The 56,288-nt window shown below is 42.6% G+C and carries 55 protein-coding genes and 1 tRNA gene (1 of these 56 running past the window's edge); 18 read left to right on the top strand and 38 right to left on the bottom strand.

Annotation, left to right across the window (positions count from 1 at the left end):
* Positions 1-566: the 3' end of a bifunctional 3,4-dihydroxy-2-butanone-4-phosphate synthase/GTP cyclohydrolase II gene (locus JWG45_RS02510; RefSeq protein WP_205278209.1), read on the top strand. 640 nt of this gene lie to the left of the window's left edge; the window shows 566 of its 1,206 coding nt (coding positions 641-1,206); the start codon falls outside the window, past its left edge; it ends in the stop codon at positions 564-566.
* Positions 567-865: 299 nt separating this feature from the next.
* On the opposite strand, the gene JWG45_RS02505 is transcribed toward JWG45_RS02510, so the two are convergent.
* Both JWG45_RS02505 and JWG45_RS02500 read right to left on the bottom strand, forming a co-directional pair.
* Positions 866-1,018, bottom strand: a complete 153-nt coding sequence (locus JWG45_RS02505) for a hypothetical protein (RefSeq protein WP_205278208.1) — start codon at positions 1,016-1,018, stop codon at positions 866-868.
* 244 nt (positions 1,019-1,262) lie between these two features.
* Positions 1,263-3,101 carry a motility associated factor glycosyltransferase family protein gene (locus JWG45_RS02500; protein ID WP_205278207.1) on the bottom strand — a complete coding sequence of 613 codons (1,839 nt, stop codon included), beginning with the start codon at positions 3,099-3,101 and terminating at the stop codon, positions 1,263-1,265.
* A gap of 90 nt (positions 3,102-3,191) precedes the next feature.
* On the opposite strand from JWG45_RS02500, the gene JWG45_RS02495 reads away from it, so the two are divergent.
* A complete protein-coding gene (locus JWG45_RS02495; RefSeq protein WP_205278242.1) occupies positions 3,192-5,966 on the top strand; it encodes a chromosome segregation SMC family protein in 2,775 nt (924 codons plus the stop codon).
* A 149-nt stretch (positions 5,967-6,115) separates the two neighbouring features.
* On the opposite strand, the gene JWG45_RS02490 is transcribed toward JWG45_RS02495, so the two are convergent.
* Both JWG45_RS02490 and JWG45_RS02485 read right to left on the bottom strand, forming a co-directional pair.
* Entirely contained in the window at positions 6,116-6,640 is a 525-nt protein-coding gene (locus JWG45_RS02490; protein WP_205278206.1) for a DUF1564 domain-containing protein, read from the bottom strand.
* 105 nt (positions 6,641-6,745) lie between these two features.
* On the bottom strand, positions 6,746-7,753 hold the full coding sequence (locus JWG45_RS02485; RefSeq protein ID WP_232380476.1) for an HD domain-containing phosphohydrolase: 1,008 nt from the start codon (positions 7,751-7,753) through the stop codon (positions 6,746-6,748).
* Positions 7,754-8,400: 647 nt separating this feature from the next.
* Between JWG45_RS02485 and JWG45_RS02480 the strand changes: the two genes are divergently transcribed.
* Together JWG45_RS02480 and thiH are read left to right on the top strand one after the other, a co-directional pair.
* On the top strand, positions 8,401-9,228 hold the full coding sequence (locus JWG45_RS02480; RefSeq protein ID WP_205278204.1) for a thiazole synthase: 828 nt from the start codon (positions 8,401-8,403) through the stop codon (positions 9,226-9,228).
* Positions 9,209-10,342, top strand: coding sequence for a 2-iminoacetate synthase ThiH (gene thiH / locus JWG45_RS02475; RefSeq protein ID WP_205278203.1), 1,134 nt, complete (start codon positions 9,209-9,211; stop codon positions 10,340-10,342). The genes JWG45_RS02480 and thiH overlap by 20 nt, the downstream gene beginning before the upstream one ends.
* Positions 10,343-11,034: 692 nt before the next feature.
* Here the strand turns inward: thiH and JWG45_RS02470 are convergent.
* The 3 genes from JWG45_RS02470 to JWG45_RS02460 all read right to left on the bottom strand — a co-directional run bounded on the left by JWG45_RS02470 (position 11,035) and on the right by JWG45_RS02460 (position 12,776).
* Entirely contained in the window at positions 11,035-11,319 is a 285-nt protein-coding gene (locus tag JWG45_RS02470; RefSeq protein ID WP_205278202.1) for a Cys-rich protein, read from the bottom strand.
* 20 nt (positions 11,320-11,339) lie between these two features.
* A tRNA-Met gene (locus tag JWG45_RS02465) sits at positions 11,340-11,413 on the bottom strand.
* 76 nt (positions 11,414-11,489) lie between these two features.
* Positions 11,490-12,776, bottom strand: a complete 1,287-nt coding sequence (locus JWG45_RS02460; RefSeq protein ID WP_205278201.1) for a hypothetical protein — start codon at positions 12,774-12,776, stop codon at positions 11,490-11,492.
* Positions 12,777-13,103: 327 nt separating this feature from the next.
* On the opposite strand from JWG45_RS02460, the gene glnA reads away from it, so the two are divergent.
* A complete protein-coding gene (gene glnA / locus JWG45_RS02455; RefSeq protein WP_205278200.1) occupies positions 13,104-14,525 on the top strand; it encodes a type I glutamate--ammonia ligase in 1,422 nt (473 codons plus the stop codon).
* 472 nt (positions 14,526-14,997) lie between these two features.
* Here glnA and JWG45_RS02450 read toward each other — a convergent pair whose 3' ends face one another.
* Complete coding sequence (locus tag JWG45_RS02450) at positions 14,998-15,726, bottom strand: hypothetical protein (protein WP_205278199.1); 729 nt, start codon at positions 15,724-15,726, stop codon at positions 14,998-15,000.
* A gap of 269 nt (positions 15,727-15,995) precedes the next feature.
* Between JWG45_RS02450 and JWG45_RS02445 the strand changes: the two genes are divergently transcribed.
* Complete coding sequence (locus JWG45_RS02445) at positions 15,996-17,396, top strand: protein-disulfide reductase DsbD family protein (RefSeq protein ID WP_408611590.1); 1,401 nt, start codon at positions 15,996-15,998, stop codon at positions 17,394-17,396.
* Between the two features lie 13 nt (positions 17,397-17,409).
* On the top strand, positions 17,410-17,622 hold the full coding sequence (locus JWG45_RS02440) for a hypothetical protein (protein WP_205278197.1): 213 nt from the start codon (positions 17,410-17,412) through the stop codon (positions 17,620-17,622).
* Positions 17,623-18,515: 893 nt separating this feature from the next.
* Here JWG45_RS02440 and JWG45_RS02435 read toward each other — a convergent pair.
* Together JWG45_RS02435 and JWG45_RS02430 are read right to left on the bottom strand one after the other, a co-directional pair.
* Positions 18,516-19,448, bottom strand: coding sequence for a prolipoprotein diacylglyceryl transferase (locus JWG45_RS02435; RefSeq protein WP_205278196.1), 933 nt, complete (start codon positions 19,446-19,448; stop codon positions 18,516-18,518).
* Positions 19,449-19,607: 159 nt separating this feature from the next.
* Positions 19,608-20,624, bottom strand: coding sequence for a M23 family metallopeptidase (locus tag JWG45_RS02430; RefSeq protein ID WP_205278195.1), 1,017 nt, complete (start codon positions 20,622-20,624; stop codon positions 19,608-19,610).
* A gap of 53 nt (positions 20,625-20,677) precedes the next feature.
* Here JWG45_RS02430 and pcnB point away from each other — a divergent pair, with 53 nt between their 5' ends.
* Positions 20,678-22,207, top strand: coding sequence for a polynucleotide adenylyltransferase PcnB (pcnB, locus tag JWG45_RS02425; RefSeq protein WP_205278194.1), 1,530 nt, complete (start codon positions 20,678-20,680; stop codon positions 22,205-22,207).
* Here pcnB and recJ read toward each other — a convergent pair.
* The 7 genes from recJ to JWG45_RS02390 form a co-directional block, all read right to left on the bottom strand.
* Complete coding sequence (gene recJ / locus JWG45_RS02420; RefSeq protein WP_205278193.1) at positions 22,204-24,135, bottom strand: single-stranded-DNA-specific exonuclease RecJ; 1,932 nt, start codon at positions 24,133-24,135, stop codon at positions 22,204-22,206. The genes pcnB and recJ overlap by 4 nt on opposite strands.
* A 2-nt stretch (positions 24,136-24,137) precedes the next feature.
* Complete coding sequence (locus JWG45_RS02415; RefSeq protein WP_205278192.1) at positions 24,138-24,458, bottom strand: bactofilin family protein; 321 nt, start codon at positions 24,456-24,458, stop codon at positions 24,138-24,140.
* 34 nt (positions 24,459-24,492) lie between these two features.
* Entirely contained in the window at positions 24,493-24,984 is a 492-nt protein-coding gene (locus tag JWG45_RS02410) for a hypothetical protein (RefSeq protein ID WP_205278191.1), read from the bottom strand.
* Positions 24,985-25,507: 523 nt separating this feature from the next.
* Positions 25,508-26,674, bottom strand: coding sequence for an iron-containing alcohol dehydrogenase (locus JWG45_RS02405; RefSeq protein WP_205278190.1), 1,167 nt, complete (start codon positions 26,672-26,674; stop codon positions 25,508-25,510).
* 82 nt (positions 26,675-26,756) lie between these two features.
* On the bottom strand, positions 26,757-27,080 hold the full coding sequence (locus tag JWG45_RS02400; protein ID WP_205278189.1) for a flagellar biosynthesis anti-sigma factor FlgM: 324 nt from the start codon (positions 27,078-27,080) through the stop codon (positions 26,757-26,759).
* Between the two features lie 12 nt (positions 27,081-27,092).
* Positions 27,093-27,860: a 16S rRNA (cytidine(1402)-2'-O)-methyltransferase gene (gene rsmI, locus JWG45_RS02395; protein ID WP_205278188.1), complete on the bottom strand. Its 768-nt coding sequence runs from the start codon at positions 27,858-27,860 to the stop codon at positions 27,093-27,095.
* Positions 27,857-28,597 carry an LIC11073 family putative lipoprotein gene (locus JWG45_RS02390; RefSeq protein ID WP_205278187.1) on the bottom strand — a complete coding sequence of 247 codons (741 nt, stop codon included), beginning with the start codon at positions 28,595-28,597 and terminating at the stop codon, positions 27,857-27,859. The genes rsmI and JWG45_RS02390 overlap by 4 nt, the downstream gene beginning before the upstream one ends.
* Positions 28,598-28,719: 122 nt before the next feature.
* Here JWG45_RS02390 and JWG45_RS02385 point away from each other — a divergent pair, with 122 nt between their 5' ends.
* The 3 genes from JWG45_RS02385 to JWG45_RS02375 all read left to right on the top strand — a co-directional run bounded on the left by JWG45_RS02385 (position 28,720) and on the right by JWG45_RS02375 (position 30,350).
* Positions 28,720-29,418, top strand: coding sequence for an LIC_20245 family lipoprotein (locus JWG45_RS02385; protein ID WP_205278186.1), 699 nt, complete (start codon positions 28,720-28,722; stop codon positions 29,416-29,418).
* A 302-nt stretch (positions 29,419-29,720) separates the two neighbouring features.
* On the top strand, positions 29,721-29,921 hold the full coding sequence (locus tag JWG45_RS02380) for a type II toxin-antitoxin system RelE/ParE family toxin (RefSeq protein ID WP_232380475.1): 201 nt from the start codon (positions 29,721-29,723) through the stop codon (positions 29,919-29,921).
* A 117-nt stretch (positions 29,922-30,038) separates the two neighbouring features.
* Positions 30,039-30,350, top strand: a complete 312-nt coding sequence (locus tag JWG45_RS02375; protein WP_205278185.1) for a HigA family addiction module antitoxin — start codon at positions 30,039-30,041, stop codon at positions 30,348-30,350.
* A gap of 2 nt (positions 30,351-30,352) precedes the next feature.
* On the opposite strand, the gene nadE is transcribed toward JWG45_RS02375, so the two are convergent.
* Entirely contained in the window at positions 30,353-32,287 is a 1,935-nt protein-coding gene (nadE, locus tag JWG45_RS02370; protein WP_205278184.1) for an NAD(+) synthase, read from the bottom strand.
* 111 nt (positions 32,288-32,398) lie between these two features.
* On the opposite strand from nadE, the gene pyrE reads away from it, so the two are divergent.
* Together pyrE and JWG45_RS02360 are read left to right on the top strand one after the other, a co-directional pair.
* Positions 32,399-32,962 (top strand): orotate phosphoribosyltransferase, encoded by a 564-nt coding sequence (gene pyrE, locus JWG45_RS02365; protein ID WP_205278183.1) that lies wholly within the window; start codon positions 32,399-32,401, stop codon positions 32,960-32,962.
* Positions 32,955-33,662, top strand: a complete 708-nt coding sequence (locus tag JWG45_RS02360; protein ID WP_205278182.1) for a hypothetical protein — start codon at positions 32,955-32,957, stop codon at positions 33,660-33,662. The genes pyrE and JWG45_RS02360 overlap by 8 nt, the downstream gene beginning before the upstream one ends.
* A gap of 126 nt (positions 33,663-33,788) precedes the next feature.
* Here the strand turns inward: JWG45_RS02360 and JWG45_RS02355 are convergent, their stop codons facing one another.
* From JWG45_RS02355 to rlmD, 5 genes are all read right to left on the bottom strand, one after another.
* Complete coding sequence (locus JWG45_RS02355) at positions 33,789-34,724, bottom strand: hypothetical protein (RefSeq protein WP_205278181.1); 936 nt, start codon at positions 34,722-34,724, stop codon at positions 33,789-33,791.
* A gap of 79 nt (positions 34,725-34,803) precedes the next feature.
* Entirely contained in the window at positions 34,804-37,293 is a 2,490-nt protein-coding gene (locus JWG45_RS02350) for an FtsX-like permease family protein (RefSeq protein ID WP_205278180.1), read from the bottom strand.
* A gap of 6 nt (positions 37,294-37,299) precedes the next feature.
* The gene (locus tag JWG45_RS02345; RefSeq protein WP_205278179.1) at positions 37,300-37,998 is read right to left on the bottom strand and encodes an ABC transporter ATP-binding protein; all 699 of its coding nucleotides are present in this window, start codon (positions 37,996-37,998) and stop codon (positions 37,300-37,302) included.
* Positions 37,999-38,332: 334 nt separating this feature from the next.
* A complete protein-coding gene (locus JWG45_RS02340) occupies positions 38,333-39,457 on the bottom strand; it encodes a SpoIID/LytB domain-containing protein (RefSeq protein WP_205278178.1) in 1,125 nt (374 codons plus the stop codon).
* Positions 39,458-39,544: 87 nt separating this feature from the next.
* The gene (gene rlmD / locus JWG45_RS02335; protein WP_408611589.1) at positions 39,545-40,861 is read right to left on the bottom strand and encodes a 23S rRNA (uracil(1939)-C(5))-methyltransferase RlmD; all 1,317 of its coding nucleotides are present in this window, start codon (positions 40,859-40,861) and stop codon (positions 39,545-39,547) included.
* 392 nt (positions 40,862-41,253) lie between these two features.
* On the opposite strand from rlmD, the gene JWG45_RS02330 reads away from it, so the two are divergent.
* On the top strand, positions 41,254-41,901 hold the full coding sequence (locus JWG45_RS02330; RefSeq protein WP_232380474.1) for a hypothetical protein: 648 nt from the start codon (positions 41,254-41,256) through the stop codon (positions 41,899-41,901).
* A 7-nt stretch (positions 41,902-41,908) separates the two neighbouring features.
* Positions 41,909-42,397, top strand: a complete 489-nt coding sequence (locus JWG45_RS02325) for a hypothetical protein (RefSeq protein WP_205278176.1) — start codon at positions 41,909-41,911, stop codon at positions 42,395-42,397.
* Positions 42,398-42,502: 105 nt separating this feature from the next.
* Here the strand turns inward: JWG45_RS02325 and JWG45_RS02320 are convergent, their stop codons facing one another.
* Both JWG45_RS02320 and JWG45_RS02315 read right to left on the bottom strand, forming a co-directional pair.
* Positions 42,503-42,991: a DUF3015 domain-containing protein gene (locus tag JWG45_RS02320; protein WP_205278175.1), complete on the bottom strand. Its 489-nt coding sequence runs from the start codon at positions 42,989-42,991 to the stop codon at positions 42,503-42,505.
* 18 nt (positions 42,992-43,009) lie between these two features.
* Positions 43,010-43,510 (bottom strand): DUF3015 domain-containing protein, encoded by a 501-nt coding sequence (locus tag JWG45_RS02315; RefSeq protein WP_205278174.1) that lies wholly within the window; start codon positions 43,508-43,510, stop codon positions 43,010-43,012.
* Between the two features lie 321 nt (positions 43,511-43,831).
* On the opposite strand from JWG45_RS02315, the gene JWG45_RS02310 reads away from it, so the two are divergent.
* From JWG45_RS02310 to JWG45_RS02300, 3 genes are read left to right on the top strand one after another with little or no spacing between them, the layout of a single operon-like run.
* Positions 43,832-44,809, top strand: coding sequence for an ABC transporter ATP-binding protein (locus JWG45_RS02310; RefSeq protein WP_205278173.1), 978 nt, complete (start codon positions 43,832-43,834; stop codon positions 44,807-44,809).
* Positions 44,809-45,591 (top strand): ABC transporter permease, encoded by a 783-nt coding sequence (locus JWG45_RS02305; RefSeq protein ID WP_205278172.1) that lies wholly within the window; start codon positions 44,809-44,811, stop codon positions 45,589-45,591. The genes JWG45_RS02310 and JWG45_RS02305 overlap by 1 nt, the downstream gene beginning before the upstream one ends.
* A 14-nt stretch (positions 45,592-45,605) precedes the next feature.
* Positions 45,606-46,397, top strand: coding sequence for an ABC transporter permease (locus JWG45_RS02300; RefSeq protein WP_232380473.1), 792 nt, complete (start codon positions 45,606-45,608; stop codon positions 46,395-46,397).
* A gap of 2 nt (positions 46,398-46,399) precedes the next feature.
* Here the strand turns inward: JWG45_RS02300 and JWG45_RS02295 are convergent, their stop codons facing one another.
* From JWG45_RS02295 to lsa14 (JWG45_RS02235), 13 genes are all read right to left on the bottom strand, one after another.
* A complete protein-coding gene (locus tag JWG45_RS02295) occupies positions 46,400-46,861 on the bottom strand; it encodes a hypothetical protein (RefSeq protein WP_100784479.1) in 462 nt (153 codons plus the stop codon).
* 690 nt (positions 46,862-47,551) lie between these two features.
* A complete protein-coding gene (locus tag JWG45_RS02290) occupies positions 47,552-48,457 on the bottom strand; it encodes an alpha/beta hydrolase (RefSeq protein WP_205278171.1) in 906 nt (301 codons plus the stop codon).
* Positions 48,420-50,411, bottom strand: a complete 1,992-nt coding sequence (locus JWG45_RS02285; protein ID WP_456298540.1) for an Lnb N-terminal periplasmic domain-containing protein — start codon at positions 50,409-50,411, stop codon at positions 48,420-48,422. The genes JWG45_RS02290 and JWG45_RS02285 overlap by 38 nt, the downstream gene beginning before the upstream one ends.
* A 199-nt stretch (positions 50,412-50,610) precedes the next feature.
* A complete protein-coding gene (locus tag JWG45_RS02280; protein ID WP_205278170.1) occupies positions 50,611-51,516 on the bottom strand; it encodes a hypothetical protein in 906 nt (301 codons plus the stop codon).
* A 17-nt stretch (positions 51,517-51,533) separates the two neighbouring features.
* Positions 51,534-52,271, bottom strand: a complete 738-nt coding sequence (locus tag JWG45_RS02275; protein WP_408611588.1) for a hypothetical protein — start codon at positions 52,269-52,271, stop codon at positions 51,534-51,536.
* On the bottom strand, positions 52,268-52,600 hold the full coding sequence (locus tag JWG45_RS02270; protein WP_205278245.1) for a hypothetical protein: 333 nt from the start codon (positions 52,598-52,600) through the stop codon (positions 52,268-52,270). The genes JWG45_RS02275 and JWG45_RS02270 overlap by 4 nt, the downstream gene beginning before the upstream one ends.
* On the bottom strand, positions 52,597-52,935 hold the full coding sequence (locus JWG45_RS02265) for a hypothetical protein (protein ID WP_205278169.1): 339 nt from the start codon (positions 52,933-52,935) through the stop codon (positions 52,597-52,599). The genes JWG45_RS02270 and JWG45_RS02265 overlap by 4 nt, the downstream gene beginning before the upstream one ends.
* Before the next feature lie 226 nt (positions 52,936-53,161).
* Positions 53,162-53,500, bottom strand: a complete 339-nt coding sequence (locus JWG45_RS02260) for a TRL domain-containing protein (protein ID WP_205278168.1) — start codon at positions 53,498-53,500, stop codon at positions 53,162-53,164.
* Positions 53,501-53,504: 4 nt separating this feature from the next.
* Complete coding sequence (locus JWG45_RS02255; protein WP_205278167.1) at positions 53,505-53,828, bottom strand: TRL-like family protein; 324 nt, start codon at positions 53,826-53,828, stop codon at positions 53,505-53,507.
* Between the two features lie 15 nt (positions 53,829-53,843).
* Positions 53,844-54,299 (bottom strand): adhesin Lsa14, encoded by a 456-nt coding sequence (gene lsa14, locus JWG45_RS02250; RefSeq protein WP_205278166.1) that lies wholly within the window; start codon positions 54,297-54,299, stop codon positions 53,844-53,846.
* A gap of 414 nt (positions 54,300-54,713) precedes the next feature.
* Complete coding sequence (locus JWG45_RS02245; RefSeq protein WP_205278165.1) at positions 54,714-55,076, bottom strand: TRL domain-containing protein; 363 nt, start codon at positions 55,074-55,076, stop codon at positions 54,714-54,716.
* On the bottom strand, positions 55,073-55,399 hold the full coding sequence (locus JWG45_RS02240; protein ID WP_205278164.1) for a TRL-like family protein: 327 nt from the start codon (positions 55,397-55,399) through the stop codon (positions 55,073-55,075). Before JWG45_RS02240 ends, JWG45_RS02245 begins: the two co-directional genes overlap by 4 nt.
* Positions 55,396-55,914, bottom strand: a complete 519-nt coding sequence (gene lsa14 / locus JWG45_RS02235) for an adhesin Lsa14 (protein ID WP_205278163.1) — start codon at positions 55,912-55,914, stop codon at positions 55,396-55,398. The genes JWG45_RS02240 and lsa14 (JWG45_RS02235) overlap by 4 nt, the downstream gene beginning before the upstream one ends.
* Between the last annotated feature and the right edge of the window lie 374 nt (positions 55,915-56,288).

The raw sequence follows: 56,288 nt of genomic DNA, 5'->3' as shown, positions 1-56,288 counted from the left end.
AACTTCCGACTGAATACGGTGAATTTACGATCAGAGCGTATTCCACTCTGATCGACGATAAGATTCACGTAGCCTTGATCAAGGGCGAGATCAAAAAAGAAGAAACCGCAATGGTTCGCGTTCATAGTGAGTGTTTGACGGGTGATATTTTTTCAAGCAATCGATGTGACTGTGGGCCTCAGCTTCACGCGGCTTTGGAGATGATCGCAAAAGAAGGTAGGGGCGTTCTCCTTTATATGAGACAAGAGGGTCGCGGGATCGGCCTGATTAACAAATTAAAAGCTTATAATATTCAAGATAAAGGATATGATACGGTGGAAGCCAATGAAAAACTCGGCTTTGCACCGGACTTAAGAGACTACGGAATCGGAGCTCAGATTCTAAGAGATATCGGAATTGGAAAGATGAAAATTCTTACGAACAATCCGAGAAAGATCGTGGGTTTGGAAGGTTACGGTCTCGAAGTTGTCGAAAGAATCCCGATCGAAATTCAACCCGGCTCGGATAACCACGGTTATCTGATGACCAAAAAACTAAAACTGGGTCATATCTTAGGATTGGGTTGAGCTTTTTTTAAAGGATTTTGTAGGAGTTCCGACGGGATTGTGAGATCGAGATTATTCTTGCGAAAAGTTTGATTTTCTGATAGAGAGAAATTCGCGGATTTTTTCCCTCCACCCAAGATCAGGGTGGGGCGCGTGAGTTTTACGGAAAAGTCGTAACTACGACTGATTTTTTTAAGATCCCGTCATTTTGCGTTTACGGTTAAACAGGATCAGGGTGGGCCTTCGTTTCACGGACGATTGTCTTTGTTCTGACAAATTTCTCCAAAAATTCAGTTCCCTTACGAGTAGAGTCTTTATCCTTAATCGCCGGGAAGGATTTCAAGAATTTCAATGCGACGCTCTTTTTGGATCGCATCGAAGAAAAAAATCGGTTCCTTTTTTCTATATTCGTAAAATTGAATCTTTTTGAAGTCAAAAGTTTCTCCAGCAGTAATTCCTACGGGAATTTCCATCGGGATTTTGTTGATCCTAAATCGAAATCATTTTTTCCGCTTGTTGGTAAGATCGCGAAACGAATCAGCGGGGCGAGAATCCAGCACTCTGTAGTGTGGAAACACGATAAAAAGCATCGCCTCGATCCCGTTCTACAACGGGCGGCGACATGCAGGAAAGAATGAATGTAATCACAAGCCATTCTTCTAAAGACTTATCTTAGGACCGAAGGGATAACCAAAAAATAGAAAACATTTTTTTGCTTCAAAGGATTTTAGATTCGATTCCCGAAAAAAGTTTTCGTTTTAGTCCGGTAAATTCTTTCAAGACGGCTCCCAAAAAAAGATTTTTCTTTCTTGTTTCGTCTAACGTGTCTCTGTGTCTTAGAATATAAATCTCGGTTTTTCGAACGAGATAACTCAGATCTTCCCAACCTTCGATCTTCTTTTTAAACTCCGAGAGAACGGATTCATACGTTTCTTCCCGAATCAATGGATTGGAAAAAGTTTCCAAGACGTTTTGGATTTTTTCTAAAAGTTCTTTACGGAAGGTTTCCGCCGTTTGCGAAGACACTTCGGGATCTCGTTCTTTGTTCCAGGGAAGAAATTTTTTCCAATAATATCCGTGATCGGAAAACTGAGAAAGAATGGAATCCGCCTTTTCGATCGAGACGTTTTCGCAATTTTCAATCTTCGCGCCCCGAACGTTGACGTTGTAAACCGGAAAGTCTAACGTTTGAAAGGATTCTTCAAACCAGTGACGGTATAAGTCTAAAACGTAATCCGTCAAAACCTCTCCACCGCCCGCGGATGGAACCAAACGAGTGTCCCGTTTTCGGATGATCATCTCGTTGATTCTCTCGAGACTCTGAGTTCGGTTTAAAAGTGTGAGCCACTTCTCGTTATGATGAGTTCCGGTGGAATGAATTTCCCTTCCCGAATATGCAAGATCCTGGCCCACCAAAAAAATCGGCTTACAACCAAGATTTCTAAGAAGATCAAACGCGGTCGTCGCGACGCTTCCTCCGGACTGAATGTCTCCGATCGTTCCGAGGATTTTTTCCGCGGTCTTTGAGCCGGCGGTCACCTCTCTTTTTAATTCACCGCTCGCATCCACTACATACTTTGCGGTCAAGGAATGAACAACCTTGGAAAATTTTTGAGATCTTAGAATCGGTGGAGAACTTACCAAATCCGCGAACAAAGGAACGTTAGACGATTCAGCGCCCATAAAGTGAAAGAAAGAATGAGTTTGTGCGTCGAGCGTAATCACGCCGTCTGGAACGATTCCGAATTTGAGGAGCGCTTTTAAGGAAGTATCGCAGGAAAATAAAAAAACCTTGTCTCGAACCTTGGAAATCCATTCGCACTGACTTCGAAGAGAAGGCCCCGCGGAGACGAGCATCGCCGGAGTATTGGAAAATTTTTCCTTTAAGAGCTCCACTCGGGTTCGGGGATTTTTAGAATCCGGAAAATTCGCCGTGTTTACGAACGTGTTGCGGACCCAGATTCTTTCAAATTCAAACTTGGTCAAAAGATCGCTCATCTTCGAAGAAAGAATCTTTCGGATCTTGACCTCGAGTTCTCCGTAATACATCTCGTTCAAAGAAGTGCTCGCCGCGTTTCGAAAAATTCGAATTCCCGAAACTCTTTCGACGGGAAGCGATTCCATATAATTCCACAATAAGTTGAGCGCGGAATGTCCGAGGAACAAATGTCTTCCGGGGACGTCCATCACCGGTTCCAAAATTCCGTCCCAAAGAGAAAAGATCAGCTCGGGATGTTCATCGATCAAAAGAAGAATCTGACCCGGCTCTAAATTCTTATGAACTTCGTAGATGAGGTGAGGATTTCCGAGCCCAATCACCGCGACCAAATCGGTCGCTGAAATTTTTTGCGCCTGAAGGGATCGGAGCGCCTGGGTCAAAGGTGCGACCGTACTCGAAAGAGCGCGTCCGTTTAAGTCGAGAAACCATTCTTCCGGATTCTTCGCGGGCTTCAGAGTGAATTGGACGCTCGGATCAGGTTGTCTTTGGAAATAGAGGGATAAGTACGGCTTTTTCCCGAATATTTCTCTTGTCTTTTCAGAGAGATTGTGAGACATAATAACCCAGGGTGCATTCTATTCCCTGCCGAAATCTGGTCAATTGGAATCATCTTTCCGGAAGATCCGGAATTGAAAAACACAAAAACTATGTATTTAAAAAGCCTGAATATTGTTGGATTCAAAACGTTTGCGGACGAGACGGAAGTTCTTCTCGATCCGGGATTTACCGCCGTAGTAGGACCGAATGGAAGTGGTAAGTCGAATATCGTAGACGCAGTAAAATGGGTCTTCGGTGAGAAGTCTGCGAAGGGACTTCGGGGTGATAAGATGGACGACGTCATCTTTCACGGTTCCGAAGCGCGCAAGCCCGCCGGTTACGCCGAAGTCTCGGTGATCTTTGATAATTCTTCCCGACTCATCAAGATGGACTATCCCTCTGTCAAGATGACTCGTCGTCTTTACTTGGATGGGAACAACGAATACTGCATCAACGATTCGAGGGTTCAGAGAAAGGACATCGAAAAACTTCTCATGGATACTGGGATCGGAAAGTCTTCCTATTCCATTATGGAACAAGGAAAGGTGGATCGGATTCTCCATTCCAAACCGGAAGAAAGAAGATTGATCTTTGAAGAGGCCGCGGGTGTTTCCCGTTTCAAAGTGGAACGTCAAGAAGCCCTCAAACGTCTGGACGATACAAAACAAAACCTTCTTCGTATCCAAGACATCATGAATTCCATGAAAAAGGAAATGGAAGTCAAAGAGAAACAGGCGGAAAGAGCGGAGGCCTATTTTAAACTCAAGGCCGAGTTAGACGAAACCGATAAGATCATCCGTTATCTCAAATACAGCACTCTTACAAAAAAACTAAAGGCTTCCGAAGAGGAACTCCAATCCATCAAGGATAAGAATCAAACTCTTCTCGAAACGATCAGCGAAGAAACCGGAAGAATCGAAGTATTAGAAAAAGATAAAGCTGAGATCGAAAAACGCGTTTCCGAAATCGATAAAAAATTATACGATCACCTTTCTCAAACCAAGATCCAAAAAGAAAAGATCGAGAAAAACAAACAGATCATCCTCGAATACGAAGAAAGAATTTCCGATATGACGGAAACTCTAAACTCCGAAGAATCTTCTCTGAGCCTTCTTGTCATCGATTTGGAAAGAATTCAAAGAGAATGTTCCGAACTCCAAGGGGAAGTAGAACTCCTTGAGGAAGAAATTACTAAATTAAAAAATTCTAAACTGGTTCTTGAAAAACAAATCGAAGACGAAAATCACAGCGTTCTTGAAAAAGAATCCAAGATCGGCGCGAATGACAAGGCTCATAACGAACTCAGAGAAAGACTCAAAGAAGTCATCTTTGAATTGATCAGCCAACTCGAATCCAGAAAAAAAGAAGCCATCGATACGGAAACTCGCAGAAAGGAACTCAAGGAATTTCTTCTTTCCAAGATGTCCGAATACGCGGTTCAAATCCAAGAGTTACGAAACAATCTACAGCTCTCGGACAATTCTAAAGTGGCGGCAGTTCTGGAAACCTTGGATCTCGGAGACGTTCAATCCAAGTTGGAAGAATTTGTTCATCTGGAAGACATGATCCGAAACATTCTTTTTGATCGGGACGGTTTTCTTTCCCGAAAAGAAACCTTGGATCAACAGATCGAAGATCTCATCCTGGACAACGAAAATCTCACGAGAAGTATCAAAGACTCTGGTTTAAAGATCGAAGCTCTCAGAGAGGATCTGGAAGCGAACAAGGAACAAACCGTATTCTTAGAGAAGAAGGTTCTGGAACTCGGGTCCGAAAGAAATGCAAGACTGGAAGCCGCAAAAGCGATCGGGCTCCGAAAAGAAGAAATCGAAAAAAGAATCCAGAACGCAAAGGATTCCATCCAGAACGTAATCACTAAAAAACAGGAATTCGAAAAGGAAGTTTCCATACTCGAACAACAGATCGAGTCGAGCTATAACGAATTCTTAGATATGAGCCGCGCCTTAGAATCCGAAAAAGAGACGCTTCGGAATATCTTAAAAGAAATACAAACTCTCAAACACGATATTCAGAAAAACCAGGACGATTTTAAAAATCTCATCCCCGTTTTGACGGAAAAAGAAAGAACGGCTTCCGGTCTGAAAGTGCAGATCGATTCTTTCACGGAAGAATTGTACAATGATTATTCCATCTCGGAACAAGAGCTTAGCGCCGAGTTTGAAAAGAGAGACTTGGAACGAACCAAAGAAGAAGTCAAACTCAAACGTCTCAAATCCGACATTCAGATGTTGGGATCGATCAATCCTCTTTCCATCGAAGAATATAGAAGTGTCAAAGAAATTTACGAACACCATCGTGTTCAAAAAGAAGATATCGAAAAATCGAAAGGGGATGTGGAAGACGTTCTCAACCGGATCAACGAAGAATCGGAAAAACTCTTTCGAGAAACCTTCGAGAAGATCCGCGAGAATTTTCAAGAAACCTTTTCCACACTTTTCAACGGTGGAAGGGCGATTCTTGAACTTACAGAAAGTGAGGACAGCTTAAACGCAGGAATTGAAATTATGGCGGAACCTCCCGGCAAACACGTTCAAAACCTAAGACTTCTTTCTGGCGGTGAAAAATCCATGACAGCGATCGCGCTTTTGTTTGCGATCTACATGGTAAAACCTTCTCCGTTCTGTTTCTTGGATGAGATCGATGCGGCTTTGGACGAAGCGAATAAACTTCGCTTCTGTCAGATCCTGGATAAGTTTAAAGACAAGTCTCAGTTCATCGTGATCACTCACGCGCAATCCACGATCAACAGAGCAAATTCCATCTTCGGTGTTACGAACGAAGAACCGGGAATTTCTAAAATTCTTTCTTTGAAACTCGACGAAGCCGCTCATCTTGCGGAAAGAGTGACCGAGGCCGCGGTTTAATAGAATCGCGTTTTGAAAAAGAGCGCGGCGGGTTCGTCTTCAGAGCGAAACTAGGCAAATTCTTTAGAGTATAACTATGCTCCAGAGAATTTGTGCATTCAATTCTCTGGAGCATAGATTGTTTTGAGAATGAATTGAAGATTGAATTTTTAGGGGAAATCTTCCGGCGTTAGGACGTAAATTGGGTTTGGTTCGAATTCCAACTTCTTTGTTATCTCGTTTTTGAGTAGATCGAGGTGCCAGATATAGCTGTAGATATTTTGAAAGGTGGGACATCCCACATTCAAAATTCTATCAAGGTAAATTCCGCCTCCAGAATCATCCAGCCAGAAGAGGTAATTCACCATAAAACAGCGGGAGACACCGTGCGCGGCTGCTAAGACACCGAGAAGAGCCCAAATTCCGGTATCAATTCTCATATTGATTCTTCTGAGTTTTCCTTGGTCTCTTTGATAAAGAGTTTTTCTAGCGTTCCTATTGATTCTTCGGAGCGAAAGAATGAGTTTCTGATATCTCCTCAAAAGTGGCAGAATTCGTTTCGGAAGGGCTTTCCTTTCTTTTTCGCTCAAACGATTCAAATATTTTTCAGGAATGAGGATCGTCTCCACGTTCATCCTGGATAAAACTAAGGTAGATTTAATTTCTCGATTTGTGTTTAAAAAAATTTGTCCCATACTCTTTCCGGTTCCGGGAAAGAACCGGACGTGGTCTTTAAAAGAAAAAAGATCCTTTTCTGGGATCTTTTTTTCTATTCAGAATCCTTCTTGAAAAAAAAGGAATTACACAATGACTTCTTTGTTTTGTGTATCTTCCCCGTTCATCTGAGTGTGGGTGGTGAATTCGATTCTCGCTCGTAGGACATCGACCATGTTTTTGCTGAAGATTTCCACGATTTCCGGGTCGAAGGAAGTTCCCGCCTGGGATCGGACGTATTCCACCGCTTGCCCGATCGGCCATCCGTTTTTATAGGGACGATTCGTCGTCAAAGCGTCAAAGACGTCCGCCACCGATGCGATCCTGGCAGATAAACTGATCTCTTCTCCTTTGAGCCCATAAGGATAACCGGAGCCGTCCCATTTTTCGTGGTGTCCGATACAAATCTCTCTCGCAACTTTGAGCAAACCCGTTTCGTGTTCTCCTATGATGTTCGCTCCGATCAAAGGATGAGTCTTGATGACTTCGAATTCTTCCGAAGTCAACCTTCCGTTTTTTCTTAGGATAGAATCCGGAATTCCGATTTTACCGACATCGTGCATCGCGGACGCGTTGTAGATGTCTTCCACTTCTTCCGGAGGAAGTCCATAATGGTTTGCTAATACTTCGCAGTATTTACTCATTCTCAGAATGTGATTTCCAGTTTCGTTGTCTCTGTATTCCGAGGCGACAACCAATCTTCTGATGATCTCCAAACGAGATGATTTGATTTCCAGCAATCGACTGAGTTCAAGGTGCGATTTTATTCTTGCTTTGAATATGGGCGGGCTGAAGGGTTTTTTAAAAAAATCAACGGCTCCCATTTTGAAACCGAGAGTTTCCATTTTCGGATCTTCGATCGAGGTGATGAAGATAACGGGGATATCCGCTGTCAGAGGATTGTTTTTTAACTTACGGCAGATTTCAACCCCGCCGATCTGGGGCATTCTGATATCCATAAGAATTAAATCCGGCTGGCTTGTTTTGGCAAGTTGGATTGCCAGGTTGGAATCTTGAATCAGGATGATTTCATAGTCTTTTTCCAAATGATGTTGGATCACTTGTAAGTCCAATAAGCTATCTTCTACGATCATGATTTTCTTTTTTCTTTGGGACGGAATTTTGTGCATAGTTCTGGCTCGGAGGACACTTTGTAGAATTTGACTGAAAGTTTCGATTCCGGAAATTTTCTTTCCTTTTTAACTGACTGATAAATAGATAGGAATCATTAGTTCTTTAAAAAAAAAGTTATAAAAGTTATAAAACGCGAGCATCATACGAGTATGACCGAAATACTTTCTATTTGAAAAGAGTAATGAACGACCGTTCTTGAAAATGAAAGTAAGTCAATTGAGTCAATTTACTTACTTGTAAAAAAAGAAGTAAGAAAGCAGGGCTTTTATTTCCTGAATCGGCCATTCGGAAATTATAAACAAAGCTGACTAAAAAAACACGGAGGAAGGAAAAAAAGTCAGTCTCCTTTTTCGGAAGTAATTGTGTTTCAATCGAAGTCAAACTAGCCCCGGAGAAGTCCTTACTTCTAAAAAAGACAAAATTTCGCTTGGATTTCGTTCGATCGTTTTCCGATTCGATTCTCCAAAGAAACCGGCGAGGTCGTAAAAAACTTCCGTTCAAAGAACTGAGAGTTCTCATTCCTCAATCCAAAATAGTAAAAAGTAAGAGCTCGTTTTCAAGAAGCCTTCTTGACGAGCGGGCCGCTTCCGAAGATCTCTACAGAAGAATGTCAACTTCCCCCAAAGAAAATTCGGATTCTCTCGTAATCGCGGGACGGATCTTTCGCTCCAGGCTCTTTCTCGGAACCGGAAAGTTTTCTTCCGGCGATATTATGCAAAGGGCGATCGAAGCTTCCGAAACCGAAGTGGTTACGGTCGCGCTCAGAAGAGTCGATTTAGAATCTCCCGAAGACGATATTCTTTCCCATATCGATCGAGATCGGATCCTTCTTCTCGCAAATACGAGCGGAGCGCGCAATGCGGAAGAGGCGGTGCGTCTCGCCATTCTCGCGAGGGAATTGGGCGCTGGAGATTGGGTAAAGTTGGAAGTGACACCGGATCCGGTCTATCTTCTTCCCGATCCGATCGAAACTCTTAAGGCGGCTAAGATCCTCGTCCAAGAAGGTTTTAAGGTGCTTCCTTACATCAATGCCGATCCGATTCTTTGCAAACATCTGGAGGACGCGGGTTGTGCAACCGTAATGCCTTTGGGTTCACCGATCGGATCCAATTTGGGAATTTCCACAAGAACCAATTTAGAAATCATCATCTCTCAATCCAAAATTCCGGTCGTCGTAGATGCCGGGCTCGGACTTCCTTCTCACGCGGCCGAAGCCATGGAACTCGGTGCGGACGCCGTTCTTGTAAACACCGCGATCGCGATCGCAAAAGATCCGGTGGAGATCGCGAAGGCATTTAAACTTGCAACCGAGGCCGGAAGAATCGGACGTCTTTATTCCGGAAGAGGATCGAAGTTTCAATGGGAAGCTTCGGCCTCGAGTCCTCTCACGGGTTTTTTAGACGAAGAGGAAAGAAATGTTCACGGAGATTTTTGATCAAACTCCTTTTGCAGCCGGTTCGGAAATCATTCGGTCCAAAAAAAAAGAAGACGTAGAGAAAGCGCTTCATCAGGCAACCCGCGGACTTTCTCTCGACTTTCAAGATTATCTTTCTCTTGTTTCACCTTCCGCTTCCTCGTATCTCGAACCGATGGCATTTCTTTCGAAAAAAATCAAAAAAGAAAGATTCGGAAATACGATTCAACTTTTTATGCCTCTGTATCTTTCCAACGAATGCCGTTCTTCTTGTCTCTACTGCGGATTTAGTTACGAGAATAAAATTCCGAGAAAAACGCTCACCGAAGATGAAATACGAAAAGAGGCGGCGGTTCTTCAGTCGAAGGGGATTCGTCATCTTGTGATTCTTACTGGAGAAGATTATAGTAAAACCAATTTGGACTATATTCTCCGAGCGATTTCGATTCTAAGAGAATCATTCGATTCTCTCGCGATCGAAATCTATCCTTTGGATACGGACGACTATAAAACCGTGATCGCTTCCGGAGTCGAAGCTCTGATCGTTTATCAAGAAACTTATGATCGAGAAGTTTATACAGAAAATCACTACCGTGGAATCAAAAAAAATATGAGTTATCGTTTGGAAGCACCGGATCGAGGAGGGAAGGCCGGCTTTCGAAGGATCGGGCTCGGCGCTCTTTTGGGGCTTTCCGATCCTCTGGGAGAATTGTATAAGCTCGGAGAACATGCAAAATATCTAATATTAAAATATTGGAAGACATCGTTCCAGATCTCTCTTCCGAGAATGCGGCCTGCGGCCGGGGACTTTCAGAAAATCGTTCCCGTAAACGATCGGGATTTCGTCCGGTATCTATTCGCACTTAGAATCTCCTTTCCGGATATCGGACTCGTTCTTTCTACGAGAGAATCCAAAACTCTACGAGACCATCTCGCGACTCTCGGAATTACGAGTATGTCCGTGGAATCAAAAACGGAACCAGGCGGGTATTCCAATTCCGGAGCGTTGAAACAATTCGAGATCGAGGATGATCGTTCCGTTTCAGAGATCGTTTTTTCTCTCAAAAAATCGGGACTGGATCCGGTCTTTAAAGATTTCGATCGGGCCTTGTTGCGAACGAAAGAATGTTTTTGATTCTTCTTTTGGTAAGAGTGTGTTTCAATTTCCGAGCTTGCGTCGGAAAGTTTTCGAGTGGCGATTTCTTGAAGGAACGGAAATGATAAGAGAGTCAGAACTTGCGGAACTTCCTTTTTTTAGAATGTGGAAGAATGTATTCTTTCGTTTATCGGGATCGCAGTTATCCGCAAATCGAGCTTCCCGATTTACCCAAAAATGAGGATGCGCGTAGGAACTCCTAAGAAGAATCTATTGAAGATCTGTCCGTTTGATCACGGCAAGCCGGTAAAAGCGCCGAATTTGTGGGAACTCTGACGAATTCACCTTCCCGTTGAAATCGGTTTCTGTCGAGATTTTGGTCTTGGCTTGCAAAGCGCTTGGTGCCGTAGAACCCGTTTCATTCGAAATTTATAATAAGCTATGTGAGAGTTCCCACAATCGATGTTACATCCGACTTAGTGAGATTTTGGATTGTTCCGTGTAGGGCGACAACGTAAGACTTCCTACAGCCAAAATTTTGGAGCCAATTCTTAGAATCAGCCGGAACAAAATTCTCTCTCAAAAATCACTTTCAAACATTTTGATCTTTTTTCAAAAATCGGATCGGTCAAAATTTTATCATTTTTTGAATTTCAAAAAGGTATAAAAAAAGAGCGGGAGAAAAACCCGCTCTTTTGAATTCAAACGAAAGGATCTTGGATCCGATCGTTCTATTTTTTATTCGAGTTATAAGCGTTTACGATACAATCGTTAAACGGTTTGCATTGGTTCTTGTGGTTTTCGAAACATGCCGCAACTGCCTGCGAGTGTTTTTTGCAGGAATTCAAACAACCGGCTTTTACCTTTGTTTTTTCGTCCGCGCTTAACTTTCTCGGAGCGTTTTGCTCCACACAACCCGAATAGAATCCGCAGATTTCGCTACAGACCGGAGACTGAGCTGGCGCAGACTGAGCCAGAAGGAAGAAAGAAAGAATCATTAGAAAGAGATATTTCAATGTCTTCTCCTTGAAACTATTAGCGACGCAGGGATTCGAACCCCGGACCTGCGGATTATGATTCCGTTGCTCTAACCAGCTGAGCTACGTCGCCGCTATTATTGGACCCGACAAGTCGGTTCCAGTGCTATTTTTTTGAAGGGAATCGGCCTGTCAAGGTTTCTTGAGATTCAGGATTTCCAGATTTCGATCAGAGTTTTCCAGGAAGAAATGTTTGCGATTTCGTCAATTTTTTTCGTCGAGAGAGAGTTTCGTTCCTTCCATTTTTGAAGAATCAGATCGTTTGTCGCAGATTGGAGAGATCTCCATTCTTCCTTTGTGGATTCGTCTGCGGAAATGTTCTGAGAAGATTCTTGGATGATCTTAAGACGATCCAAGAGTTCCGGAATTTCGATCTCTTCCAATTCTTCTTTACGAACTTCCAAGTGAGAATCCAAGATTTTTTTGGAAACTTCGAATTCTTTCTGAAGAAGATCGAAAAAGAACTTCTCCTCGTTTTCCAAATGTCTCGCGATGCGGGCCGCAAAACGATGTTCCGTTAGATCTCGCCAGGATTCACTTTTCGTAAATTTCGAAATCGAATTTGAAATTGAAATCGTGGAATTTCCGGATTCCCATTTTTCCCAAGCATCCAAGATCGAAGAATTTAAAACTAAGAATACAAAAGACGCGCTGAGCCAAGGAGCAATCGTAATCTCCAGAGACGATTCTTCATAAACGGGAGCGTTTTCAAAATCGAGTCCGGCGAGGACGCTTCCCGAACGTTCGATCCAAACGGGAAGAATTTTTTTCATCCTAGAAAGATCGATTCTTATACTCTGAAATGTAAATTCGAGATCGGAAATACATTCTTTAAAAAGATAGATCGCAAACAAACTCTGCACAGCCCCGAGTTTCGGTGTGATGAGAATTTTTTGATTTCCCCTTTCTAAAATTCTTTCCACGAAGTTCTCTGGAATTTCCGCTTCCAGAATTCTTTCCAAAGAATCGTTTGTTTCCGAAGAAATCAAAAACTCCAACTGAAAGATCCGCAACTCATCATTCTTCTTTGTCTTTCGGAATCGTTCGGCCTGAATTTTTTCCTCCAGAAAAGAAATCTTGGACGCAATGGATTCTTCTTTGGAAAAGAAAGGAAAGTAAAACAAATTCTTCCAGACAAAGGCTGGAAAGGTCGCGGACGGATTTTTTTTATGGGAAGAATTGGAAAACTCTGATAGGGTTTGAATGGAACGATCCATGTCGCGTAACAAATCGGGAAGCGGCGATCGTTCGATTGCTGTTTCCGGAAATTCGATACAATAATTTGCGTTCTGTTCCCCGGCCCAATGTTTCAATTGGCGATAGAATTCTTTCAGAGCGATTTCAGAGCTCTGATTTTTTGAGAATAAGACTTCCATCGTTTCTCGGTCGACCATTTTCGTTAGTGCCGCTTCGGTCAGGAATTGAATCTGTTTCATCTGGTTCTCATTGCTGGATAATATTTATGCAGAATGTAAATTCTCGGTACCGGGTCTGTACGAAATTTAAGCTAGTTGCCAACGGGATTGGAAAAAAGATAAAATCTGCTACCGCATTGTATTTTAGGGCTTGCCTGTCGTTCAAGGAATTTTACTCTGATTCCGGATTCGTCTTCAAAACGGATCCAAAGAGTAGAACTGACTCTTTTTTTCGGAAAACCGTGGATTTCCATCCAATGGTACGAAATTTGCATCGAATCTACAGACGCACGCTGAGCGTGAATTAGAGATTAGTTATTAATACTCGAAGACAAATAGGAGAATAGAATGTCCAGAACACCTAGTGAAGTTATCGCATACGCCAAGGCGAATAACGTTCTTTTCTACGATTTCCGTTTTACGGATATCAAAGGAGCTTGGCACCACGTATCTTATCACACCGTTGCCATCACTGAAGATTCCTTTAAGGGTCTTCCTTTCGACGGAAGTTCCATCCCTGCATGGCAACCAATCGATCGATCTGATATGCAATTGATCCCTGATACGGACGCGATTTTCTTAGATCCATTTACTGCGGATCCGACACTCGTAGTGTTTTGCGACGTATTTGATATCTACAAAGGCGCTCTTTACGAAAAATGTCCTCGTTCCATCGCGAAAAAAGCTCTGAAGTATCTCGAGTCTTCCGGACTTGCGGACACCGCTTACTTCGGTCCTGAAAACGAATTCTTTATCTTTGACAGCATCAAAGTAAGAGACGCGATTAACGTTCAATATTATGAAATCGATTCTTCGGAAGGGATTTGGAATTCTCACACGGATTTCCCAGGCGCGACCAACACCGGTCACCGTCCTGGAACGAAAGGTGGTTACTTCCCGGTAGCTCCTGTGGATTCTCAAGTTGATTTGAGAGCTTCTATCGTTAAGACTCTTCACCAAATTGGAATGGAAACTTTCGTGGTTCACCACGAGGTTGCGCAAGGACAAGGAGAGATCGGAGTAAAATTCGGAACTCTGATTGAAGCGGCGGATAACGTTCAGAAACTGAAATACGTCGTAAAGATGGTCGCTCACCAACACGGTAAGACCGCAACTTTTATGCCGAAACCTCTTTACGGGGACAACGGAAACGGGATGCACTGTCACCAATCTATTTGGAAAAACGGCGTGAACCTTTTCGCAGGGAAAGGATATCAAAACCTGAGCGACACTGCGATGAACTACATCGGCGGTGTTTTGACTCACGCAAAAGCTTGTGCGGCGTTTACAAATGCTTCCACAAATTCGTATAAGAGACTTCTTCCTGGTTTCGAAGCTCCTTCGATTTTGGCGTATTCCGCTCAGAACCGTTCCGCTTCTTGCAGGATTCCTTTCGTAAACGGAGACAAAGCAAGAAGGGTGGAGTTCCGTTTCCCTGATTCTTCCGCAAACCCTTATCTAGCGTTCGCGGCGATGCTCATGGCTGGGATTGACGGAGTTCAAAAGAAAATCGATCCAGGTCCACCTCGGGAAGAAGACCTTTTCGAACTTTCTCTAGATGAAATTCGTGAAAAAGGAATTCAGCAGATGCCTCACACTTTGAGAGAAGCAGTGGAGAATATGCTTTTGGATAGAGAATTCCTAAAAAAAGGAGATGTTTTCACCGAAGATTTTATTCAGACTTACAAAGCTTACAAGTTTGAGACTGAAATTTGGCCTTGGGAAGGAAGACCTCACCCATTCGAATTTCTTACCACTTATTCTTGCTAATTTGGGTGAGCGCGGACCTTTAGGGAAGCGCTCGTCTCGTTTAAGAAAAATAAAAAAGCCCGGCGTAAAAGTCGGGCTTTTTTATTTTCAAAGAGGTTATGTCGGAGTTCCGAGAGATTTTTTTGGGATTCAGAGGAGAGACGACGGGAATCGTCCCTATAAAAGGGGTTTGTGTGAGTTCCTACACGGGAATTTATTCTTGCAAAAATGAGAATTTTGTGATAGAGGAAAGTCCGCAGTGGTTTTTCCCGCCACCCACCCCTCCACCCGAAATTTGGGTGGGGCGCGCGACTTTCACGGAAGAGTTGTCGGAGTTCCGACAGGTTTTTCTGAAGATTTAGGCAACTCGGGGGAAAGGTTATTCCGAACTTGGGTGGCGGGAAAAACATAGGGGGCGATCTGCAACAAGGGAATATTGCAAGTAGATTATCCGCACCGCGTCTCGTAGGAACTCACACGATTTCTTTGCGCTTTACTGCTCAAGAAGGGGTTTGTTTGCGTCCGGATGTTGGACGAGATATTCTTTGACCGTGTTTCTTTTTTTTTCTAAACGAGAAAGATGATCTTCGATGATTTTTCCGAAATCGAGTTTCCCCGTAATGATCTCGTATCTTTCCGTTTCCAAGGTTCCAAGATCCAGATCCGAATCGATCTCGGAAGAACGGTCCGCGTATCTCTGGGCTTCCTTCCAATAAGGAATCGCTTCCTTATAAAAACCGTCCGCGACTTCGAAGGATCGATTGAGATCGTAAGCAAAGTCCAAATTGTGGAAGTAAAGATGTCGTTTATCAAATTGGGATGCGATTCTCATATAAGATCTCATGATCTGAAGATTGATATGCATAAAGAGTAAATTGCGATATTTATAATATTCATCCTCGTCTTTCACGGGGCAGAGCGCGTTCTTCGGATGACGAAAACGTTTCTTGAGTCCGATCTTGAGAAAGTAGATATCCCTTCTTAAATCGTTTTCTTTGTAATGAAGTTTGAGACCGTAGAGTTGATAGTAATCTTCTAAGAATTTCGGCTCCCACTTGTGAAGTTTGTAGGGAACCCAGTCCGAAAATTTTGTATAAGGGCCCTTCTTTTCATACTCGTAATTGTAATCCAGATCGACCTCGGCTGAAATCGAATTCGCTCCAAAATGAAAGACCACCCCTAAGAGGATACAAATGAGGAGTTTTAGAATTCCGGTTTTCATTCTTTTTGATTTTCGGCAGATTTCGTTTTTTAGGTGAGCCGGGAATCCCTTGAAATCGGTCGGAAAGTCCGTCCGGTTTTTCGAAACGCGGAGATCTTTTCATTCTCCAAACGGGGTGTCCTTTTCGAATTTAGAATCTAAAAAAAAATCCTTTTAGAAAGGCTCGGAGTCTAAACTACGAGTTCAAGCGCGTCTTTGCCAGGAATCGGGTTGACCCCTCATTTTTTCGCAAAAGCATTGTTTCTTGGATGAAGTTTTAGTTTTTTTTCCTGGTCATTGGATCCGTGTTATTAAAAACCCAGCAACATAAGAATTCGAAGATTAGATTTCTGGTCCTGGGATTTCTGTCCTTTTTTCTCATCACATTTTCCCTTTCCGCCGAAGAACTTTCGCTCTCTTGGTTCGAGGGGCTGCAAAAATCGGTTTCTTCCGGGGTAGCAGGCGGAGGTTTAGAATGGACCACCGCCTTTGTTCTCATTGCAGGAGGAGTTCTCGCAAGTCTTCTTCCCTGCGTCTATCCTCTTTATCCGATTACGGTCGGGATCGTGAGAGCGAGAGGCGAAGGATCCCCTAAGATTCTTCATCCGGCGGTCTATTATTTAGGACTTGTCGCGGTTTATTGGTGTTTCGGTTTGATTGCAGGTTTTTCGGGAGGAGCGTTTAACGTGATTCTACGTTATCCGTTCACCAACCTCGCACTCTCGATTCTCATTTTTCTCTTGGCGCTCGCTTCTCTGGATCTGATTCATCTCCCTTTTTTCCAGTCCAAGGAGGTCAAAACCGGGCAAGGTTGTAAAGGGACCTTTCTCCTTGGAATGGGGGCGGGACTTCTTTCTTCTCCCTGTGTCGGTCCCGTCGTAGTCGCGATCCTCTTGCAGATCACCGCTGGTTCGGGTGCGATCTCGATCGGCTCCATTCTTCTTGCATCCTTTAAGATGTTCCTTTTCGGGATAGGATTGGGCTTTCCCTTTTTGATGATCGGAGTGTTCGGGCTCAGTCTTCCAAAATCAGGAAAATGGATGCGTTGGATCCAATGGGTTCTTGGTTTTTTTGTATTCTATTTTTCTTATACTTATTTTCAAAAGGCGCTTTCGGGTTGGGGATTTTTGGATCGTTCGATTCCTCTGGCAGCGACCGGAATTTTAATTCTTCTCGTCTGTCTTTACTTTTTTCTTCCCGAAGATTGGGACAAATACAAAAGAATGAAGAAGACTCTCTTCTTAGGCGGAGTTGTCCTGTCCGCGGCAGGGCTTGTTATTCTTCTTTCGAACGGTCCAGGAGGAGTCAAAACTTCAGGCGTTTCTGAAACGGAGACAAAAGGAAATCTGACTTGGTTTCGACTCCCCGAAAAGGCTTATGGGGAAGGAAAGGATAGCGGGAAAAAAGTATTCATCGATTTTTATGCGGATTGGTGCACGAACTGTAAAGCATTCGAGGAATTGACACTTTCGGATTCTTCTCTGAACGAGGCTTTGCAGAGTGCGGTTCTTTTAAAGGTTAAAGACGACGATCCGATTTTTGAGACCTTCGCAAGAGATCCTCGTTTTGAAGAATTAAAAATCGGTCTTCCTTTTTTTGTGATCTTGGACGAAGAGGGGAATCTTTTGTATAAGACCACGGATTATCAGGATACGAAGACCATGATCCAAACTCTAAAAGAACGACATTAGGAGAGATTACTGGATGAAACTTTCTTCGATTGATTCGATTTTCGACTGGTGTGTGGATGTATTGATTTTTTGGGCGAAAGTTTTTGGGATTACTTACAACGAAATCAACGTTTATATCTTTTGCGTGATCTGGCCTCTTTTTACTTTGATTCTCATCGGTTTCGTCTTTCAACTTCTGAGAGCGAATCGAAAATTACGAGCGGAACTTTTGGGAAAAAGAACATAGAATTCTCGATCAGGAAAAATCTTTCCCGAGAATTCGAATCTATACTGACTTCGATTCCCTTTTCAATCGGGGCTCGGCTTTTAAAACTCGGAACGTAGGAACTCCTATACGAACGGGATCGCAATCGTCGGTGAGAAAGTTCTTTCACCCTGAAAGGACTGAAATTTGTTGGAACTCCTATAAGAATCGACCCGGGATCTCGCGGTCTAAAACGACCAGAACCGTAAAACTGCGATTCCTTGTGGGAACTCCCCGTTTTCTCACTGAAATATTCGAAAGGTCGAATCCGTGTCCTTCTCAGATGTTAGGACAAACGTTTTGTTTTTAGAATCGGAGGCATAAGAATCGAACCCAAATTCCTCAAAGGATGAAAAGAATTTCGTTTTATAAAAATCGCTTCCTTCCCGTATGAGCTCCTACGATTGAGAACGGATTCGATTTTTAGGAATTCCTAGACCGTTCCAGAAAAGTGTGAGTTCCTACATTCTCAGTCTTGAAGGTAAGATTTTGATTTTCTAATATACGGTTAAACGGGAGAGCGAGTATCATAGAACCCGCGCGCAGGTTGAGAGGAGATATAACGAGAATCGTCTTTACGAGGAAGAATTTTTTAGGAGTTCCTACACGGGACTTTTTTCTTGCAAAATTAGAATTTTGTGATATAGGAAAGTCCCCCGTGTTTTTTTCCACCACCCACCCCTCCACCCGAAAATCGGGCGGGGCCCGCGACTTTCACGGTAGAATTGTCGGAGTTCCGACAGACTCATTCTTGAGATGCAAAATACTTGCAGCTAAGGTTAGAGAATGGTCGGGCGGGAACGAGCCGTCGGTACTAAAAAAACTGAGCCTTGGTTCCCTGGCCTTTCAAAGTCGTTCGAAAGAAACGATTCCAATCAAACCGTTGCTTCTTTCTCCCAGAGTTTCCATTTTACGAAGAAGAAAACCCCCACAGCGATGATCGCGATCGAAACCCACTGAGACTGGGAAAAACCATGCCAGTAATATTGACTTAAGAATTCCGGATTCTGTTCCGCGTTCGGAATGTTGACTAACGGAGGAGGATCGATAAACGGAAAAACAGCCTTGTTGACTCTCAAAAATTCTACCATGAGTCTTGCAAAACCGTGAAGAATCAAATACTGAGCTCCGATGGAGAATTTTCGAAAACCTTGGTCCTTTGCCCAAAATTGAAAGTAGGCAAAGAATACGAAGGAAACGATCGATTCGATCAAGGGAGTGTTCCAAACCGGAACTCCGGAAGGATGAGCGCCGTGATAATCAAAAACCAAAAGAGGAATTCGGAGATCGGTCGCAAAGCCGTAACATCCGTCACCCGAAACCCAACAACCCAATCTTCCGATCGCATAACCGATCGCCATACTCGGAACCGCGGCGTCCAAATATGAAGGAACGTCGAGTTGGAAATATTTCATGTAGAGGGAGATAAAAAGAATTCCGAAAAGAAATCCTCCGTAAAATACGAGCCCACTTCCGGAAAATAAATTATCCCAAAGAGCCATTCTTCCCGGAAAACCGTACCAGTGAGTGAGGGGATAGAGAAATCTTCCGTCAAAGCCGGGAGTCTCCATAAAGATCTGATCCCAGATCTCGAAGATAAAAAAGATCTTAGCACCGACCAGAGTTCCTAAGATTCCCAAAAGAAGAAGCCAGTCGGAATGTTCGGGTTCAAGGTTTCTTCTTTTTAATTCTTTCGGAAGAAGATAGGATGCGGCTAAAAAACCGAGCATCATGAGAATGCTAAATGTGGAAGGTCCATCCCAATTGAAGAATTGTTTGAGAAAGGGCACAGGAATTCTATCGATCATAGTGTAACCAATTCTCTCGATTGCAGGAATGGATCAACCCATAATCCTTTTTTGAAAAAGACAAAGGCCTCTTGAAACATTTGAAAAATGGAATTCTTTTTTAAAAAACGAGGAACGAGGAAAAGAAAACTTTGGTCTTTTTTCTTTTTTTTGGAAGAATCACTCGATGTTGATGAATTCCGCCGGATCCAGAGGCGGATCTTGTCCCATGTGAACCTCGTAGTGCACGTGAGGCCCCGTCGCCTTTCCGGTCGAGCCGACGAGACCGATGAGATCTCCTCGTTTTACGACCTGATTCTTTTCTACAAGAATCTGAGAACAGTGACCGTAGACGGTAAAGATTCCGTTTAAGTGATTGATCCGAATGTTCTTTCCCAATCCTCCGGAAGATTGTCCGGATTCTACTACGATTCCGGGAGCGGTCGCGTAGATCGGAGTTCCCTCGGAAGAAGCAAAGTCCACACCCGAGTGATGCTCTCCCAATACGACAAGACCGAATGGATCGACCCTTCCTCCGAACGTGGAGGAAACAAATCCAACTCCTGGTTTGAGAGGTCGTCCCCTGGGCAATGCGTAGAGAATGGATTCTCTTTCTTCAAGATAATCGAATGCGTTTTCAAAGGCCTGCCGAATTCGGAAGAGTTCTATGTTCTGAGCGGCAAAGCCTTCCACCGTATTCTTATAGAGTTCGAGATTGGTCTCGGAATCCGGGATCTCCTTTTTGAGCCGAAACTCGGGGATCACTTCGTAGGTAAGAATCCGCTTCCAAGGAACCTCGTCCCAAGCCACGAGGTTCAACTGCTCGGTTTTTCTTTCCAGACCTCGAATCTCCTTTTTGGCGTCTTGGAGGAGCATATCATAGTAAAGATATTGACTTACGTTCTCATCGCTTTTCTGAAAAAGGTCCTCGTCGGGTCGATAGAAGAAGTTGAGATAGGAAAGAAAGACGAAAGCGAGGGCGAGAATCGATCCTAAGAGGATTCCAAGGAACCAAGCCATAAAAACGTTCAGTTCGATCCGAATTACGTTCTCGTGACTGTGTGGAACGAGTAAAAAAGAGATCTTTTTGGACCCGCTCTCTTTGAATTTACGAAACCAATTTTTGAATTTGAGAATTTTGACCTGCAAACGCTCGGAATGCGTTAATTTGAGATCGAACTTTGCCGGGCTTGTCATAGATTTTTACTTGCAGGTAGGGGGAATGAAAGGATTATAGACTCATTCTTTATATGAAATTCCTGTCCAATCTGTTCAAGAAAAAAATAGGATCAGTTGAGGATATTCTCTCTCACCCGGATGGCAAGCGCTATTATCGGGATGCCCATCTGATCCGCAAAAACATGATAGATGAGGACGCGGTCAAGATCATTCATAGGCTGAATAAATTTGGCTTTAAGGCTTATATCGTAGGAGGAGGGGTCCGAGACCTTCTCCTGGGAAGAAAGCCTAAAGACTTCGACGTAGTCACGAACGCAACTCCGAACCAGATAAAAAAAATCTTCAACAACTGTCGAATCATCGGAAGAAGATTCAAAATTGTGCATATTCTTTTTCGCGGAAAAGTGATCGAAGTCAGTACGTTTCGTTCTCTGCCGGATTACCGGTTGGGAAAAGCCGTGGAAGATCAGGATTACCTCATCAAGAGAGACAACAAGTTCGGCACACCTCAGGAAGATGCCGCTCGCAGAGACTTTACAATCAATTCTTTATATTATGACGTTCGAAATGATTCCATCATCGATTACGTCGGTGGATTTGAAGACATTCAGAATAAGGTACTGCGAGTTATCGGAGACCCGGATATTTCGTTTCGGGAAGATCCTGTCAGAATGCTTCGCGCCGTAAAGTTCGCGGAGATTCTTGGTTTAACAATTGAAAAAGCGACCGCAAAAGCGATTCGTAAACACAAAGTCGAATTGGAAAAAGCTTCCAGTTCCCGAATGTTGGAAGAATACAATAAGATCTTCCGCACTTGGAAAACGTCTTTGATCTTTCAGGGAATGGCGGAGCACGGACTTTTGGAAGTTCTTTTCAAAGAAGCCTTTGATAAAGAGCGTAAGAAGAATTCTAATTTTGGCGAAAAGTTTTTAGAAACCAATATCGGAAAACGACTTGCGATCGCGGACAAACTTCTCACGGAAAGAGAGGAGATGACTCCTCATATTTTCTATTCTCTGATTTTTTCGGATCTCGCGAGAGAAGCTTTGACGAAAGAGAATATGCATTTGGTTCCTGCGATTAAGACGAGCTTGGATCCGATTTTCAATCGACTCGAAACTCCTAAAAAAGACAAGGATCGATTGATTAAGATTTTTGCGAGTCAGCAGAGATTCCTAAGCACGGAAGACGAAAAATCGTCTCAGAATAATTTCTTCCGGATGAAGGATTACTTTTACGACGCCTTTATGGTTTTTAAAATCGGAGCCATCGCCGAGAACGACGAACAATCGATTCAGAGCGCTTTCTTCTGGGAAATTTCCGTAAGAAAGAGACCGATTCCTGTGAAGAAGTTTCACGAAGGAAGAGGCGGCGGTGGAAATCAAAGCCAAGGCGGCCCAGACAGACCCGGTCCGCGTCCGAATAAAAATCGAAACAAGAATTTTCGGAATAAAAACCGAGGAGGAGAAGACGGAGGACAAAGAGGAGAACGCGGAAACCGAAAAGAAGAAATTTCGAACGGTGAAAGTGGAAACTCTAAAAGCGAATCCGACGATTCTCGCGGAAACAACGCCGCAAATTTTCCCGGAGAAGAATCTTAATTCTCCGCTTCTTGAAAGTAGTTCACTACAAACTGAAGTGAAGTTTTGGATCGAAAGGTAGATTCCTCCAAGGAACCCCAGAGATCCAGGCTTCCGGTTTTGCTGAGTAAATCTAAAAAGTCTTTCCCCCGATTCCAGATCAAACACTGGATCGTTTCGGGAGCTCCCAAAATTCTAAAACGAACGTGTTTTCCGTCGGTCATCGGTTTGGTGTGATAGATCTTTGCGCCTTTGATGGAATAAAGTGGAACCGGATTTTCATGTCCGAAGGGTTCAAAAACGGAAAGTTCGTGAAAGATCTTTGCCCCCAGTTCGGTGGGTTCGAGAGAAACTAAACTCGAAGTGGAATCCAGGATCGCCTGTTTTTGTTCTTCTTCCAACCAAGAATCTGCGTGTTCAAAGATGACTTTCGCGAGTTCGGGAATTCTATCGATGGAAAGAGAAAATCCTCCGGCTTCTTTGTGGCCTCCGTATTGAAAGAAGATCGATTCCGCTTTTTTCAGAAGATTCAGAACATTCTCTTTTCCATAGGAACGGATGCTTCCCTTCGCGTGACCGTGATCGGGTGTGATGAAGAGAACCGGTTTTTTATACTCTTCTACAAGACGGGTCGCGACAATTCCGGAAACTCCGGGTTCGAAGTCGGGTTCGTAACAAAAGAGAACCGCTTTCTGAGTTCGTTCCTGTTTTCGTTTTAGAAATCCGTCCACCTTGAAAAGATTTCGTTTAGTTCTTTCTCTTCGTTCTTCGTTTAATTTTTGGAGTTCTTTCGCGCCTGTTTTTGCACGTTCCGGATTCTCCTCCAAAAGAAGATTGAGGGCGACTTCGGTGGAATTCATTCTTCCCGCGGAGTTAATCATGGGCCCGAGTCCCCAGCCGAGATCTTTCGAGGTCACGTGTTTTTCGCTGAGTTCCATGAGCGAAAGGAGTTGGAACAATCCTTCTCTGTGTCGGGTTTCCTTACGATAGAGTTTGGAAAGAATCTTACATCCTTCCTTGACGATGATTCGATTTTCTCCGAAGAGGGGCATCATATCGGAGACGGTTCCCACCGCCGCGAGATCGAAGTTCTGGAGATACTGTTCCAAGATCGCGGGGTATTTTAGAAATTCTTGATAGAACCATTCTCTTTCCGGATATTCGGAGGTGAAGCTGTAGTGCGCTTCGCAGATGGGAAAGGAGAATTTGGATTCTACTTCCTGTCTTTCCCCTTGAAAGACGAGTTTTCCTCTGTAGATGAGATAACCCGAGAAGAGAGAATTTCCGTCTCCGATCCAAGTCCCCAGGTTGTATTCTTCCAAGGAAGAATAGAGATAGGCTTGGATCAATTTGAGTGCGAGAACTGCCGTGCAGATTTTTTCGTTCGGATACTGTGAATCCGGACGTTTCGGAGAAACAAGAAAACAAGCCGGAATTCTTTCCGGAATCTCGTGATGATCGAGGACGATGACCTTGATGCCGAGAGAGGCGAGTTCGTCGATCTGAACGTGATTGGTCGTTCCGAAGTCGAGGGTGATGAGAAGATCGGGTTTTTGTTTTTTTACGAAGTCGAGCGCGGCGGGCGAAAGTCCGTAGTCTTCTTCGTTGGAAACTTTGAGGATCAATTCTCCCCGATGAATTTTTTTTAAAAAACCTCCGAGGAGGCTCGTGGAAGAAACTCCGTCGCAATCCCGATCTCCAAAGAGAAGAATTTTCTTTTCAGAGGCAACGGATTCTTTTAAGAGTTCGAGGGCCGGTTCCAGATCCGGAAGCAAAAAAGGAGAAGGAAGTTCTCTGAGTCCGTGGTAGAGAAGGTGTTCCGGGTGCGATTTTTCTCGTAAGTGTGTTTGGTAGAATCTTTGTTGGAGAGGAGTGAGGGGGCCGCGAAGCCCGGAGGAAGGGAGTTCCTTTATACCCGGGCCATGAGAATAGGGAGAATTTTTGAGCATCCTTACATTGCGCTGTTGCCGCTAAATCTTGCTCCGGATTCTATTTCTAAATCGGGCGTGCGGACGTCTCCGATCACTTTGCCGGTTTTGCGGATGGAAACCTTTTCATTTGCGGAAACGTTTCCTTTTAACGCGCCTTCTACTTCGAGGGTTCCGGTCTGAATGTCGGCTTCCACTTCTCCCGTGTCTCCGACCACGAGTCTTCCGGTCGTTTCGATCGTTCCTTTGAAGTTGCCTTTGATTTTCAGGGAATTGCTGAATTTCAATTTTCCTCTGAATTGGATATCGTCTCCGATGATTGTATCGATGTGTTCGTCGCTCATTCTGTCTCCAAGTTTTAGAGGAAGAGAGGCAGATTCAAATGTTTTTTTGCGGTTTTTTGGGTCTGAGACCGTTACTGGGAAGGGAAGGCCAGACGAGTTCCATGGTTTCTCCGAATTTTGTGGATTGCCATTTTCCCCAGACTTCATCCATTTTAGAATGGATCGTTTTGATAAACAAAGACGGATCGGAAAGAATGGAAATCTCTAACAGTCGTTCAAATACGATTTCCTCATCGATCCGTTTTTTCCAAAGGGATTGCATCGGGCCGACGATCAATTCCACGATCTGTAGTTCGGGGTCGGAATTCGGATTTTTCTGATCCGACATTTCGGACAAGGTTTTACCGTTTTCTAAACTTCCCCAAAACGCGTTTTGAAAATCTCCGATGGATTCCACGCAGTAGTGCATAAGGTCGTGAATCAGATAACTTTTGGTCTCTAAGATGATTTCTTCCGTCGGAGCGGAATCTCGGATGATTTTTAGAATGTGAGACGAGTTGTCGATCTTAATCCAATGAAGTTTCATAGTCAATGTTTAAGAATCAGCTGAATCCTAAAACTTGAATCGGTTCTGCAGAGGATTCTTCCAAAAATACTTCAGGACGGACTTCAAATTCCGTTCAAGCGCAATTTTTCTCTAAGGTTTTTGTAGGAACTCCGACGCCCTACAGTAAAAGTCGCGCGCCCCACCCAAATTTCGGGTGGAGGGGCGGGTGGTGGAAAAAACCTCGGCGGACTTTCCTATATCACAAAATTCTAATTTTGCAAGAAAAAATTCCCATGTAGGAACTCCTAAAAAGTCTTTCTTTTAGAAGTAATCTCCTTGCAACCCCTCTCAACTTGTGGGTAAGGAAAAATCCGTCGGAACTCCGACGCCCTACAGTAAAAGTCGCGCGCCCCACCCAAATTTCGGGTGGAGGGGCGGGTGGTGGAAAAAACCTCGGCGGACTTTCCTATATCACAAAATTCTAATTTTGCAAGAAAAAATTCCCGTGTAGGAACTCCGACGGTCTTCTGAAGATAAAAGAGTTTCCGTAAAAAACGAATTCTTAGAACGCGGCGACCAAAATCGTTTCGATCTCGTTTTTTGGAAGTTCTCTCGGAAGAGAATCTAAAAACGGAAACGAAGCCGCGAGATTTGCGATCAAAGGTAGATCGATCTTTCTCACTTCGTATTCGGACAATCTCTGAGGAATTTTCAATTCGATAAAAATTTTCCGAATTCCTTCTACGGCTTTGATCGCAGCCTCGATCACGGAAATGTTCGTGATGTCTTCGTCTAAGGCTCTTGCGATCATCACGTATTTGCCGGCGGAGGAAGTGAGATTGTATTCCATCACGTGCGGGAGTAGGATAGACATGGATTGAAATATATCGAGATTTGTAATATTCGAACTTGCTAATGAAAGTGCGAAACATAACCCCAGGGAACTGGAAGACTGAGCGATCCCGGTCAAAAGACTCGCGGCGTAGAGGCCGTTCTTATAGTTTATATTTTTCGGGTCTCTTATCGAAGGAATCAGGTTTTTCTGAAGAAGTTCGATCGCTCTGAGCGCGGAAGAAATCGTCAACTCGGTGGAGAATTTAGAAAGAATCGTGTCCACCGCCGCGGCTAAAATTCCCACTCCAACTTTGGAAATATCGGAAGAACTCATAAAAGAGGAAATTTTCGGATCCGCAATAATCAGTTCCGGGAAAAGAAGTTCATGAGAAAAATATTTTACGATCTTCTCCTCTCCTAAAAGAACGGTGGAGATCGGAGAACATTCCAGACCAAAGACGGGATGAGTCGGAATCAAAATGAGCGGAAGCGGTTTTTTGAACTTAGTCTTTTTATCGTTTAACATCTCTTCTGCGAAGATGTCGTTTGTAACGAGAAGGGCGATGATCTTCGCCATACTTATGGATTCGTAGGAACCGTAACCGATGATACAATCCGCGTTTGCGATCTTTGCGAAGTAGGCGGCTGTATCCAATTCTTCTAATGTGGGTTCTTTTACGATGTCGTCGTAGAGAATCACTCCATCGATATGTTTTTCTAAGCTGGTTTTGATGATGGACAACTCATCCATATTCTCCAGCTCTTGTTGTGTGGAAAAAATGACGGTTCTTGTCCCGATGTTTTTAACGAAGTTACCCACTTTGTAACCGCAGTCTGCTTCAAAGTGGATTTTAGGTGGAAATGTGTAATTAACCCAATCGGGGAGTATCGGCATCGTCGTCGTCCCCCAGAGTAACCTAGTGACTCGGAATCGTTCTAATTTAAATAGAGGTAAAAATCAGTCTTCCGTAACGTTTTTATTGACCTAACATGGTCTCAGAGATTCTATCTGCGATCGTATTCAATGCGTCGGAACTCAGATTGTCGTAGTCTCCGTTTTTGAGTTTTTCTTTGACTTCTTTTAATTTCACGGAACGATCCGATTCTTCCGGTGTGGAAAGAATTTTACGAGTGATCGTTTGAACTTCAGCCTGAAGCCTTGCTTCGGATGCTTTTTGTTTTGCGGTATCGGAAATGGAAACGTTATCAAAAGTTTCTTTTGATTCCGCTTTTTTAACCGGGGTGGTTCTTTTCGGTTCGTATCCGCTTCCGCCGATCCCACCGATTTTATCGATAGTCATGATTTCTTACCTCTACTGAATTCTATCGGCCGATCCAAGAGAGCCTTTAAGCATTTTTTTCCGATTCGTGTTGATTAAAACCACAAATTCACCCTTTCGGGCAAATTCCTTGAGTTTTCCTTCGGAAAGGGGAGAATAATGAAGAATTTCCTCGTGCATTTTGGTCATTTCCCGCCCGATCAGAAATTCGCTGTCCGGAAAAATTTCTTTTACGGCGTCGATTGTATCGCCGATTCGATGCACCGATTCGAAAATCATAATCAATCCTTCGAACTCTTTCCATTCTCCGAGTTGATTCCTTTTTTTTCCTTTTTTCTCGGACACAAATCCCAGAAATAAAAATGGGTTCGCCTGCCAACCGGAGACGGAGAGTAACGCGGTGAGGGCACTCGCGCCGGGAACCGGCGTAACTCTGAGTCCGGCTTCTCTTACCATTCTTACAAGATGAGAACCCGGATCCGAAACCCCGGGAGCGCCCGCGTCCGAAATCAGAGCAAAATTCTTTCCTTCTCTCAATTCTTCCAGAAGCCCGGAATAAGGAACCGCGGACTGATCCTTGTAAAGTGTAGAGGCCGGGGTATCAATTCCATAGAATTTCAGAAGTCTTCTGGAATGTCCCGCGTTCTCACAGAGGATTCGATTTGTATTCTTAAGAATGCGAAGGGCTCGAAAAGTAAGGTCTTCTAAGTTTCCGATCGGAGTGGAAACGACGTAAAGTGTTCCCGGTTGGAGTGGAATTTCTTCCGAGGAAGGTTCTTCGAATTCTTCCTCTAAACTCATAGATTGCAGCCGGGAGGAGAAACACCCGACGGACAAACACATCCCGTTTCTTCGGCGCCGGCGATCAGACACGGATTGCAAAGAGTTCCTACCGGACAGTTTTGTTTTACCGTCGTGCTACAAGTGGCGGTATTGCATTCCGAAGGATTACAACTGGATCCTACCGGACAAAGATAAGGACGAGAGGAGGAACACATCCTCACCGCAGTCGAAGGATTGGAAAAGATTCCATTGTTCAAGAGTGCTCTCATCGAAAACGTATAGACCTCGCACTTGATAAAGGGAAAAACTCCCGGTGGAGGAAATTGATTTAAAACTCGGCGCGTTTGTAGTTTGGTTGAAGCAGTGGAAGCCTCGGACGCCAGATGGGGAAAGGAAGGTTGTACCCCATTTTCCAAATAGACGTTTCCGCCCGCGAGTGTTTCCGCCACCGAAGGGGCGGCTGTTGTGATGTAAAGATTGTAACCTACGAACTGAGGTTCTCCGTTCGTAATATAATAGCGGATCAGAAATTCCGGTTTGTAGCTGTTCGGCTCGGAAATAAAATCCGTATCCTTTTCGGCTTTTTCCGTGATTCCCTCGTTGACAGCGAGGACGCTCAAGAACTGAGGAACTCCCACGGGAGAAAGAAAAACAAAGGGTGACTGAGCCGTTTCCGTATTCTGACCACATCCTAAAAAAATAAACATCGAAAGGACGGCGGAAAGAATCGCTGGATGTTGTGTTTTAGAAGACATTTTTTATCTTGCTTCGGATTCAAATTCTCAAAAATTTGAAAAGGATCCGCTTTCAGGATAGAATTTCCTAGAACGGCGGTCTTACAATCAAAATTTCCCGAATTCTTCCGGAGCATAAACCTTTGATCAGCATTCGTAAAATCGTCCTCTATTCTGGAATTTCCGCAGTCCTTTTCGCTTTGATTTGGATTCTTTTTTCTTCCGATGATCCTTCGGAAAGAGAAAAGAAAAATCGAGAAGCGGATAGTTTGGCTCTTCTTTTGGGAGGGGGAGGAAGTTCCTCTTCTTCTTCCGAGTCTTCGGGGGGAAGGACCAATGATTCGATTTTTGATTCTTCTTTTTACAAAGCAGGAAAAGGGGAATATATAGAATCCGAAAAAGGGGAAACCAAAGAATCCGATCCGAACGCGTCCGATCCGGATAATCCTCTCAATCCACAGACAAACAAACCTTATACGAACGAAGAGATGGAACGTTTCGCACAATTGAGAGAACGTTTTCCGAACAATTCCCTCGTTCCTAAAAAGTTAAACGCCGCAGAAAGAGAAGCCAAGAAGCAAGAAGAGAATCAAATCGCCGAGGCCGCAAGAAACGTCTACGCGAAAACCGCCTCTCCTGCTCAGATTCGTTCCTATTACAATCACATGGAAAAACAAACTCAAGATAGAATGGATATCATCAACTATCTTGTGGATCTTCAAAAAGGTTCGGGAGAAGAAGAGACCGAGAAAAAATTACAAAACATCCAAGACTCGATCAAGAATCAGCTCCAACAGGTTCAAAGAGATAAGGAAAACGCTTTCAAACAAGCCGGTTTATAAAACTAAAAAAGTTCAAGCCAACGTCGGTTCTTAATTCTCCGCCGATGTTGGATCGTTTCCTACATTTCGAAAATCAAGTCACCGTCCGAAATTTTATCTCCTCCGGACTTGAAGTCAGATTTCAATCTTCTTTTAAAAAATTATTTTGTCTGAAAAATATTCTATTTTTCTAATGAAATAGGTCGTATCTGAATTCAAATTCTTTTTAACCGACAAGAAATATTCCCTTCTTTTTTATCCGATTTTCCCTATGTTCTTATTAATAAGAAGCTTGACATTTGTATTGCTTAACGTAAAGGAAAATGATTCAATCTTTCGGAGATAAGCTTACAAAATCCGTTTACGACGGATGGTCTCCGAAAGAATATCGCGCCTTGGAAGACGTCGCGAGAAGAAAACTCCGATCTCTCGACTCGGCAAAGATACTTCAGGATTTAAAAAGTCCTCCGGGAAATCGTTTGGAGGCCTTGAAAGAAGATCGAAAGGGAATGTATTCCGTGTGAATCAATGATCAGTGGAGAATTTGTTTTCTCTGGAAGGACAGCGGCCCCCATGAAGTTCAGATCGTTGACTATCACTGATGAGACAAAAAATTACGGGCCTTGTATGAGGTTTATACGATGAAACTAAAAAATCGAAGAGTTTCCAATCCGCATCCCGGAGACGTTTTGAAGTATGATTTTTTGGAACCGATGTCTTTGTCCGCATATCGTTTGTCGAAAGACATTGGCAGTTCGGAAAGTCTCATTTCTCAGATCATCCATCGCAAAAAATCGATCACGCCGGATACGGCGCTTCGACTTGCGAAGTATTTTAAGATGACTCCGGATTTCTGGCTCAACTACCAGATGGCTTTCGATCTCGAAGAACTCGTAAGAATGAATGGAAAAGAATACAATAAAATCAAACCTACCGATTTGAAGGTCGTTTGATCTTAAATTCCAGAACCCTTTTCTTCGGAAAGAATCGGGAATCGAAAACTCGATTTCGGATCGAGTCCGTATTCGTCCAAATGAAACGAAGGGGGAAGTCTTTCTCGTTTCCACTGGTTTCTGTGAAACAACTGAATGTATTTCCGAACACTTTCTTCTAAAAACCCGGATGGAAGTTTTTTAACCTCGGGTTCGTGGGAAAGAAGTTGAACGATCTCCGCGTAACCCGCCCCTCGGACGACGAAGAGTTCTTCGATCTTTTGCAAAAGAGGATAGGGCATTAAATCTTTTTCGTCTTCTTGTTTGTCTTCAAGAGGTTTTAACTCCGCGCTTGGAGGAGACAGAACGATTTCCTTTACCGAAGGAAAGGAAGGAAGAATCGGATCTTTTCCTTCCGCCACAAACCGCATCCATTGTAGAATAAATTCTTTGCTGACACCCGTCAAAGGCGCCACGGAACCGGAAGAATCACCGTCCATGGTCGTATAACCCGCGCTTGCTTCACTTCTGTTTCCAGTAGAAAGAAGCAGATGTCCGTTTAAATTCGCAAGCATCCAAATAATCGGGGAGCGAACCCGGGCTTGAATATTTTGTAGAACCAGATTGTGTTTTGCCCAGTCGAAGGACACTCCCGTTACCCTCGAAATTTTATCCGAAATACTTTTTACTTCCTCGTCGATCGTGAGATCACCGTGGACCGTTTGTAAATCCTTCGCAAGTTCCGCCGCAAGAGTCCTTGTCCTTTCCGAATTATTCTTCGTTGCCTGATAGAGCGTGGATAGAATTTCCTTCTCGGAAATTCCTATTGTCTCAAAGAAATTCTCGCCTAATTCTTGCTTTGCGATCTTTTTCATAGCGGTGACGAGTAACGCACAAGTTGCGCTGTCCGCTCCACCCGAAAGTGAAAGTGTATATCCTCTTGTTTTCGATTGAATCAGATAATCGAATAATCCGAGAGCGACCGCTCTCGTGAAGTCGACGTAAGATTCTTCCTCTTTGGAAAGGGAAGGTTCGGCAATAGAACGCTGAATTTTCGGTTTTCTTTCTTTGAATTGGATTCCAAGATAGATTCGATCGTCTTCTTCGGTTCGGTTTTTCTGGGAGCGGTTTCCCGAAGGTCGAAAGTTTCTAGCGCGATCGGATCTCGAAGCTTCGAAATCGATCTCCGAAGAACAGACCTGAAAATCTCCGAAGAACAAACGTTCCGATTCCGCGACGAGGTTTCCGTTTTGAACGATCAAGGAACCACCTTCAAAGATCAGTCTTCCGGATTCGTTTCCGCAAAGATTGGAAAACAGATACACGTTAGACTCTCTTCTCGAACTCTCCTTGAAGATCTGTCTTCGGATCCTTTGTTTTCCGAAGGCGAAGTGGGAAGCCCCCGGTGAAAGAATCAAATCGGTTCCGGATTCCGAAAGTGTGAGAGAAGGTTTTTGCAAAACCCAAGAATCTTCGCAGATCTCGACTCCGAAGGAAAAATGATCCGTTTCAAAGATCATAGAACCGAAGGGAATCGCCGACCCGTCCGGCGCGACCAAATTCTCCTGAGCTTCTTCTCCTTTTGTAAACCACCTGTTTTCGTAGTGAACTCCGGTCGTAGCAAGATTGGACTTTGGAACGATTCCGGCTATGGCTCCGTTGCAGAGAACCGCCGCGCAATTGAATAGATAAGGATTTTGGAATACAGGCAGACCGACAACGACGATTTTATTTTCGGTAAAGGGAAGAAGTTTGTTTAAAGATTCCCAGGAATCCTTCCAAACTCTCGGAAAAAAAAACGAATCCTCGCATCCGTAACCGGAGATGCAGAGTTCCGGGAATAAGATTAGATCGGAATCTTTTTCTTTCTCCAAAACTTTTTTGATTTTTTCAAGGTTTCCCGAAAAATCTAGGACTCTCGTTTTGAAAGAAACGGAAGTAAGTCTGACTGACTGCATGATTTACAGAATTCAGGCTCGGACTCCTTTTGAAAGTGTTTTTTCCGGTTTTCCAGATTCTTTCCATTTCGGATTCTGGTTAAAAATATTTATTCAAAGAACGAGAACTCTATGAAACAAGATCTTTTGGACCTCATTCGAATTCACGCGTACCGATACTCCGAAGAACCGTTTACCTTAGCTTCCGGAAAACAATCCAGACACTATTTCAACTGTAAGGAAATCACCCTCGTTCCGGATCGTCTGGAGCTTCTCTGCAAATACATCGTGGATGAACACCTTCCTCAAATCGGAATCACAAAACCGGAGGCCTTCGGCGGTCTTACGATGGGCGCGGATCCGATCTGTTATGGGATCAGTTTAGAATTTAGAAAACAAAATAAGAACGTCTATCCGTTGATCATCCGCAAAACCTCCAAAGAACACGGGACCAAAAAGCTGGTCGAAGGCGCCGTTCACGCGGTTAAAAGTTGCGTGATCGTAGACGACGTGATCACGACCGGCGGTTCTACGATCCAGGCGATTCGGAGTCTAAGAGACTCAGGTATCGAGGTCACTCAAGGAATTTGTATTTTGGATCGTCAGGAAGGCGGGATGGAAGCGATTCTTGACGAAGGAGTTCAGATCTTTCCTATATTCAAAAAAAGTGATTTTGGTAATTTAGAACATGCGTGAATTCTTATATGATTCCGCGAGATTTCGCAGGAACCTTCTTCTCCGTTCGGCGGCGGTAATTCTTTTGTATCTTTCCTTTTTGGCCTGGAACTTTCTAAAAGTTCCGGAGGAAGGCAAAACTGACTTCGTGAGAATTTTCGGTTTACTTTCGATCTTTCTCGGATTTCTTCTTTATCGAAATTTTTCGAGACAAATTCGGGTTTTGGAAGGCGCTAAGGTGGAATTGGGACCTAATTCTTTCAAACTTTTTAACTCCAAAGGGCAATCCTTGGAAACGAAACTCAAATCGGTCGTTTCGATCGAAAGGGATATCTTTCGTTCCTACGTCCGTTTTTTGGTTTCGACAAAGGAGGATCAAATTCCAGTTCTCAATCTTTTGGAGCCGGATTTGTTTCAATCGGAACTGGAAAAATATACGGGTAAAAAAACGGTGCTTACCGAAAACGTCGGCGGTTTTTTTCAACCGAAAACTCTTCTGTATTTCATTCCTTCCTTTGCGGTTTTAGCGGCTTCATTTTACAAACCATTCGGAATCAAGATCGAATCCTTTTATCTCGTCGCAAACGTAAACGCGCTCCTTGTGGCGATTTATTTTCCGGAAGACAAGATTCGAATGGCTTTTTCCGCAAAACGGCGCTGGATCTTTCTTCTGGGAGCCCTTTTGATCGCTCAGTGCGCGATGTATTTAAAGTTATTCTAATATTCTAATTTTACAACGTTTGCAAGGAAGGCTTTTTCTCGTTGTGACGTAGATAAAAGATTGCGAACCAAATTTGAGAAATCGATTTTTCGATCCTTGAACGTCAACCGAAGCTGAAATTGTGAATCAGAGAATTTTTGATTTTCCTAGGAGATTGAGTTTTCTCTGAGTGAGTCTCCGAAGTTCGATCATTTCTTCGAGATAGGAAGCGAGCACCATGTCGACGTGGACATTCTTTTCCATTTTCAAAAGACTGTCCCGGACCAAACGGAGTTGTTCGGGTTCGGTTACTTTTCCAGTGATGATCAATTTCCGGATGGTTTCGAATTCGCATTTTCTGAGGTGGACACGAAGTAGGAAGTCGACCGAAAACTTGGAAACCATTCTTCCCCAAGGGCTGTTCGGATTGACGTTGTTTAACTGTTCTTCCATCCGATCCGTTGCCCTCTGAGAAGGAACCGGACTAAAAGAACTGGAGAATGAAGTTCCGGAAGCCGAGTCTTCGGTGATGTCCTTTCCTTCCGTCGGACTGCTTCCTTTGGAAACGAGAATTTCTTCCAGGGCTTGGATTCTAAACTCTTCTAAAAAGTCGTTCGGATTGTTGTTCATCATCCGGATAAACTCTTCGAGCATCACCGCGATGTTTACGATTCTTCCGATCGGGGTATTGTTCAACTCCCGGATTTTGGGAAAAAGCTCCCGGGATATGAGCGAGGGAGATTTTTTTTTGTAGTAAGTCGCCTCGTAAAGACGTTCTAACTTTTTTTCCGCGAAGTATTTAAGATCCGTAAGAATTTTGAGATCGGCATAGGCGTACGCGTCCACACCGGGATCGTTCATCTTGGTCGCCCTTTCTTCCGGAAGTACGATTTTGATGACAAAGATGATTTTTGCTTCTCGAAGGGCCTCTATGATATTGCGAAGATCTTCCGGTTCCCTCGAATAGAGGGCCATCAATTCTTTCATGAACGAGTCCGAAGTGGGGATCTTTTCGTCGTCCTGAAGATTGATCTTTTTGATTTCGGAAGCGATTTCTAAAGCGACATCTGTCAGACTCTTCATAACGGTTGGAACATCCTAATCGAAAGTTCTTTTACAATCAAGTTGGTTTTCATCCGAGTTTCAAACATCTGGAATGAAATCACTCTTGACTGATTCGGAATCCGAGTTTTCGCAGAGTATACAACGGAACAAGGGCGGAGAGAATTCCGAGAAGAGGGGAAAGAATCAGAAAGAACAAAGATACCTCCGGATTGGCCGTAAACTTTAAGGTCCAACCGAAGGCGTTCTTGTTGATGACATAAAGGACGATAGGGGATAAGAGAAACGCAAGAAGAATTCCGAAACAAGTCGAAAGAACCGTGAGAAAGATACTTTCGGTCAGCAAGATCCTTCCGAGTTGTGCGTGATCTGCACCCAGGTATTTAAGAATTCCTAACGTCATTTTTTTTGAGATCAGATTGTGTAGAAGGGATGAAACTAAGGAAATCATCGCGATGATAAACGCGGTGGTCTTAAGCGTGCCCAGAACTCCAAAAACCTTATCCACCCCTTCCGTATAAATTTTTCTGAGTTCCTGCGAGTTTAACAATTTCAGGGACGGATTTTGTATTAATAATTTCGAAATCGCAAGTTCGGCTTCTTTTTCCTTCGCGGGTTCTTTTAGGAATACCTTGATCGAATTGTATCCGCCAAGACCGAAAAAACGATCGTAGTTTTTGATATCCATCATGATCGTTCCCCGTTCCGAGAAAAAATGTTCCTTGATTCCGCGAATCCAAAATTCTTTTTTCCCGAACTTTGTGGAAAGAAGGATCTTATCTCCTACTTCGAAGTTTTGCAGATAAGCCATATTCGAAGAGATGAGAATATCATTCTCCTTGGAGGCGAGTTTTTCGGCTGAATCCGGGCGATCGTATGTGGAAAAAGTATATGCGTGAATTGTAAAATTCCCTCGATCCGTCTCGGCTCTTGTGTTTACGCAGAATCCGTCCAAAGATTGAATTTCCGGAAGCCGGGAAAGTTCGTTTAACAAAAAGAGAGGAACTCCGCCGTGAATTCCAGCCGCGAGATTTTCAGAGTTAATAATCGTGAATTCCGCAGGAAATTCCGAATCCACCCAGTCGTTGAGGGATCTTCGATAACTATCGGTAAGAATGGAAAGGCAAACTACCAAGGATGTTGCGAGCATTAACGTCGCGGAAGTAAGGGTGTTTCTAAGAGGTTGATTTTTGGTTTCTTCCAAACCGATTTTCATAAAAACGAAGGAACGATCCGAACGATCACCTACACAAAAGAAAAAATTCGTAATCACCCGAAAGATCCAGGGAAAACAAAAAGTAATTCCGATCACGATACCTCCGATTCCTAAAAGCCCAGTGATCGGAAATTTCAAACGAATCGGCAAGAAAGCGATACCGATGAACGCGAGGAATATTAAAATTCCGTAAAATACTAACTTTTGCTCGGAAACTCGATCGTTTCCGGAGGACGATTCCCGAAGGATCGTAACGGGAGAAACGTTCCCGGCTCTTATGGAAGAAAAAGCGGCTGAAAGAAACGAGCCCAATACTCCGATTCCGAGGCCCAAGATCCAGATCGAAGAAGGAATAAACTTATAGGTTTTGAGATAAGAAAGATCCGCAGAAGCGGCCTCGGGACTAAAAAAATCAAGCCTAGAAAAAAAGAATCCAAGTCCCATGCCGAGAACGCTTCCTGCGATTCCTAAAAGAAGAGCCTGTGAGACGAACAAAAGAAACGTATGGCCGGCGCTTAAGCCCAAGGTTTTTAGAATTCCCAATTCTTTTTCGCGGGCAAGGTATAAACCTGACATAGTATTAGAAACCATAAAGAAGGCGATGATGAGGGAAATAAAAGAGATCACCAAAAGATTGAGTTGGAAAGAACGAAGCGCGTTTCCCGATTTTTCTCGGATGTCGTCTATCGTTTCAACACGATAGAAATCGCCGAGTTTTTGTTCCAATATTCGTTTCTGAGAAGAGTGGAAAGTGCGCGGTTGAATCAGAAGAAAGCTAACGTTTCCCTGAGTCTCAAAACGTTCGATCGCGGATTCGATGTCCTCGATGAGAAAACTTCCGCCTTCGCTTTCAATGGGTTTAAGATTTTTAAGGATGAAACTTTTGGATTGTGACCGGAGTTTTGTTTCCGATTTGCCGAGTTTTTCGGATAAAGCCCGACTGATATAAATCGATTCCAAATTATCGGAGTCGTTCGGAATTGTAAGAATCTCCGAACCACGGAGTCCTCCGGTTTCTTTTAGAAAGTCCAAACCCAAATATACTGCACGAATTCCGTCTTCGAGGATAACTTCTTTCTGAAAACGGGGGACGATCTTTTCGATCCAATCGAGTTCGGGATCGACTGAAAGTTCCCGGATTACGGTCGAGGGAAGATTTTGATCGCCTTGGGAAGAAGTGATCTTGATCTTAAACTCCCCTTGAAAATATCCCATCGCAAAGTCCGTCAGACTTTTTTCCGCCTTCATTCCGTTAGCCGTTGTGGAAATAAAAAGTCCAACGCCGAGGGATATTCCGGCTAACGCAAAGAACGCGGCGAGTTTGTGACTTCGAAAGTATTCGAATAGGAATAGGATGTAGATTCGAAACGACATCGGAACTTAGACGAGAATACCGTCGGCCATTTTGAGTCTGAATTCTCCGAGAGAACCGAGGTTTTGATCGTGAGTTACGATCAAAAGTGTGAACCTTTCCTTTTTTTGGAGATCCGTCAAAAGACGAATTACTTTTTCCGCATTCTTCGTATCCAAATTTCCAGTCGGTTCGTCCGCAAGAATCAAAGAAGGTTTTTTACAAACGGCTCTCGCGATCGCGACACGTTGTTGTTCTCCTCCGGAGAGTTCGTCCGGTTTGTGTAGGATTCTAGTTTTCAGTCCGACTTTTTCCAAGGCTTCTTTCGCTTTTTCCTGAGCCTGTTTTTTTCCGATCCCGGAAATGTAGAGTGGAACTGCGACGTTCTCCAAAGCGCTCAGATAGGGGAGGAGATGAAAGAATTGAAAGATGATTCCGGTTTCTTCTCTTCTGTATTTTGTGAGTTCTTTTTCGTTCATGGAATGAAGTGGATGGCCGTTCACGAAAATTTCTCCGGAATCGGGTGTGTCGATCCCGGAAAGTATATTCAAAAATGTTGATTTACCAGAACCGGAAGGGCCCATCAGTGTGATGACGGATTCGCTGGGGATATCCAAGTTTAAACCTTTTAAGACAGAGGTTTGGAGTCTTCCGCTTTGATAGGATTTTGTAAGTTGCGAGATGCGGATTCGATTTGGGAAAGATTGGTGGAGAATGGAGTTTGTCATTTCTTATGATCGGACGGACCGGAGATAGAAGAATCGAGATCGTGAAAAGAGAAAGAAGATTTCGATCGGCTCAAAGAAAAAAGAATCCTGCGAACGATTTGCGCGCGTCCCAAAACTGAATCTTACTTTGATAGAAAGAAAAGCTGCAAGATTCAGTCCCGGTTTTGGAAAAAGTTCTTATAATCATGGTTTCGGTTTTTTTTTTAGAAACCTTCCGAATTCCGCCGAAAAGACCGAGGTAAAAACGCCTTGGATTCTCCGCAAAAGCGATTGGGTTCCAAGACGTTTTTAAGAAATGATTCTTCAATGTTTCCGGTTTTAAAATTTCGAAGGACTAACGAGTGATTCTTGCGAGTTCGATTCCGGGGTAGTAGTGTCTGAGAATTTCGACATAGTTGTAGTTCTCTTTTGCCATTCCAAAACTTCCCCATTGACTTAAACCCACTCCGTGTCCGGAACCCATACCTTTGATAAGATATCCGTTTCCTTCTTTTTGAATCCCAAAACGAAGGGAGCGAACCGGTGCACCCAAGGCCTGTCTAAATTCTTTTCCTCGAATTCTTGCGGAACCTTCGCTTCCCACAAACTCCATCAGATCCACACGGCCGGATCCGGTTCTGGATAAAACCTGGATCGATTGGATTTCTCCGATCTTGAGGTTTGGAAATTTGGAAAGGATGAGATCTTGAGAGATCGTTTCCTTCCAATAAAAATTATCTCCGGCCCGGTCGAACTCGGACGCAACCGCCGGAAGATAAGGAATTCTTTTTCCTCCCCAGACGTTTTCCGGAGCTTCCGTCTTACCGCCGCTATTCGAGTGAAAAAAAGCCTGGATCGGAGTTTCTTCGTAGATCGCCATCACTCCCGTCGTGTCTTGCACCGCTTTGGTGGTGGATGGATGTTCTTTTTCCAATCCTCCGTAGACTTGGGAATTGGTCGTCGCTTCCACGTCGTAGAGAGCATTCTTTTTATTTAATATTTCACGAACCGCATAAGTTCTCGCGCATATCGCCTGCGCTTTTAACGCTTCGTTCGGCCAGCTATAAGGAACTTCGGAAGGAACCACCGCGTAGAGATATTCTTCCAGAGGAAGGGAGTTTACGATGAGAGCCGGACCTTGACCTTGTGGAATCACAAAGATCGCACCTCGGACCTTTAAGGATTTGTATTCGAGTGCGTTGCCTTCGCTCGAAAAACGAATCGGCGCTTTCAGACGAGATACGTCGAGAGAGATGAGATCGATTCCTTTTTTGATCAGGAGATCGTTTGCGTCGTAGACCGAGAGAATTCCTTCCCCCCGAATTTGAAGATCACCTTCCGCTTTTCCGATGAGAACCCGGACGTCGTGAACGGAACGACTTTTGTAAGGAGGAGTCCAAGGACGGATGATTACGGTGTTACAACCCGTTTCCCAAAGGATCAAAAAGAGCGAGAAGAATAAAACTAGTTTTCTGGTCATAAAGGATTCCTGGAGATACGTCTATCTCTCTCTTAAATATCGTTGGGAACGTCGAATCCCTGCAGAGATTTTTGGTTTTTTAGGAATCTAAATCGACTTCAGAAGCGCAACCGATTCCAAGTGTGGGGTTTGCGGATAAGGATCGGTTACAAGAATCTTTTGAATTTGGAAGCGATCCTTTAGTTTCCAGAGATCTTCTTTTTGAGAAGAAGGATTGCAGGAAACGTAGAAAAAGGATTCAATCTTAGAATTTTTCAAAACTTCGATGACGAATTCACCCAAACCCGCGCGAGGAGGGTCCGCGATCAGAAGATTTTTTTCTTTTTCTTGAAAGAGTTTTTCCAGACCTTCGATCGCTTTTTTGGAAAAAAGATCTTCTCGAAGATAGGAAAAAGAAATTTCCGGAAAATCGGTTTGCATCTGCTTGCGGGCGATTTCTAAAGAACTTTCGATCGAGTCGATACCCGTGATCTTTTGAAAACGATCCGCAAGAATTCTGCTAAAAAAACCGGAACCGCAAAAAAGATCGATGAGGTGTTCGCAGGATTGAGGAATCTCATTTTGGATAAAATCCAAGATCGGTTGAAAGCCGGTCGGATTCGGTTGAAAGAAAGAATCAAAGGGAACACGAAATTCCTTTCCCGCAACGAGTTCGAGGTAAGAATCTGTTCCTCTTAGAATTTTAATTTCTCCCATCGCCGAAATTTCTCCCTTTCGTCGATTGAAACAGAAGAGAAGATGATCCGCCTTGAGTGAGTTTTTGCAGGCCTCGGCGAATCGGGATTCTTCTTCGGTATTTTTGAATTCTTCCACGAAGGTTAGAATCGACATGAGTTCTTTCGTTTTATTTGCTTTACGAAGTGTTATGTATTTTAAAAATCCAGAATCTTCTCTACGATCGTAGGGAAGTTCCGGAAATTTTTGGATGAGGTTTCGAAATCTTGCGAGTTCTTCGTTGGACTCGTAGCTTTGGATAGAACAGGATTCTAAATCGACGACGTATCGGAAGGAACCGGATTCTCTCTGGCCGACTACAGGTCCCGGAAATACGGAGAAGTCCATTCGATTTCTGTAATGATATGTTTTTTGCGCGGGAACCAAAATCGGAGATACTCCGAAATCTTTTTGATAACTTTGAGAAAGAGAAGAGGTCTTTAGTAAAAACTGCTCTTCATAGGGGATATGTTGAGCCGAACATCCGCCGCAATGTGTAAAAGCAGGACAGGGTGGGATGACGGTTCTAGGAACCTGAGAGACTAACTCCAGTTTTGCGAAGGGTTTCCTTCGTTTCTTTTTAAAAAGTGTGACGTTGTAAAGATCTCCCGGTAAAGAATAGGGGACTTCGATTTGGTTTTTGTCGAAAAGCAGGACTCCGCGGAGATTGGATTTAATGGATTGAACCATACTGTTTCGCGGTTCGAGATCATTCTGCTCTGAATCTGTTGACATTGCTCTTTCCAAAAAATTCAAGATGATAACCTTGTAAACAGTTGTTTTAGAATAGAGGGGCGTATAAAGGATCATTCTTTTCGATTCGATTTAGGGAATCGTAGACTCTGACACGGAAGTTTTTCGATTTCGAATCGAAGGTGGATCCGAAGAGGAGTTTTTAAATAGTCGTTGACTACGGAATCATTTGTAGAATGTTCATTCTGATCTGATCCTTACGAAGTAATTTTTACCTTTTTCTAAAAAAGCTTAAGACGTCTTATGCTTGTGGAGTTTAAAGGAAAAACGAAGACACTTCTGATTCACAAGTCCGATTATTTGATGATATTGAAAAGACGAGACCTACCTTGAAATCAATCTCACGATCGTTCTGTTTTTTTTACTTTTATTTCCTTTTGATTGTACCCATTTCCGCAGGACCAATTTTAGATAAATTATTTCCTCGTCCGCTTAAACTTAACGAACAGAAACAATTGGACGAGGTCTACGAATATGTAAGACAACTCAATCCTGGATCACTGAGAATTCAGTCGAAAACTTATCGAAAAAGGACACAGTTTCAGAATTTTTTTGGTTTTCCATTTTCCGGTCCGGAGCTTCTTCTTTGGCTTCAACGACGAATTCAAAAATTTAGAATCGGGGCAACTGGCCGGTATGTTGCGAATTTCGAGAATGGGGTTGTCTATCTGGATTCTTCCTTTTTTAGTCTTTCCAAGATTGAACAAACGGTTGTTTTGATACACGAAGCAAGACACGGGGATGGAGAATTTCATCATATCGATTGCCCCGAAGGTTTTCCATTTTTAAGCATACGTTCTCCGGAAACTGAATTAGATGGAATGAAAGCTTGTGATGAGCGTGCAGACGGGGCCTATGGATTCAGCGCGGCGTTCCTTTTTGAAATTTTTTCTTTCGGGTTGTATCCTCAGGGGAGCGTTTCGGAAATCGTCGGAATGTACAATTCAGAAATGTTAAGAATCATAGTTCAAAGGTAGGTTTAGTATGTTGTATTTTGATAAGAAATTCAGATTCTTAATTTCTTTTATTCTTTTTTGCGGTCTTGTTTCCTGCGTCGAAAAAAAAACTTTTATTCGTTTGGAAAGACCTTCGGAGGAAAAGGGAAGATTGTATGTAATTCGTCCTATGAATACGGCCCTTGCCATGTGGTCTTACGATTTTCATTTGGAAAAATTCAAAGGTCATTTTAAAAACAACCTAGAGCGCGAAACGATCACATTCTTTGAATTAGAAAATGGACATTTTTTTACGGATGAACTTGAGGAAGGATTTTATCGTTTGAGCCTTCCTTCCAAACCGGGTGTTGAAAAAATATTTAAAATGGATCCGGGAAAAAGAAACTTCTTTCGGTTCCTGATATTCAACGAAAAGAAAATTTCGATTCCCGATTTTTTCATTCAGGAAATATCCGAAGCGGAAGCTTTATCCGATCTACTTGAAAATGATCATTTATATGAAACAAATCCGAAGTAGGTCCGTTAGAAAACGAGGATTAGATGGAAACAAGCCAATAGGAAATCGGAAAGGAAAAACGAAAGCCTCAAATCGATATCCGAGGCTTTCGTTTCTAAAGAAGAATTAGATTTTACAGCTACTTTTTAAAGCAGCGTCTTTTCCAACTTCCGCTTCCAAATTAGAAAGCATGATGCTTGGATTTTTGATCGCTGCAGCAGTAAAGATTTTGGAGAAGTTTTCTTTAGCTACTTCTTTGAATCTTTGAGAATCGCCGGAGCATCCGAAAAGAGTCGCTAAGCTGGAAAGTTTTTCACCTTTTCCCATAGCAATTTCTTGTTCTAAACTTTCGTAGTTCATGTGAACAAAAACTTCTTTTGCTTTGTCGTTGTTTACGATTCCGTCAGAAGTACAGTTGGAAGTTCCGGAAGTGATTCCAAAGCTTTGGTTTCCGTAAATTCCGTTTGTGGTAGCGGCGAAAATTTGAACCGTTCCATTGTCTTTAAAAATCAAAGAACCTAGTCCACAACCTCCCATACCGTATGCAGCTTTTGCAGATAGGTTAGCGGAAATTGCAAAGAAGACTGTGAGCGCAATAAGTAATAATTTCTTCATATTTTTTAGATCTCCCGATTATAAAGTGCAGTTTTTAGAAAGGGATGCATCCCCTTTGATTTCTGATTTTACGGCAGAAAGTAAAAGAGAAGGAGTTGTGTCTTGTTTGATCAAAGACGAAAACTTATCTTTTGTCAATTTACCGAAACGAGAAACGGAACCTGCGTCACAACCAAGAAGTTTTGCAAAAGAGTCTAATTTCTCCCCTTTTCCTAAAGCCATTTCTTGTTCAAGACTTTCGTAGTTTACAGAAATAAACATTTCTTGCGCCTTTTCAACTTTCACAATCCCATCTGCCGTACAATTAGAGGTTCCGGTGGTAATTCCAAAAGTTTGGTTTCCAGAAGTCCCGTTAGTTGTAGAAGCGAAAATTTGAGTAATACCATTTCCGCTGATGATAGTGGATCCAAGTCCGCAACCAGCCATTCCATAACCCTTTGCTTCTACGTTATCCGACATTAGACCGATTCCAGCCAATACTGCTAGGCTAAGAACAGTCGAAACTACTCTTTTCTTCATAATTTAACTCCTATGGAAAAATCAGATAGAAGTTCCTTTAAAAAACCCTCGAGTCAACAATTTTCAGATAAAATAATTTCTTTTTTCTAATTTTGACGCGATTACTTTTTTTCTAATTCTTGAGAACGAGTTGCGAAATTTTATTATGAATTCTTCTTTGCCTGTTCGCACTCAATATTTTCACATAACAGCGAATTTAGAAATCGGAAGCGTATTAATCTAATATCTCAGGAAGGAATATTTTAAGACAGGAAAAAGAACGGATTTTTAATCTAATTTTCTTTTACGGAAGTCTGAGTATAGAATTAGGAAAAAAATTCATTGATCACAGTCAGAAACCTTCAGAAATCCTTTCAAATCTCCAAAAGAAAGCCGGGGCTCTTCGGAGCGCTCGGTTCGCTCTTTTATTCCAAGAAAGAAATCATTCAAGCGGTCGAGAACGTGTCTTTCGAAATTCAGCCCGGAGAATTTCTCGGATACATTGGTCCGAACGGAGCGGGAAAATCCACCACGATAAAATTGTTAACCGGCGTTTTGACTCCGGATCAGGGAGAAATTCGGATTTTCGGTTTGGATCCTTCTCGAAACAGAAGAGAAAATTCCAAACAAATCGGAGTCGTCTTCGGACAAAAAACTCAACTTTGGTGGGATCTTCCGGTGGGCGAATCCTTCGATCTTCTGAGATCCATCTATAAAATCGAAGAAAAAGATTACAAAAAACGAATGGATATGTTCAACGATCTTCTTGGGCTTCAGGAGTTCTTTCGTCAACAAGTCAGAAAGTTAAGTTTAGGACAACGGATGAAAGCCGAGATCGCGGCGAGTCTTCTTCATTTTCCTCGAGTTTTGTTTTTAGACGAACCTACAATCGGACTGGACGTCCTCGTAAAGGAAAAGGTGAGGGAATTTATTCGGACCATCAACCAAGAAGAAAAGGTTACGATTCTTTTGACTACCCACGACGTTCAAGATATAGAATATCTCGCAAAGAGGATCATTCTCATCGATCATGGAAAAATTCGCTTTGACGGGGATCTGAATTCTTTTCGAGGATTGGGGGGGACGAATAACGTGGTGGAGATTCAATACAAAGGGGATACGATTTCTAAACTTCCTCCCGAGTTTACTTGGATTCCAAACGGTCTTCCAAATCGCGCTAGTATCGTGGTAAAAGAAGGTGAATCTTTGAATCCACTTCTTTCTTTTTTGAGTTCATCCGGTTTGGAAATAACCGAGATCAACTTTAAAAAACCGGATCTTGCGACCGTTATCAAACAGATCTACGGGGAAAAACCCTGATGCTTTATCTGAAAGTTATTTCCAAGGCGTTGCAGAGATCCTCCACTTACCGACTTGAATACTTTACGGGAGTCCTGAACGCTGTCTTGTATCTCGCCATTCTTACTTCAGTTTGGCAGTCCGTTTCGGGAAACGATTTGGATGAAGGAAGGACGAGAGAATCCCTGATTCTCTATGCCGTTATCTCCACTTTAATCAAGGTTTCCTTTGGAAGACAGGACGGTCTTGTTTCTTCTAAGATTAAGAACGGAACGATCGTCTTTGATCTTCTCAAACCGATTCGATTTCCGTTGATCGTCTTTGCCGATACGATCGGAGTCAGCATCTATCACCTTCTTTCCAGATCATTTCCCCTTTGGATCCTTGCTTATGCGGTATTGGATCTTAGCTTTACACCTACGATGGTTTCAGTTTTTTCTTTCTTGCTCGTTTACGGTCTTGCGTTCTTAATCTTCTTTTTGATCGGTTTTATGATCTCATCCTTATCCTTTTATTTTACGGAAGTTTTCTCCTTCTTTCTGCTTTACTTTGCCTTGATTACTTTGTTTTCCGGAGCCGTCATTCCGTTGGATCTTTTTCCGGCTTTTTTAAGGAGTGTCTCTTCCTGGCTTCCCTTCGCTTATCTATATTATTATCCGACACAAGTTTTAACTTCGCAGCCGATCGGAATGGAGTTCGGAGAGTTGATTGCTCGTTACTTTCTAATGATCGGGATACTTACCGTGAGTTCTTCCGCAATCTATCTTTCCGGATTAAAACGTCTAGAACTGGCGGGAGGTTAAAATTGTTTTATTCTTTGAAAACTTATCTTAAGTTGGCGATTTCCTCCGTTCAGTCTCACATGGAATATAAGGCGAGTTTTTGGATCTATCTTGTCACTTTACTCATCTATTATTCCGCGCAGGCAGCGACGATTTTTATTCTACTTTCCAAATTTGTTTCGATCGGAGGATGGACTAGAGGGGAGATTGCGTTTCTTTACAGTCTTTTGATTTTTGCACAAGGAATCGTAGCTTCCGTATTTTCGGGAATGGTGGAATTCGGTTCCTTAGTGAGAGACGGGGGTTATGACCGATATCTTTTGAGGCCCCTTTCTCCGATAGGACAGGTTTTGATGAATCACTTCGATATCACGGGGTTGCTTCATTTGATTTTAGGAGTGATCACGTTTCTTGTGGCCAATCAATTTACGAATATCGAATGGACTTTGTCGAAGACAATAATGTTGTTTTTGGCGGTTTTAGGAAGTGCGATGATTTTGGCAGGGATACGAATTGCGATAGCATCCATTGCATTTTACGCGATTCAGAACTATTCCTTGGTTCACTTGTTTATTTTTTCAAGTCGCGAGTTTATGATGTATCCTATGAATATCTATAACGTTTCGATTCGAATTCTTCTAACTTTTTTGCTTCCTCTAGGGTTTGTGAATTTTTATCCGGCTCACTATTTTTTGGATAAGAACGGAGATTCTCTATTTCATCCTTTCTTTATCTATTTGAACTTCCCGGTCGGTTTTTTTCTTTTTTTAGGCTCTTTGTTTCTTTGGAAAAAGGGACAGAAAAAATACGAATCGACCGGAACTTAGGGTTATTTGATTTCTAAGTGTTCGATTCCGGATTCGGTGAAGATCTCTTCGTATTTTGAAATGAACGGCGCTTCTTTTTCGATTCTTTCTTCTATGGCCATTCCTTTGATTTCAGCTTCGGTATAAGTTCTCGTAAAATCTCTTCCCGCCAATCTCTGGACGAGTTCGTCCCAGAAAATACTATCCTGATACTCCGTGATTAAATCGGAAATATCCGTCTTTTCTTCGAATTCTCTCGTAAGATAATGAAGCTCTTCCTCGCTGTCATACGCGACCAGATGGGAAACTTCCAAAGCTTTCGCATACGAAAGAACTTGTTGTTCCATATCCTCGTAAGCATCATAAGAATCCAAACGATCGGGAGCAGGTTCCTCTTCCTCTAAGATCGAGTGATAAAGAAAACGGGTGATCGCCAAAGATTTAAGGAGGGCTTCGTATTGTTCGCGTGTGAGTTCGATATTCATTGCAATTCCCATTTCACGGAAGAGGCGCAGATTGCCAAATCTATTTCTCTAAGAAATTCACTTCATTAAAACGGTCTATTGTACTTCTCCGCAAATTATTGAAAAAGAACGAAATTTTCAATTCTTAAGAAGAAATTCTTTCGAGAGAAGTTTGGCCATCGATGATCGCGAGAAGGAACCAGATTTGCTTTCATTTCGGTAGATCGAGGTTTTACCGAGTTGGGAAACAAATTCAAATTGAGGGAACTGATTCCATGCAAAACAGAAAATTTATCTGAGCATCTTACTTTTACTATTGTATTTTGGAAGTTATACTTCCAACTCGAAAAAATTTGTAAGTATCAAGGAAGGGGGCTCGTCGCTTCTAATTTTTTTATATTCTCAGACATAGTCGATTACCGCTCTCTTTGGAAAAGGAGGATTTCAATTCTTAACTATGCAGGCTCGATCCAAAATTCGATTTCGATTCTGGATCGGGAAGTTTTTCTCGCGGACGGGGGAGATCTCCGTTTAGAGTTGGAAGAAGGATACTATCATTTTAAGTCGGTGAATGCCGAAAATATTCTCTACTTAAAAAAGAACGAAATTCGTTCCGTCGATTCTTACACTTTTAGCGAACCTTTTTTTCAAGTTAGGAACGTCATTTTAAAGAATTGGGCACGAGAGAAGCGATCGAATCGCTTCTCGATTCTAACCGTCTTGACCGAAATCCTCTTTCGATGGATTGAATTTGGATTTTTGAATGATGTTTTCCAGAAAAGAAAGAAAATTTTTAGACTCTTTAGAGGCTCCTAAATTCATCCAATTTACATGGCCTCCTCCTCTGACTTCCCAAAACCATTTCGGCTGTCCCGCGAGTCCGAAAAGTTCGATCCCATTCTGATAAGAAACGATCGGATCTTCGGTACCGTGAATGACTAAAATTGGGATGGGCGCGAGTTGGGAGACGGTTTCTCCCGGGTTGAGAAGATCGTTTACAAACAAGCCGGCGATCCAATCGATTGGAAAAAATAAAACACGTCTGACTACTTGTTTAAAAACGGTTTTATAACTCGCAAAACTTCCGTCAGCGACGATCAGGACGATTCCGGATTTATCTTTCAGTTCCGAGGTCGCGCGCAATGCAATCGCTCCCCCCAGACTTTGTCCGTAGACGACGAGAGGTAATTTTCGAATTTTAGAATATTCTAATTCTTTAGATAGAAAATCCACAGAATCTTTGTGAATATTCTCTCTTTCGGGGGTTCCGGTAGAATCGAGATAACCCCTGTAATCCAATACCACCAATTCATAGCCGTAATTTACCATCCAAACGAGGCTTGTAAAGTGGCTCGTTCTGTTTTCTCCGTTGCCGTGAAATTGAACGACTACACCTTTTGTTTTTTCCTTCGGTATGATTCTCCAAAAGTGTAATTTCTCACCATCAAAGGTTTTAAAACTCTCTTCTTTATATTGAAATCCGAAAATTTCCGGACTCCAATATTTTTCCTTCGTAGGCTGATAGAATAAGGAGGCACAGGATTCCAATACTGCGAATAAAATCAAATAAATGGATTGTTTAGAAAAAAAGAGAAATTGAAACTTGGGCTTCTTCATAATACTTTTGTAATTTACCTTCTAATCTAATTTCAGTATTTTGCGAGGATCTGTAACGAACTCCAGGAGCAACCTTGTAATCGTCTTTATATCCGTAAATAGAGAATCCGAAATATTGCGCGGATAATCCCAATTTCCAATTTCCGTAAGAACAACCTGCAAAGATCGCAGCTTGTGGAGCAATCAAAAGGCCCTCTGGGTAGTATCCGTTTGCCCTTCCTTTTGCCCCGACTTGTAACGAGAATGTCCATAAAAACGAACTTCCCGAATTGACGTTGGAGAACGTATATCCGCCCGTTCCTTCTAAGTTAAAATTTGTGACCCTATAAGCTTTTTCATAATCGTTTTTTTCTTTTTGATAACCTAACCAAAGCGGGACCTCTTGGTTGTAGGATAGAAGAAAAGGAACGGACTTTTGAGAATGGAAGTCTGGTTTTATCATAGAAGAATCCGCGCCGACGTCAAAGAAAAACGACATGGGCGACGATATCGGATTGATGGGAGAGAGTGATAATATCTTTACTAAACTTCCTTCTTCGAGTGTGGGATTTTTTTGATAATCGTATTTTCGAAAGACTGTCGAAAAGTATTCGATCGTAGAAAATGGAACATAACCTTTGTCGTAATTTAGAAAATCATGATAAGCGGCTCTGATTGCAATTTCGGAATAACCGCCTATACTGGATTGGCCTCTACTCAATCGGATCCTTCCGCTTCCGTGTCCTTCTTCCGGCGGTGATACCATCGGAGATTGTTCGGGTAAAGGTAGAAAATTAATTTTACTCCGTTCGATGAGTATGTTTCTATATTTTTCTTCCTGTTCCGTCGTTAATTTTTTTAAAGATCTTTGGTAGCGTTTCGCGTCCAAAATTGCATCCAAAATATAGGCTTGTCGTTGTCCGTCACCGGATTCTAAAATTTGATTTAATTCGATTTTATCGTTGAGATATCCGAATACTTTTTCCCTTTCTCCTACTTCGAGGTTGAATAACTTTTGTTCTAGTTTGGAACTGAGGGACGGTCGATAGTTTTTTTTGCGAATCAAGCCTTCTTGTTCCAAGACAAGTTTGACCGTATCCGATGGAATCGTATAAAGATTGAATTTGTCTCGGAGTCTTAATTCCGGTTTCCCGATTTCTATCAAAGATAGCAGGTGATAAGAACAGTTCTCATCGAAGAAGAAATAATCAAAGTATGTGCTGCCCAATTCCCAGACGTGAGAAGCGATCCTTCTGGATTCTTCCGCGTTGAAGTTGAGCTCGTATTCCCAGAGATCTCGACTCTCCATATCGTTGTATTCGTTGATTTTATAATAATATGGAAAAATACTAAAAGTTCCGGGATATCCGCCCATCAATCCTTTGAATGTATATGCTAAAGCCGAATCGTCGGGGGAATTATTGGCGGCGAAATTGATCGCATAATCCAAAATTTCGGAACGTGTAGAATTTTCAGAACCGATCTTGAGCAGGTTATGACCGAACAAGGAAGCGGGATTGTTTAGATAAAAGGAAGCAAAAATGAGCTTTGTGGAAACCGGATTTAAGGAGTGCATCCAATTCTTATATCGATCGCAGCTCAACTTCGGGAGTAAGCTTCGATCAAAGTTCAGTTTCGAATCCAGCCATCGAAAACGTTCCGGAAATTTGCACAGAGGGTGTAACTTTGATTCGGAAATTTCTTCGGGAGTAGGCTCTCTAAAAAAAGATTGAATGGTCGCGGTCAATTCCGATTGCGGATCTTTCTTTCCGTTTGGCGAAAGAAAAAAATCTTCTCCGTCCACTTCACTCTTAGGTTTCCCGAATAGAAGTGGATCCCGATAATGAAGAAGAAGTCTCCAGTAACGAGCCGAATCCAATTGCAAGTTCAGGGCAGAATCTTTGTAGGATTGTATTGTTTCGAAATCCGTTGTCTGTCCGAAAAGAATCTTCGATTGGAAGAATGCGAAGAGTATAAGGATGAGAGCTTTGATTTGAATTGGTTTCAAGAAGGGGATAAATTGACCGGAGACTTTGCACCGGAACCTATTAGATTTTACGAACCTTTAAAACTAAGGTATCTTTTGTCTATTTCCAGTTATGTTTAAGAATAAAAAGGACCATGTCAATTTTTTTTCGAAAGAGGGAAGTCGTGAACAAAAAGAATACGAAATCTCATTGAGGGTCCTGTTTTTTGCCTTCGATTTCTTCGAGTAGTTTGCATTCAGGAATCTCCTCTTTTTCGACACGTTTTTCTTTTCTATATCCTAAAACATGTCCCGGAATCGACGAGAACAAGCCTAAATATTGACCGGCGGATCCTAAAAGCGAGCCAGTTGCATAGGTGGAATAAGCGGGATATAACGTTCTGTAGGCGAGGAGTTCATTCTTCTTATCACATTTGTTTCTGAGATAACGAAGCGCGTCGTCTGAAGCTCTTGCCTCGGGATAGAGCGCCCCTAAAACAGGAATCGAATAACCAAGGCTATAGAGCGATTTATGCTTTCTCAATGCGAAGTCTTTGGAGTGTCCTCCTTCATGCAAGACCACGGCGGGAATATCGCTGTAGATATTGATCGTATTTGTGTAAGGATTGTAATGATCTCCACCTCCGAAAATAAAACCAGCAAAAAGTCTTTCGGGGATGATTGTGGAAATCAGCCAGCTAAAGATTCCAATCGAATATTTTAAAACTGGATGGACCGTGTCCGATTTCCAGAGTTGTTTCAAATCGCTCCAAGGAGAATATTGATTAAAACGAACTTTGACGTCTTTGAGGTTGTTTTCTCGGATATAATCCATCAGATACTTTTTTGTTTCTTCGGAAATGTTATGATTATTCATCTTAGAATTCCAGAGGATGAGTTTTGTCAAGAAGCCGAAGACGTTTCCGAGGAAATCCAAAAGCCAGTAGGGCTCTCCTTCCTCGAATTGAGGATTACTCTCGTCGAAATAATTTTCGTTCGGATAATACGGTTTTGCGTAGACGTATTTTTTTTCCACGGAATAAGAACATCCGATCGAGGCAGCGACGCAGAAGAGGAGAAGGACGGAGCTTGCGATTTTCATTGTAGGATTCATGAATAAAACATTTCTCCTTATTCTTTTTTCGGTTGTGAGGTAGGGGACTTCTCAAGAGAGGACTTGAATTGTTCGAAAAATTCCAAAAGAGCGATCCTTCCGAGCTGATTGAGTTGGTCTTCTCTGTTTCCTCGAAATCCTAAATAAGGCATATAGATCAGCCATCCGACAAGGGTGGCTGTAGCGAGGGTGAAATGACAGTCCGTTACGTTGGAATCGATTGAATCTTCGAAATGAAAATCTAAAATTTTTTCTTCCTTCTCGATACGGGTTACCTCGATCTCCAATTTTACTTCGGTCAAATTTCCAAAAAAACAACGGTCGTCCGTTTTCAATTCGAAGTTTTTTATTAGAATTTTATAATTTTTATCGACTTTGTATTCGTTTCTGTTTCGATCCAATTCCCTAAGGATCAAAGTTTTGACGGAACCGTATTCGTTTTCTAATTTGCGCGGAGATAAGAAGAATAACGAAGGATCCCTTGTTGCAAATGCGGACCCGAAGATTTTTGGAGATTCCAAGACTTCAAAATTCGGATTCTCCCTCGGGGCCGCTAAGTGAGGAATTGTATCCACGTTTCCGATGTCAAAGCTATCGCTTCCTTTTTTTGGAACGTAAACTCGAATTGCGATACAACTCAAACAGAATCCGAATATGAGAATTGGGCAGATCCGTAAGATTCGTTTTTGAATTCTAAAAAAAAGCGTTTTTGAAAACGAAAAATTCCGGTTCTGGATCAAGGCTTTGTTTTTCATTTCGGACCTCGGGTGACAAATGCAGTGACCGTTGTGCAGTATCTGGTTCCGAGAAGGGCCCAATACCAAGATTCTTGAAACGTTACTTCGGAAAGAATACCACCTTCGGCTTGTTCGACGACTTTGGAAAACGCTTTGGCGGATCGATCGTTGAGTCCTATGGGTATAAACATAAAGAATAAGAATCCGCATTCTTTTCCATAAGCGGGAACTGTGATCGTATCGGTATTTTGAATCTGGAGTTTACTTTCCGGAATAAAAACGGGAGTGGAGACGCAAGAAAACTGACTGATCAATGCCCATAGAAAAATCAGGATTCTCCATTTCATTGGATGGCTTCTCCGGAAATTGTGAGACATTGGGTTACGCCCAATACCGCCCAAAACCAATATTCTTCGATGGTGATATTTTTAATCGATTTGCTTCCGGGTATCTGTCGAAGAGCTTCTTTATATGCCCTTTCCATTTTTGTGTTTTGACCGATCGGAAAAAAATAATAGTAAGGATCCAGAAATCCGAGAAAACCGCAGGCTTGTCCACGGACGTTTCCGAGGTTTTTTTCGGTTCCGTTTAACGTCGGTTGCAAGAGAATCGGATCGGAAGAGCAGCTTTGAAATTGAGCGAAGATGAAAATGGAGAGTATAAAAACTTTAAATGATTTCATTCACGTTAGTCAGTTTTAAAAGTTAGGTTCTGCGGCGTTTATGTAGTAAAATTTTTTTTATTCAAAAGGAAAAACGCTTCTGTAGAAATCGAGAGCGAGAAAATGAATCGAAGAAAAACTCAAAAACTAGGTTTGCGAAAAAGTCCGACTGGAAAGGACGTTTATTCCTTCCAGTCGAACGATTGGAACATTCGAAAATAGCTTTCGGATGATTCCACTCAAAGAATCATTCGCCGTAAACGATTACGCATTCTTTTGAGAAAAAGTATCCCAAAAATCCTTCCGAACTTTTATCCACTACGGCGACCTTTGTGATTTGTGCCTCTTTCATCGCTTCTGCGATACTTCCTTCTCCACCTGCGTAGAAAAGAGCCGAGAAGATCGAGTAGGTATTACAAGAGGTTCCACGTTTCAGAATCTTTGCATCCGTAGGACCGGCAACTGAGTTTCCGGATACATGATATTCTGTATTGCTGAATAAACCGATTGTGAAAAGGCTGGAAGCACAGTTGGAAACCGTAAATGCAACCAAGAAGATTGAAATTAAACCGATGATTTTTTTCATTTTATTATTCCCCGCTTACGATTGTGCAGTAGTTTTTATACAAGGCTCCGAGTACCGAGATCGTTGAATGGTCGATCGTTGCGATTCTTGAAATCTTGTTTTCAAATGCGATTCTACCGGCAGATGCCTTTCCCCAGCTTACGTAATACAATACTGTATGAGCGCAACCTTCCGCTTTTTTAACTACAGGAACGCTGTTGGACGTGTTGATCTCACCCGGGAAGGTAGTGTTCGTAAATAAGAGCCCGTTCACAGGGCCGGTTGCACAATTACTCAGAAAGAGGGAAATCCCCAAAGTAACAAAAGTAAGAATGATATTTTTTTTCATGTTCAATTGTTCCTATTATTTTTTCTTTCCAGCTGCAGATTTCACATCCGTTTTTGAGTCGCCTGCACCGGAAATAGCTGTTGTGGATCCATAAACTACGGTACAAAAGCTATGATAAACGGAGCCTAAAATTGCAAATTGCTCGTATTCAACATGAGAAACCTTTGTTATTTTAGATTGGGTTTTAGCGGCTTCGATCGAGGAATCTCCGAAAGCGATTAGAGCTAAAATACTTTTAGAACAAGCTGTTCCCATTGTATCGCCGTTCTCTGCGTTGTGACCAATTGGGCCCGGTATTGAACCGTTGTGAACGAGAAGTCCACCAGAGGCAATCACGTACATCGGATTGGCATATTCTTTAGTTGGATTGGTATTTGTACCTTTGTAGGCCATAGCAACATAATTGAATCCTGTACAGTTACAGGCCCAGATTGCTACGAAACAAATCGCGAGCAGAGATTTGAGTTTCATTTTTTTCTCCTGGAAATATTTTAATTGTCTTTAAAGAAAAACGCATGGATGAACGATCCGTTTTTCTAAAGCGTCAAGGTGGTGCTAAATAGCATTTATGTAAAGTTATTTCAATCGCGAACTGTGATTTTTGTGAAACTTTTTACAACAATGCTATAAAAAGCTAAAACATTTGAATAGAATTATTATTTGATATTCGGACTTTTTGAAAAAGGATTTTATTTTTTGGAATTGAAGAGTTATATCCTTTTGGGTTCGATTTGCGTCAGTAAAAGTTTATTTTTTTTTAAATCTTAACTTTTCTAAGCCCTTGAATCAAAAGGAATCCGCATCCTGGGAAAATAGAAATCACATTTTGGAAGAAAGAACGTTATACGAAAGCGAAGAATTCTGTTTCTGTCCCTCCAAAAAATCTCATTCTCCCCAGACGACGACACAATTTTTGTAAAAGACAGGACCTAAAAAACTAAAGGAAGCGTAGTCAACGACTGCGATCTTTTCGATCCCGAATTCTTTGGCGATTTCGGTGACGCTGTTTTTGGGGCCGCGATACATCGAATTGTAATAAAAGAGAGACACGGCATACGAGCAACTTTCTCCTTTTTTCACAATCTTTGCCGAAGAGATCAGGCTTCCGTTACTTTTGGAAAGAATGTGTTGTGTATTGTAGGAAATCAGAAGGGCAGGTTCAGAAGTCGCGGTACAATGCGCGAAGAGCAAACTTAGAAACGTTGCGGTCGCAAGGAAGAAAATTTTGTTTCTAAAAATTCGTTTCATTCTTTTTCTCCCGCTACGATGACGCAGTGATTTCTATAAACGATCGCGAGGATATGAAGAGCGCTGTAGTCGATCAGAGCAATTCTCTGGATCCCATTCGATTTGGCAACGGCGCCCGCTCCTGCGTTTCCAAAACTGATCAGTCCGAAAATGTTGTGGATACATCCATCCGCGATCTTTTCCGGTTTTACGTCGTTTGCCGGATTGATCTGTCCCGGATATTTGTTATAAGTAAAAAGAAGGCCTCCGACCGGTCCGGAGGCGCAGTTTACAAAGAAGAATAAAGAAAGAATCAAAAGTAGAATCGATTTTTGATTTTTCATTCCGATGTTCCTCTGTTTTTTTTCTTTCCTAGGATGATTTCGGAATCCGGATTCGAACTTCGTGCGTCTTCGCCGACGCTCGGAGATGGATTGGATTCTCCGGAAACGATCGTGCAAAAACTGTGATAAAGTATGGAAAGGATCGCCGTGTGTTCGTATTCTATATGTGCAATTTTTTGAATGTTTCCTCTTTGTGTCGCGGTAAGAACTGAGGAATCTCCCCAGGCCAATAGGGACAAAACCGATTTGGAACAAGCTTCTCCTCTTTCTATACTTTTTGCGTTTCCGGTCAGGGTTACCGGAATCGATTCGTTGTGATAAATCATTCCTCCCTTATAAAAGAGTTCCAGAGAGGGGCGTCCATATGCGGGAGTGGGGTTGGTATTCATTTCCTCCGGACCTACGGGAGAATTGAGGATATTGATCCCGGTGCAACCGGAAGAAAAAAGAATTCCCAAGAAAACAACTCTGGAAATAAAACGAAGATTTTTTTGGAACCAAAACGATGAAGCCATAAATTCCCCCAGACCTTAATACCATTTCTTTTTAAAATTTTAGGACAGAAGAATTTGCATTTTTTGATAAAAAAAAGAAATTCTCTCACTTTTACCTCCTTTTTCGAAAGAAGTCGCTTCGTTTTGTGTGAGTTCCTACATTCGAGACTGCAAACGATCGATTTTCGTTTTGTGTGAGTTCCTACATTGGAGACTGTAAACGATCGATTTTTCGTTTTGTGTGAGTTCCTACATTCGAGACTGTAAATGATCGATTTTTCGTTTTGTGTGAGTTCCTACATTCGAGACTGTAAATGATCGATTTTTCGTTTTGTGTGAGTTCCTACATTCGAGACTGTAAATGATCGATTTTTCGTTTTGTGTGAGTTCCTACA

It is taken from the genome of Leptospira ainlahdjerensis (assembly GCF_016919175.1).
In the GTDB taxonomy this organism is placed as follows: domain Bacteria; phylum Spirochaetota; class Leptospiria; order Leptospirales; family Leptospiraceae; genus Leptospira; species Leptospira ainlahdjerensis.
This window is presented reverse-complemented; position numbering and strand designations above follow the sequence as displayed.

Excerpts from the sequence above, each read along its gene's own strand:
- JWG45_RS02505 (WP_205278208.1), bottom strand. The coding sequence starts at position 1,018 with ATGGAAATTCCCGTAGGAATTACTGCTGGAGAAACTTTTGACTTCAAA.
- JWG45_RS02500 (WP_205278207.1), bottom strand. The coding sequence starts at position 3,101 with ATGTCTCACAATCTCTCTGAAAAGACAAGAGAAATATTCGGGAAAAAG.
- JWG45_RS02495 (WP_205278242.1), top strand. The coding sequence starts at position 3,192 with ATGTATTTAAAAAGCCTGAATATTGTTGGATTCAAAACGTTTGCGGAC.
- JWG45_RS02490 (WP_205278206.1), bottom strand. The coding sequence starts at position 6,640 with ATGGGACAAATTTTTTTAAACACAAATCGAGAAATTAAATCTACCTTA.
- JWG45_RS02485 (WP_232380476.1), bottom strand. The coding sequence starts at position 7,753 with ATGATCGTAGAAGATAGCTTATTGGACTTACAAGTGATCCAACATCAT.
- JWG45_RS02480 (WP_205278204.1), top strand. The coding sequence starts at position 8,401 with ATGTCAACTTCCCCCAAAGAAAATTCGGATTCTCTCGTAATCGCGGGA.
- thiH (WP_205278203.1), top strand. The coding sequence starts at position 9,209 with ATGTTCACGGAGATTTTTGATCAAACTCCTTTTGCAGCCGGTTCGGAA.
- JWG45_RS02460 (WP_205278201.1), bottom strand. The coding sequence starts at position 12,776 with ATGAAACAGATTCAATTCCTGACCGAAGCGGCACTAACGAAAATGGTC.
- glnA (WP_205278200.1), top strand. The coding sequence starts at position 13,104 with ATGTCCAGAACACCTAGTGAAGTTATCGCATACGCCAAGGCGAATAAC.
- JWG45_RS02450 (WP_205278199.1), bottom strand. The coding sequence starts at position 15,726 with ATGAAAACCGGAATTCTAAAACTCCTCATTTGTATCCTCTTAGGGGTG.
- JWG45_RS02440 (WP_205278197.1), top strand. The coding sequence starts at position 17,410 with ATGAAACTTTCTTCGATTGATTCGATTTTCGACTGGTGTGTGGATGTA.
- JWG45_RS02435 (WP_205278196.1), bottom strand. The coding sequence starts at position 19,448 with ATGATCGATAGAATTCCTGTGCCCTTTCTCAAACAATTCTTCAATTGG.
- JWG45_RS02430 (WP_205278195.1), bottom strand. The coding sequence starts at position 20,624 with ATGACAAGCCCGGCAAAGTTCGATCTCAAATTAACGCATTCCGAGCGT.
- pcnB (WP_205278194.1), top strand. The coding sequence starts at position 20,678 with ATGAAATTCCTGTCCAATCTGTTCAAGAAAAAAATAGGATCAGTTGAG.
- recJ (WP_205278193.1), bottom strand. The coding sequence starts at position 24,135 with ATGCTCAAAAATTCTCCCTATTCTCATGGCCCGGGTATAAAGGAACTC.
- JWG45_RS02415 (WP_205278192.1), bottom strand. The coding sequence starts at position 24,458 with ATGAGCGACGAACACATCGATACAATCATCGGAGACGATATCCAATTC.
- JWG45_RS02410 (WP_205278191.1), bottom strand. The coding sequence starts at position 24,984 with ATGAAACTTCATTGGATTAAGATCGACAACTCGTCTCACATTCTAAAA.
- JWG45_RS02405 (WP_205278190.1), bottom strand. The coding sequence starts at position 26,674 with ATGCCGATACTCCCCGATTGGGTTAATTACACATTTCCACCTAAAATC.
- JWG45_RS02400 (WP_205278189.1), bottom strand. The coding sequence starts at position 27,080 with ATGACTATCGATAAAATCGGTGGGATCGGCGGAAGCGGATACGAACCG.
- rsmI (WP_205278188.1), bottom strand. The coding sequence starts at position 27,860 with ATGAGTTTAGAGGAAGAATTCGAAGAACCTTCCTCGGAAGAAATTCCA.
- JWG45_RS02390 (WP_205278187.1), bottom strand. The coding sequence starts at position 28,597 with ATGTCTTCTAAAACACAACATCCAGCGATTCTTTCCGCCGTCCTTTCG.
- JWG45_RS02380 (WP_232380475.1), top strand. The coding sequence starts at position 29,721 with ATGATTCAATCTTTCGGAGATAAGCTTACAAAATCCGTTTACGACGGA.
- JWG45_RS02375 (WP_205278185.1), top strand. The coding sequence starts at position 30,039 with ATGAAACTAAAAAATCGAAGAGTTTCCAATCCGCATCCCGGAGACGTT.
- nadE (WP_205278184.1), bottom strand. The coding sequence starts at position 32,287 with ATGCAGTCAGTCAGACTTACTTCCGTTTCTTTCAAAACGAGAGTCCTA.
- pyrE (WP_205278183.1), top strand. The coding sequence starts at position 32,399 with ATGAAACAAGATCTTTTGGACCTCATTCGAATTCACGCGTACCGATAC.
- JWG45_RS02360 (WP_205278182.1), top strand. The coding sequence starts at position 32,955 with ATGCGTGAATTCTTATATGATTCCGCGAGATTTCGCAGGAACCTTCTT.
- JWG45_RS02355 (WP_205278181.1), bottom strand. The coding sequence starts at position 34,724 with ATGAAGAGTCTGACAGATGTCGCTTTAGAAATCGCTTCCGAAATCAAA.
- JWG45_RS02350 (WP_205278180.1), bottom strand. The coding sequence starts at position 37,293 with ATGTCGTTTCGAATCTACATCCTATTCCTATTCGAATACTTTCGAAGT.
- JWG45_RS02345 (WP_205278179.1), bottom strand. The coding sequence starts at position 37,998 with ATGACAAACTCCATTCTCCACCAATCTTTCCCAAATCGAATCCGCATC.
- JWG45_RS02340 (WP_205278178.1), bottom strand. The coding sequence starts at position 39,457 with ATGACCAGAAAACTAGTTTTATTCTTCTCGCTCTTTTTGATCCTTTGG.
- rlmD (WP_408611589.1), bottom strand. The coding sequence starts at position 40,861 with ATGGTTCAATCCATTAAATCCAATCTCCGCGGAGTCCTGCTTTTCGAC.
- JWG45_RS02325 (WP_205278176.1), top strand. The coding sequence starts at position 41,909 with ATGTTGTATTTTGATAAGAAATTCAGATTCTTAATTTCTTTTATTCTT.
- JWG45_RS02320 (WP_205278175.1), bottom strand. The coding sequence starts at position 42,991 with ATGAAGAAATTATTACTTATTGCGCTCACAGTCTTCTTTGCAATTTCC.
- JWG45_RS02315 (WP_205278174.1), bottom strand. The coding sequence starts at position 43,510 with ATGAAGAAAAGAGTAGTTTCGACTGTTCTTAGCCTAGCAGTATTGGCT.
- JWG45_RS02305 (WP_205278172.1), top strand. The coding sequence starts at position 44,809 with ATGCTTTATCTGAAAGTTATTTCCAAGGCGTTGCAGAGATCCTCCACT.
- JWG45_RS02295 (WP_100784479.1), bottom strand. The coding sequence starts at position 46,861 with ATGAATATCGAACTCACACGCGAACAATACGAAGCCCTCCTTAAATCT.
- JWG45_RS02290 (WP_205278171.1), bottom strand. The coding sequence starts at position 48,457 with ATGAAGAAGCCCAAGTTTCAATTTCTCTTTTTTTCTAAACAATCCATT.
- JWG45_RS02280 (WP_205278170.1), bottom strand. The coding sequence starts at position 51,516 with ATGAATCCTACAATGAAAATCGCAAGCTCCGTCCTTCTCCTCTTCTGC.
- JWG45_RS02275 (WP_408611588.1), bottom strand. The coding sequence starts at position 52,271 with ATGAAAAACAAAGCCTTGATCCAGAACCGGAATTTTTCGTTTTCAAAA.
- JWG45_RS02270 (WP_205278245.1), bottom strand. The coding sequence starts at position 52,600 with ATGAAATGGAGAATCCTGATTTTTCTATGGGCATTGATCAGTCAGTTT.
- JWG45_RS02265 (WP_205278169.1), bottom strand. The coding sequence starts at position 52,935 with ATGAAATCATTTAAAGTTTTTATACTCTCCATTTTCATCTTCGCTCAA.
- JWG45_RS02260 (WP_205278168.1), bottom strand. The coding sequence starts at position 53,500 with ATGAAAAAAATCATCGGTTTAATTTCAATCTTCTTGGTTGCATTTACG.
- JWG45_RS02255 (WP_205278167.1), bottom strand. The coding sequence starts at position 53,828 with ATGAAAAAAAATATCATTCTTACTTTTGTTACTTTGGGGATTTCCCTC.
- lsa14 (WP_205278166.1), bottom strand. The coding sequence starts at position 54,299 with ATGAAACTCAAATCTCTGCTCGCGATTTGTTTCGTAGCAATCTGGGCC.
- JWG45_RS02245 (WP_205278165.1), bottom strand. The coding sequence starts at position 55,076 with ATGAAACGAATTTTTAGAAACAAAATTTTCTTCCTTGCGACCGCAACG.
- JWG45_RS02240 (WP_205278164.1), bottom strand. The coding sequence starts at position 55,399 with ATGAAAAATCAAAAATCGATTCTACTTTTGATTCTTTCTTTATTCTTC.
- lsa14 (WP_205278163.1), bottom strand. The coding sequence starts at position 55,914 with ATGGCTTCATCGTTTTGGTTCCAAAAAAATCTTCGTTTTATTTCCAGA.